Source organism: Christensenella sp. KGMB01412, assembly GCF_055522415.1.
In genome coordinates this window covers 173,014-230,684 of the sequence record NZ_JBVFVW010000001.1, presented here as the reverse complement: position 1 = coordinate 230,684, position 57,671 = coordinate 173,014, and the positions used below count along the sequence as shown (strand labels likewise).

General features: G+C 46.8%; 51 protein-coding genes, 2 pseudogenes and 1 riboswitch (2 of these 54 only partly in view). Of the genes and pseudogenes, 8 read left to right on the top strand and 45 right to left on the bottom strand.

Annotation, left to right across the window (positions count from 1 at the left end):
• The 5 genes in view from ACS5WU_RS01120 to ACS5WU_RS01100 are tightly spaced (at most 54 nt apart) and all read right to left on the bottom strand, a layout consistent with a single transcriptional unit that may run on beyond the window.
• A protein-coding gene (locus ACS5WU_RS01120) for a hypothetical protein (RefSeq protein ID WP_302760616.1) crosses the window boundary here: on the bottom strand, positions 1-833 show its 5' portion. 976 nt of this gene lie to the left of the window's left edge; only the first 833 of its 1,809 coding nucleotides appear in the window; it begins with the start codon at positions 831-833; the stop codon falls past the left edge of the window.
• 30 nt (positions 834-863) lie between these two features.
• Positions 864-1,805, bottom strand: coding sequence for an ABC transporter permease (locus ACS5WU_RS01115; protein WP_046443032.1), 942 nt, complete (start codon positions 1,803-1,805; stop codon positions 864-866).
• 3 nt (positions 1,806-1,808) lie between these two features.
• The gene (locus ACS5WU_RS01110; RefSeq protein ID WP_046443033.1) at positions 1,809-2,795 is read right to left on the bottom strand and encodes an ABC transporter permease; all 987 of its coding nucleotides are present in this window, start codon (positions 2,793-2,795) and stop codon (positions 1,809-1,811) included.
• An 11-nt stretch (positions 2,796-2,806) separates the two neighbouring features.
• On the bottom strand, positions 2,807-4,285 hold the full coding sequence (locus ACS5WU_RS01105) for a sugar ABC transporter ATP-binding protein (RefSeq protein ID WP_302760612.1): 1,479 nt from the start codon (positions 4,283-4,285) through the stop codon (positions 2,807-2,809).
• Positions 4,286-4,339: 54 nt separating this feature from the next.
• The gene (locus tag ACS5WU_RS01100) at positions 4,340-5,350 is read right to left on the bottom strand and encodes a sugar ABC transporter substrate-binding protein (protein ID WP_046443035.1); all 1,011 of its coding nucleotides are present in this window, start codon (positions 5,348-5,350) and stop codon (positions 4,340-4,342) included.
• Positions 5,351-5,667: 317 nt separating this feature from the next.
• Here ACS5WU_RS01100 and ACS5WU_RS01095 point away from each other — a divergent pair, with 317 nt between their 5' ends.
• The gene (locus ACS5WU_RS01095; RefSeq protein WP_046443036.1) at positions 5,668-6,678 is read left to right on the top strand and encodes a LacI family DNA-binding transcriptional regulator; all 1,011 of its coding nucleotides are present in this window, start codon (positions 5,668-5,670) and stop codon (positions 6,676-6,678) included.
• 50 nt (positions 6,679-6,728) lie between these two features.
• On the opposite strand, the gene ACS5WU_RS01090 is transcribed toward ACS5WU_RS01095, so the two are convergent.
• From ACS5WU_RS01090 to ACS5WU_RS01070, 5 genes are read right to left on the bottom strand one after another with little or no spacing between them, the layout of a single operon-like run.
• Entirely contained in the window at positions 6,729-7,439 is a 711-nt protein-coding gene (locus ACS5WU_RS01090; RefSeq protein WP_465088885.1) for an HD domain-containing protein, read from the bottom strand.
• 2 nt (positions 7,440-7,441) lie between these two features.
• Positions 7,442-9,133 carry a tetratricopeptide repeat protein gene (locus ACS5WU_RS01085; RefSeq protein ID WP_046443038.1) on the bottom strand — a complete coding sequence of 564 codons (1,692 nt, stop codon included), beginning with the start codon at positions 9,131-9,133 and terminating at the stop codon, positions 7,442-7,444.
• A 2-nt stretch (positions 9,134-9,135) separates the two neighbouring features.
• Complete coding sequence (hslO, locus tag ACS5WU_RS01080; protein WP_046443039.1) at positions 9,136-10,017, bottom strand: Hsp33 family molecular chaperone HslO; 882 nt, start codon at positions 10,015-10,017, stop codon at positions 9,136-9,138.
• Positions 10,018-10,021: 4 nt separating this feature from the next.
• Positions 10,022-10,774, bottom strand: coding sequence for a class I SAM-dependent DNA methyltransferase (locus tag ACS5WU_RS01075; protein WP_465088884.1), 753 nt, complete (start codon positions 10,772-10,774; stop codon positions 10,022-10,024).
• Positions 10,767-11,912 (bottom strand): M20 metallopeptidase family protein, encoded by a 1,146-nt coding sequence (locus ACS5WU_RS01070; RefSeq protein ID WP_465088883.1) that lies wholly within the window; start codon positions 11,910-11,912, stop codon positions 10,767-10,769. Before ACS5WU_RS01070 ends, ACS5WU_RS01075 begins: the two co-directional genes overlap by 8 nt.
• Before the next feature lie 124 nt (positions 11,913-12,036).
• A riboswitch (Lysine riboswitch) is annotated at positions 12,037-12,225 on the top strand.
• 151 nt (positions 12,226-12,376) lie between these two features.
• Here ACS5WU_RS01070 and ACS5WU_RS01065 point away from each other — a divergent pair.
• From ACS5WU_RS01065 to ACS5WU_RS01045, 5 genes and pseudogenes are all read left to right on the top strand, one after another.
• A complete protein-coding gene (locus tag ACS5WU_RS01065) occupies positions 12,377-13,390 on the top strand; it encodes an aspartate-semialdehyde dehydrogenase (protein WP_302761889.1) in 1,014 nt (337 codons plus the stop codon).
• A 57-nt stretch (positions 13,391-13,447) separates the two neighbouring features.
• Complete coding sequence (gene dapA / locus ACS5WU_RS01060) at positions 13,448-14,326, top strand: 4-hydroxy-tetrahydrodipicolinate synthase (RefSeq protein ID WP_302761887.1); 879 nt, start codon at positions 13,448-13,450, stop codon at positions 14,324-14,326.
• Between the two features lie 13 nt (positions 14,327-14,339).
• Positions 14,340-15,095, top strand: a pseudogene (gene dapB / locus ACS5WU_RS01055) (4-hydroxy-tetrahydrodipicolinate reductase); the annotation flags it as partial.
• Positions 15,078-15,554: an ACT domain-containing protein gene (locus ACS5WU_RS01050; RefSeq protein WP_413815499.1), complete on the top strand. Its 477-nt coding sequence runs from the start codon at positions 15,078-15,080 to the stop codon at positions 15,552-15,554. The pseudogene dapB and the gene ACS5WU_RS01050, both read left to right, overlap by 18 nt.
• A 72-nt stretch (positions 15,555-15,626) precedes the next feature.
• The gene (locus tag ACS5WU_RS01045; RefSeq protein ID WP_046443144.1) at positions 15,627-16,955 is read left to right on the top strand and encodes an NAD(P)/FAD-dependent oxidoreductase; all 1,329 of its coding nucleotides are present in this window, start codon (positions 15,627-15,629) and stop codon (positions 16,953-16,955) included.
• Positions 16,956-17,020: 65 nt separating this feature from the next.
• Here the strand turns inward: ACS5WU_RS01045 and purD are convergent, their stop codons facing one another.
• The 11 genes from purD to ACS5WU_RS00990 all read right to left on the bottom strand — a co-directional run bounded on the left by purD (position 17,021) and on the right by ACS5WU_RS00990 (position 28,593).
• A complete protein-coding gene (gene purD / locus ACS5WU_RS01040) occupies positions 17,021-18,277 on the bottom strand; it encodes a phosphoribosylamine--glycine ligase (protein ID WP_465088882.1) in 1,257 nt (418 codons plus the stop codon).
• A gap of 17 nt (positions 18,278-18,294) precedes the next feature.
• Positions 18,295-19,836 carry a bifunctional phosphoribosylaminoimidazolecarboxamide formyltransferase/IMP cyclohydrolase gene (purH, locus tag ACS5WU_RS01035; protein WP_302762209.1) on the bottom strand — a complete coding sequence of 514 codons (1,542 nt, stop codon included), beginning with the start codon at positions 19,834-19,836 and terminating at the stop codon, positions 18,295-18,297.
• A gap of 19 nt (positions 19,837-19,855) precedes the next feature.
• A complete protein-coding gene (purN, locus tag ACS5WU_RS01030; RefSeq protein WP_156415105.1) occupies positions 19,856-20,473 on the bottom strand; it encodes a phosphoribosylglycinamide formyltransferase in 618 nt (205 codons plus the stop codon).
• Complete coding sequence (gene purM / locus ACS5WU_RS01025; protein WP_046443047.1) at positions 20,470-21,483, bottom strand: phosphoribosylformylglycinamidine cyclo-ligase; 1,014 nt, start codon at positions 21,481-21,483, stop codon at positions 20,470-20,472. Before purM ends, purN begins: the two co-directional genes overlap by 4 nt.
• Positions 21,484-21,496: 13 nt before the next feature.
• Positions 21,497-22,954 carry an amidophosphoribosyltransferase gene (gene purF / locus ACS5WU_RS01020; RefSeq protein ID WP_465088881.1) on the bottom strand — a complete coding sequence of 486 codons (1,458 nt, stop codon included), beginning with the start codon at positions 22,952-22,954 and terminating at the stop codon, positions 21,497-21,499.
• Between the two features lie 3 nt (positions 22,955-22,957).
• A complete protein-coding gene (purC, locus tag ACS5WU_RS01015) occupies positions 22,958-23,665 on the bottom strand; it encodes a phosphoribosylaminoimidazolesuccinocarboxamide synthase (protein ID WP_046443049.1) in 708 nt (235 codons plus the stop codon).
• Positions 23,662-24,153 carry a 5-(carboxyamino)imidazole ribonucleotide mutase gene (gene purE / locus ACS5WU_RS01010; RefSeq protein ID WP_302761410.1) on the bottom strand — a complete coding sequence of 164 codons (492 nt, stop codon included), beginning with the start codon at positions 24,151-24,153 and terminating at the stop codon, positions 23,662-23,664. Before purE ends, purC begins: the two co-directional genes overlap by 4 nt.
• A gap of 87 nt (positions 24,154-24,240) precedes the next feature.
• Positions 24,241-25,698 carry an NCS2 family permease gene (locus ACS5WU_RS01005; protein WP_046443051.1) on the bottom strand — a complete coding sequence of 486 codons (1,458 nt, stop codon included), beginning with the start codon at positions 25,696-25,698 and terminating at the stop codon, positions 24,241-24,243.
• A 339-nt stretch (positions 25,699-26,037) separates the two neighbouring features.
• A complete protein-coding gene (locus tag ACS5WU_RS01000; protein WP_302761412.1) occupies positions 26,038-26,463 on the bottom strand; it encodes a VOC family protein in 426 nt (141 codons plus the stop codon).
• 666 nt (positions 26,464-27,129) lie between these two features.
• On the bottom strand, positions 27,130-27,768 hold the full coding sequence (locus ACS5WU_RS00995) for an NAD(P)H-binding protein (protein WP_302761414.1): 639 nt from the start codon (positions 27,766-27,768) through the stop codon (positions 27,130-27,132).
• Positions 27,769-28,119: 351 nt separating this feature from the next.
• Positions 28,120-28,593 (bottom strand): SLOG family protein, encoded by a 474-nt coding sequence (locus ACS5WU_RS00990; RefSeq protein ID WP_302761416.1) that lies wholly within the window; start codon positions 28,591-28,593, stop codon positions 28,120-28,122.
• A gap of 116 nt (positions 28,594-28,709) precedes the next feature.
• Between ACS5WU_RS00990 and ACS5WU_RS00985 the strand changes: the two genes are divergently transcribed.
• Positions 28,710-28,898, top strand: coding sequence for an Arc family DNA-binding protein (locus ACS5WU_RS00985; RefSeq protein WP_059109185.1), 189 nt, complete (start codon positions 28,710-28,712; stop codon positions 28,896-28,898).
• Positions 28,899-28,965: 67 nt separating this feature from the next.
• Here ACS5WU_RS00985 and ACS5WU_RS00980 read toward each other — a convergent pair.
• The 22 genes and pseudogenes from ACS5WU_RS00980 to ACS5WU_RS00875 form a co-directional block, all read right to left on the bottom strand.
• Positions 28,966-29,136, bottom strand: a pseudogene (locus ACS5WU_RS00980) (GMP synthase (glutamine-hydrolyzing)); the annotation flags it as partial.
• 205 nt (positions 29,137-29,341) lie between these two features.
• Entirely contained in the window at positions 29,342-32,074 is a 2,733-nt protein-coding gene (locus tag ACS5WU_RS00975) for a hypothetical protein (protein ID WP_465088880.1), read from the bottom strand.
• A gap of 307 nt (positions 32,075-32,381) precedes the next feature.
• Positions 32,382-32,633 (bottom strand): hypothetical protein, encoded by a 252-nt coding sequence (locus ACS5WU_RS00970; protein ID WP_465088879.1) that lies wholly within the window; start codon positions 32,631-32,633, stop codon positions 32,382-32,384.
• Positions 32,634-32,755: 122 nt separating this feature from the next.
• Entirely contained in the window at positions 32,756-34,288 is a 1,533-nt protein-coding gene (guaA, locus tag ACS5WU_RS00965; protein ID WP_302760031.1) for a glutamine-hydrolyzing GMP synthase, read from the bottom strand.
• 49 nt (positions 34,289-34,337) lie between these two features.
• Positions 34,338-35,096, bottom strand: a complete 759-nt coding sequence (locus ACS5WU_RS00960) for an adenine nucleotide alpha-hydrolase family protein (RefSeq protein WP_156415103.1) — start codon at positions 35,094-35,096, stop codon at positions 34,338-34,340.
• A 5-nt stretch (positions 35,097-35,101) separates the two neighbouring features.
• A complete protein-coding gene (gene guaB / locus ACS5WU_RS00955) occupies positions 35,102-36,550 on the bottom strand; it encodes an IMP dehydrogenase (RefSeq protein ID WP_046443057.1) in 1,449 nt (482 codons plus the stop codon).
• Between the two features lie 158 nt (positions 36,551-36,708).
• The gene (locus ACS5WU_RS00950) at positions 36,709-37,812 is read right to left on the bottom strand and encodes an MraY family glycosyltransferase (RefSeq protein ID WP_302760030.1); all 1,104 of its coding nucleotides are present in this window, start codon (positions 37,810-37,812) and stop codon (positions 36,709-36,711) included.
• An 82-nt stretch (positions 37,813-37,894) separates the two neighbouring features.
• The gene (locus ACS5WU_RS00945) at positions 37,895-40,324 is read right to left on the bottom strand and encodes an ATP-dependent Clp protease ATP-binding subunit (protein ID WP_302760029.1); all 2,430 of its coding nucleotides are present in this window, start codon (positions 40,322-40,324) and stop codon (positions 37,895-37,897) included.
• A gap of 147 nt (positions 40,325-40,471) precedes the next feature.
• Positions 40,472-40,954, bottom strand: coding sequence for a UvrB/UvrC motif-containing protein (locus ACS5WU_RS00940; RefSeq protein WP_046443059.1), 483 nt, complete (start codon positions 40,952-40,954; stop codon positions 40,472-40,474).
• A 2-nt stretch (positions 40,955-40,956) separates the two neighbouring features.
• Positions 40,957-41,424, bottom strand: a complete 468-nt coding sequence (locus tag ACS5WU_RS00935; RefSeq protein WP_046443060.1) for a CtsR family transcriptional regulator — start codon at positions 41,422-41,424, stop codon at positions 40,957-40,959.
• A gap of 91 nt (positions 41,425-41,515) precedes the next feature.
• Positions 41,516-43,006, bottom strand: a complete 1,491-nt coding sequence (locus ACS5WU_RS00930; RefSeq protein WP_052740389.1) for a B12-binding domain-containing radical SAM protein — start codon at positions 43,004-43,006, stop codon at positions 41,516-41,518.
• 60 nt (positions 43,007-43,066) lie between these two features.
• On the bottom strand, positions 43,067-44,878 hold the full coding sequence (locus ACS5WU_RS00925; RefSeq protein WP_302760027.1) for a hypothetical protein: 1,812 nt from the start codon (positions 44,876-44,878) through the stop codon (positions 43,067-43,069).
• Between the two features lie 13 nt (positions 44,879-44,891).
• The gene (locus ACS5WU_RS00920) at positions 44,892-46,175 is read right to left on the bottom strand and encodes an amidohydrolase family protein (RefSeq protein WP_302760026.1); all 1,284 of its coding nucleotides are present in this window, start codon (positions 46,173-46,175) and stop codon (positions 44,892-44,894) included.
• A 2-nt stretch (positions 46,176-46,177) separates the two neighbouring features.
• Positions 46,178-47,416 (bottom strand): adenosylhomocysteinase, encoded by a 1,239-nt coding sequence (locus ACS5WU_RS00915; RefSeq protein ID WP_465088878.1) that lies wholly within the window; start codon positions 47,414-47,416, stop codon positions 46,178-46,180.
• Positions 47,413-48,285, bottom strand: a complete 873-nt coding sequence (gene galU, locus ACS5WU_RS00910) for a UTP--glucose-1-phosphate uridylyltransferase GalU (protein WP_046443064.1) — start codon at positions 48,283-48,285, stop codon at positions 47,413-47,415. Before galU ends, ACS5WU_RS00915 begins: the two co-directional genes overlap by 4 nt.
• Positions 48,282-49,112, bottom strand: a complete 831-nt coding sequence (locus ACS5WU_RS00905; RefSeq protein WP_046443065.1) for a lysophospholipid acyltransferase family protein — start codon at positions 49,110-49,112, stop codon at positions 48,282-48,284. The genes galU and ACS5WU_RS00905 overlap by 4 nt, the downstream gene beginning before the upstream one ends.
• Complete coding sequence (locus ACS5WU_RS00900; protein WP_302760023.1) at positions 49,109-49,525, bottom strand: secondary thiamine-phosphate synthase enzyme YjbQ; 417 nt, start codon at positions 49,523-49,525, stop codon at positions 49,109-49,111. The genes ACS5WU_RS00905 and ACS5WU_RS00900 overlap by 4 nt, the downstream gene beginning before the upstream one ends.
• 116 nt (positions 49,526-49,641) lie before the next feature.
• Positions 49,642-50,592 (bottom strand): hypothetical protein, encoded by a 951-nt coding sequence (locus tag ACS5WU_RS00895; RefSeq protein WP_302760022.1) that lies wholly within the window; start codon positions 50,590-50,592, stop codon positions 49,642-49,644.
• Between the two features lie 31 nt (positions 50,593-50,623).
• Positions 50,624-52,291, bottom strand: a complete 1,668-nt coding sequence (locus ACS5WU_RS00890; protein WP_059109203.1) for an AMP-binding protein — start codon at positions 52,289-52,291, stop codon at positions 50,624-50,626.
• 17 nt (positions 52,292-52,308) lie between these two features.
• On the bottom strand, positions 52,309-52,860 hold the full coding sequence (locus ACS5WU_RS00885) for a helix-turn-helix domain-containing protein (protein ID WP_059109176.1): 552 nt from the start codon (positions 52,858-52,860) through the stop codon (positions 52,309-52,311).
• A 60-nt stretch (positions 52,861-52,920) separates the two neighbouring features.
• On the bottom strand, positions 52,921-53,403 hold the full coding sequence (locus ACS5WU_RS00880) for a hypothetical protein (protein ID WP_156415101.1): 483 nt from the start codon (positions 53,401-53,403) through the stop codon (positions 52,921-52,923).
• Positions 53,404-53,482: 79 nt separating this feature from the next.
• On the bottom strand, positions 53,483-54,103 hold the full coding sequence (locus ACS5WU_RS00875) for a hypothetical protein (RefSeq protein WP_059109174.1): 621 nt from the start codon (positions 54,101-54,103) through the stop codon (positions 53,483-53,485).
• A gap of 110 nt (positions 54,104-54,213) precedes the next feature.
• On the opposite strand from ACS5WU_RS00875, the gene ACS5WU_RS00870 reads away from it, so the two are divergent.
• Positions 54,214-55,884: a formate--tetrahydrofolate ligase gene (locus tag ACS5WU_RS00870; RefSeq protein WP_302760021.1), complete on the top strand. Its 1,671-nt coding sequence runs from the start codon at positions 54,214-54,216 to the stop codon at positions 55,882-55,884.
• Between the two features lie 37 nt (positions 55,885-55,921).
• Here the strand turns inward: ACS5WU_RS00870 and ACS5WU_RS00865 are convergent, their stop codons facing one another.
• The gene (locus ACS5WU_RS00865) at positions 55,922-56,695 is read right to left on the bottom strand and encodes a MurR/RpiR family transcriptional regulator (protein WP_046443072.1); all 774 of its coding nucleotides are present in this window, start codon (positions 56,693-56,695) and stop codon (positions 55,922-55,924) included.
• A 69-nt stretch (positions 56,696-56,764) separates the two neighbouring features.
• Positions 56,765-57,671: the 3' portion of an ABC transporter ATP-binding protein gene (locus ACS5WU_RS00860; protein ID WP_465088877.1), read on the bottom strand. Its footprint extends 902 nt past the window's final position; the window shows 907 of its 1,809 coding nt (coding positions 903-1,809); the start codon falls outside the window, past its right edge — the gene reads right to left on this strand; the stop codon is at positions 56,765-56,767.

Here is a 57,671-nt window from a genome sequence, read left to right as displayed (position 1 = left end):
AACTCCGGGCCCGCAATTTTATTCCAGGCGTTATTTTCCAGTCCTTCCACCTCGTAATCAAGGTCCAAAAAGCGGTATGCGCCCCACGGTCCCGGTGAAAAAATCTTCACCTCATGTATTGGGTACCGAACTGTTGTCCTGATCATTTCATCATATGCCTCTTTTGGTATAAGCACTAATTCGTCTTCATTGTAATTTTCCACATAATAGTCCATATGAGAAAACACATATTTTTTCTGGCGGTCCAACATATAAAAATCAGAATAATTGTATTCCTTCCAATTATAATCGCCAGTTGGTTCAACAGTTCCAAATGTGCACAGTTTTCCCGTCCACATATCCCATTGCACCTTTTGGTGTGTGTTGTCGACGTAACAAATCAGATCAATCTGGTTTTCCCATAGCCGGGAAGCTGCACCAACTCCATACACGATTTTGATGCCAGGGGCATGCAGCTTTTCTTTGAGTTCGTTCACCTTTTCTACATCGAAAATATCCTCGATCACACCCGTTTTATTGACCTTCCCAAATCCAGGATCTTCCGTCACATAGGGTGCGTTATACGCAATAATATCTTCCCTGCTTTTAAAAACGGACTGTACCGGCAGAATCTTTACCCGCTTTGATGGAAGCGCCGTTTTCAGCGCCTGTGCGATTTTCTCATAATTGATTCCGTACCATCCATCGATTGCTATCACAGTATCCGGCTGATCCGAGCATTCGGCAGCTAGCTTGGCAATGGATTTCTCCCAACCAAATATTACTGATTTCTTTGCTTGTTCGCTGATCACAATCTTGTTTTCTGCATTTTTTGTTGATTCATAAACTGGCATAATATCCTCCTTGTTCGGCTGTGCCGATTTTTAGACTTTACTGTTTCGGTTCTCCATATATTTATCGCTTACTATAATCAATATCAGTATCACCCCTTTGATCAGCTGTTGGATATTTGCATACAGGCTGAACATAGTCATGGCATTAAAGATCGTACTCATGAGTATAACACCGCATAAGGTACGCAACGCGCCCCCTCTCCCGCCTGAAAATGCCGTTCCCCCGACGATCACCATAGGGATAATAGAGAGCGGTGCATCCAATGCCAGGTTTCCTGAAGCACTGAAGGTACGCGTCATCATTACAAGTCCTCCCACGGCTGCACAAACTCCCTGTATGACATATACGCTCCATAAGTGTGTTCTTACATTGAGCCCCATGTTGTCCGCCGCGCTGATGTTTCCGCCAATAATGTAAAGATTTCTTCCATAACGGGTTTTCACCAGTACAAACTGGGCGGCTACCGCGATCGCTACAAAAAAGAAAAAGACGACCGGGATGCTGAAAAATTCCACTTTGCTGATTGCCATGAGTGTAGTGTCATTCACCGAAACAGGTGCTGAATCGGTAATAGTCAATGCAATACCTTTATATACAAGCTGCATCGTCATCGATACGATGAACGGCTGCAGGCGAAAAAACGAAACAAAGAATCCTGTTACTGCACCGCAGGCACATCCCAAAATCAAAGCAATAATTGCTGACACCGCGAAACCATATACCGGAAGCAACATCATGAATACGCAGGCTGTCAGAGCCATGACAGAACCCATCGAAATATCCAGTTGCCCACACAGCATTACGAACGTCAGGCCAATCGCCGCAATCCCGTAGGCTGCCATGGAATCAAACAGCCCAAATATATTCGCAGGAGTAAAGAAGTATGGGCTTATCAGGCTCATCGCGATAAATACTCCGACCGCTATAATCGGTATCCTGTTTTTACTTATTAATGTTTTAGCCGTTTCCATATGCTACCTCCTTTTTAGCTTGTCCAGGCAGATTGCAAGCAGAAGCACCAGACCTTTAACGATATATTGCACAACAGATTCGACACCAAGAAGATTAAGTATGTTGGTAATCAATCCATAAATCAATACTCCGATAAATACCTGTGTCATACCGCCTTTGCCGTCAATCAGTGAATTTCCGCCAATCAATGTTGCAATCGCAGCATCAAAATCAGCTCCTGTTCCCGAGCGTGGTGAAGCTGCCGTCGTACGTGCAGTCATTACGATCGCCGCCACCGCTGCAAGCATTCCTGCGAGTGTAAACGCAATAATCTTCATTTTATTTACATCTACGCCAGCAAGAAAGGCCGAATGTTTGTTTGCACCACTGTAAAGTAAATTTCTTCCAAATTTTGTTTTCTTGATAGCGATTTGTACGATAATCATGATACCAATCCACAAAAGTGCCGCAACCGGAAATCCGCCAACGCTTCCCTGCCCTAAAGCCTTATACCATGGTGCGCCTGATCCGTACAAATCATATCCGTTGCAATAGGTCAACGCCAAGCTCGTGCCAACCAATGACGTCCCTAAGGTAATTAGGAACGCTTCACCGGATTCCCCGCGCGTTATCTTCATCAGTATACCGTTGAGCAGGCCCATTCCGGCACCAGCAGCAAGCGCGGTGATCATCCCAACCACAGTGGAACCACTGCTTGCTTCGATCCCCACACACAGTACTCCTGCCAGAGAAAGAGTCGATCCGATTGACAAGTCGAATCCGCCAACCAAAAACGTCAGAGTAAAACCTATTGCCATAATGCCATTTACCGAGATACGATTGAATAAATTGGTAATATTATCCCAGGTGAAAAAATCTTGCGTCATTACCGCCCCTGCTATAACCAGCGCGAGTAATATAATCAGGCTGGTATTATCTTTCATCCAATTCAGAACACCATAAGGTCTCGATAAATCCCTCTCCTCGATTGCTCTTGTAAATCCTTTCATACCCCTTCTCCTTAAAGCGCGTATTGCATGACGTCTACTGCACTTATGGCGTTTCCATTCAATTCCGCTACAATCTCATTATTTTTCATGACCAATACACGGTCGCTCATTCCAAGCACCTCCGGCAATTCCGATGAAATGATAATAATTGCTTTTCCTTGCCTTGCCATTTGGTTAATAATCTCATATATTTCCAGCTTTGCTCCTACATCAATACCACGCGTAGGCTCATCCATGATGATAATATCTGAATCCGCATTCATCCATTTTGCAACAACCACCTTTTGTTGATTTCCTCCGGACAAATACAATACCTTTTGATTTCGCGAAGGCGTTTTGATATTGACTAACCTGATATACTTATCAGCCAATTTATTTTCTAATTTCCTGTTCAGGAATCCGCCCTTTTCGCATACATCCAGATTCGCCATTTCGATATTACGCAGCACACTGTAATCGAGCGTCAACCCCTCTACCTTACGGTCTTCCGTAATGAAAGCAAGCCCTTCCTTTTTTGCGTCACGCGGATTGTTGATGCGCACCTTTTTTCCATCGACATAAATATCTCCACCGGATATATAATCTACGCCAAACAGAGCACGCATAGTTTCAGTCCTCCCCGAACCCACAAGGCCTGCAATTCCGAGTACTTCCCCTTTGTGTAAAACGAAACTTACTTTTGTATTGCAACCTTTTTGCTGCAGGTTTTCCACACGCAGAATTTCCTTTCCGATTTGATGCGTTCTTTTGGGAAATGTTTGATCTACCTGCCGTCCAACCATCATTTCTACAATTTTATCCTGGCTTAATTCGTCAATAGGCCGTGTGGCAATCATTTGCCCGTCACGCATAATGCTTGAAGAATCACAAATTTCAAACACTTCTTCCAAACGGTGAGAAATGTAGATGACCGCAACATCCTTCTTCTTTAAATCACGAATGATTTCGAATAGCTTTTTCAGTTCGCTCTGCGTCAACGTTGCGGAAGGCTCGTCCATCAGGATCAGCCGTGCATTATAGCTTAGTGCCTTTGCGATCTCCACCATTTGTTTTCCCGCAATACTGAGCGTGCCAACTTCCGTTCTCGGGTCTGCATCGAAACCAATCCGCTCCAATAACTCCTTTGCCCTTGCATAAATTTGTTTCCAGTTGACCAATTTTCCCTTTTCACTTAGCCGGCCAGCGAAAATATTTTCAGCGATGGACAATCCGTCAACCAGATTCAGCTCCTGAAAGATAATGCTGATACCCATTTCAGCCGCTACTACGGGACTGGTGATCTCAACCTGCCTGCCGTCGATCAAAATCTCACCTGAATCCATTTTGTAATTTCCATTCAAAATCTTCATCAACGTGGACTTGCCAGCTCCATTTTCACCCAGAAGTGCCCGCACTTCGCCCTTTGATACTTTCATCGACACCTGATCCAGGGCTTTGACTCCCGGGAACGACTTACTTATGTTTTTTATTTCAAAAAAAGCACTTTCCATAGCATTCCTCCATTTTGGGCAGGACCGGTTTCCCGGCCCTGCCAGTAACCTGCTTTAAAATGGCGCAGTATCCACATTCTCTTTTGTAACGAGTTCAAAATTCACAGTGTTGATCCTGTCCGGTTCTTTTCCGTCTGCAATTTCCTTAAATACTTTCATATCTCCCTGCGCAAAGAAAGCCGGCGGATAAGAAATTGTGAAAAGGAACTTGCCTTCTTTGATCGCAGGAATGCTGCTTTCATAGAAACCCTGCGAAGCAATCTTGATCTGATCCTGCTTGCCGGCGGCCTCAATCGCCTCGGCAACGCCCCAAGACATACTGTCGTCCTGAACCAGAAATGCTTTCAAATCAGGATTCGATGTGATGATATCTTCTGCTGCGGCCATCGCTTTCTGACGATCCCAATCGCAAAAAACTTCCTGTACGATTTCGATTCCCGGATATTTTTCTAAGACTTCCCTCATTCCTTCGGACCGCAGGCGTGCATTATCCGCACCTGTCAGACCGCCAATCAAAGCGACTTTACCTTCCTCGCCTTCCATCTCGATGTAGGTTTCCGCTTCCAGCATCCCCACTTCTTTTTGTGCGAAATTAACTTGGTATATTTTGTCTTTGAGCGGGTCCTCTTCTCCCTGGCCATATGCGTTGACAACGATCACGCCCGCGTCCGCCGCTTTTTCAAGAGACGGGTTCAGCGCTGCGTTATCAACTGGCTGGATCGTAATAAAATCAAAGCCTTGGGCAACTGCTGAATTTACCATATTTATTTGTTGATTCACATCCTGCGCCGCGTCAAAGGTTTCAATGGTCCATCCGTATTCATCCGCTAATTTTTTCATTTCATCCATTTTTAATTGATTCCATTCATTGTACTCTGCGACAATGTTTGCAATCCTCTTGCCCCCTCCGGAAACGCTTTGAGCCGATGTGGATTCTTCTGCCACCGCATCGGACGCCGTCCCCTCGTCCGTACCCGTCTGCTGCGTCGCGGCGGGTGCCGCACATCCGGCAAGGAGCACGAAGGCCATAACAACACAAACAACTACCATTAATGACTTTTTCATTTTTTCCTCCTGTATATTGTTTATTTTTATCGGGCGATATCGCCTGCCCAAAATTAAGTCGAATTTTTTATTTAGTTTATATTTGAGAAACGTTTCTGATTTTAATAAAATGTTAGTAATTTTTAGTTATTTCCTGAATTGAACTCAGTATAAATCCATTTTTTCATATAGTCAATAGGTTTTTTAAAACTAATTTTTTCTAATTTTTCCTGGACATAATCAAGCTCGCTCTTGACTTTCGCAGTATTCAGCAGTATTATACTAAATATATAGACACTAAATTAGTTTGCCGACAACGAGGTCGAGGGGTACGCCATATGAATCGTAAAAAGGTAACAACAAAAGACATTGCAATCGCAGCAGGGGTATCCCCCACAGCCGTATCTTTTGCACTTAACGGAAAAGAAGGCATCAGCAATGAAACCCGGCATTTTATACTTGAGACAGCAGAAAAAATCGGCTATAAAAATGTGAAGGCTGCAAAAAAGAGCTTAAACATCGCATTGCTTTTTCGCAGTGATTTGCATGATTTGGATCAACTTTTTTACACCGAGTTAAATTCGAGTATGGTAGCTTCCTGCAGGGAGCTACCATACAACTTGATTATGACGTCCGTTTACCGTACGGACAATAATATTGCTTTTTCCGATATTCTTCATTCCGGCCTTGTCGATGGTATCATTGTGTATGGCGATCTGGAAATCGATGTTTTAAATGAATTGAAAAATCTGCATATCCCTTTTGTTATTTTGGACAGCAGCAGAATCAACGACACCAACTATGCAGTGAGAGTCGATTATAAGACCGCAGCCTATAAGGCTGCGTGTCATTTGATCAATTTGGGGCACCGCGATATTGCTTACATTGGAAACAACAATAAAAGCCTTTATGATTTTAATCTGCTCACATTCAGCGGATTCCAGAAAGCAACTTCCGAAAACGATATTGCCCTCAGTACAAACCGTATACAGCTTGAGGTGACGGATAAGAAAAGCCTGCACCTTTGTATTGATAAAGCACTTCAGGGGAGCAATAAACCAACGGCGATCTTTTGTGCTACCGATTATTATGGCATACTCGCGATCCGCTACCTGCACTCCATCGGGATCAGAGTACCTGATGATATTTCCGTCATCGGGATTGACGACATTGCCGTTTCACAATACATGATTCCTTCGCTTACGACTGTAAAAATCGACCGCGAAGAAATCGGCCGCTGCGGCTTTGAACTGATTCAAAAGCTGATCAGCGGTACTCCTTGCGAAAGCATACAATTAGATTCTTACGACGTGATTATTCGCGAGAGCGTTTCTTCCCCACGAAAATAAAAGCAGGATGTATTGTACCCCAAAAACGTGTTATAGCACATATCTTGAAATTATGATTCATGATCCGGCAACTGGTTGATTTGAGTCTCGACACCGCCGCTTATTTTATTCATCACGAGCCCGTTGATCACAAGCTTGAACGTGCATTTCAAAAATGCCGCGCTCTTTTCACACATCTTCATCCGTCCGAGGTAAATCTGCAAAAACTCCATTGGCGTTGCGTAGTCCTTCATTTTAAGTTCAAAGGTAATTTGATTCTTTGACTGGGAAACACGCACATCCGTCTCGTAAATCGAAAGGTTCACCCTGTCGTGGATATCGTCAAGATCCCTGCGCTTTACCCTCTTTTTATAGGCGTCAACCTTATCTGCAATAATAAGCGCTGCAGAAATATCGCTGACAGGCGTGCCTGTCTCTTCATCATGTGCGCCTACAGCCGAACAGATATCGCACACGTCCTTCAGCTCCATCCCCACGCGCTGAAGCTCGTCGAACAGGATAGACGCTCCCGTGAGCGAGTGCATTTTCCTGTTGATCATATTTCCAACGTCATGCGTCCATCCGGCAATCCTCGCAAGGTCTACCCGTTCCTGTGGAAATCCAAGCTTTTCCAGTATTTCTCCGGCAATCCTGCTCACATACCCCACGTGGCGCGGGCCATGATCTGTATATCCAAGGGTTTCAAGGCAATTATTCGCCTGTTCTACCATAATACGTATCCTGGGATTATTGATGATCTCTTCTACTGTTATTTTTCCCATTCCTATTCCCCTCCAACCACGTTCATGATCTCCATCACCATAACGGAAAGCCTGTTTACATCCGCATCAAACAACGCCGCTATTTTTTTCGGTTCCCTGGGCGTTTCGTTCAGGTAAAGCGCTGTGAAAGCAATCGCAGCGGCAAATTCCCTGATCTCCTGCAAAAATTTACCAGCCTCGCCTTTTTCCGCAAACTCCTGCAGCAGCGTTACCGCCTTGCCTGCAAGTTGCTCGGAAAATTCCTGGCTGACCACTGTCACGATCAAGTCAAAAAGCTGGTCAAATTTTTCCGTTTCGCTGCCTTCCACGCCATCAAGGATACCAACTTTCACCTCTACAATGTTCCCGTTAAAGTATGCAACGTAGGGCTCCTGCGCGCGCATTCTTTTCAGCAGCACAAAAATCTCATTTTTGATGTCGTCCGGCTGGTTCCTGCGCAGGATGTATCTCCTGAAAATCTTTTCCGTTTTTTCGTCTTCAAAGCTGCCGATAATTTTAACGACCGCGCGCTTGATAAAATCGTCCCCATATTCCAATCCCCATAAAAGGATATCATTGAGTTTTTTATCAGTTTGCCACAGCCCGTTGAATTCCTGCTCCGGAAGCTTCATACTGTTATTAAGATACTGAATACGCTCCTTTGCCTCCGCAGGCGGGACCTGGAACACATATCCAAGCTCTTCAAATTCCTTTTTCCCTTCCATTACGGCCTTGATATATCCGATATAATAGGCAGCCACACTGTCATAGGGATCGAGTTTTACAATATCGGAAAGATACTTGACCGCTTCCGGGTACCGTCCCAGATTGTAGCTTGCCATTGCGGCACAAAACAGAACCTTATCATCATATGGCGAAGTAGCAAGGATATTGGTCAAATATCTCATTGCCTCTTCGTGCTCTTTGATCTCGCAATATGTGATCGCAATCTTATAAAGATCGTCATAGCTTCCGTTATTCTGCTTGACGGCCTGATCCACAAAGCCACGCGTTCCCTGTTCGTTTTTTTCGTGCAAAAACATTGCCATATTACAGTTCGCGTGCACATTGTTTGGTTCGATCTCCAAAACCTGCCGTGTAATTTCCACTGCTTCATCAAACTTTTTCAGGCAATAATATGATAAGGCCAGGTTGTTTTTTGCAAAAAGCAGGTCAGGATTATCCGTTTCCACCTTTTCAAGTACCTCCGCGGCTTTCTGGTACTCACAATTATCAAGGTAGCTCTTCCCTTCCTGCGCGAGCTGCTGCTGCAGCTGCTCTGCCGCGTCGCCGATTGGGTATTCCTCTTCTTCTTCAAAATCAGCAAAAAGCATCAGGAATTCTTCGACTTCCTCCTGAAATTCGCCCTCCGGATCAAGCGCAAGATATTTTTCAAAGCTCTCCTGAGCCTTTTCAAGGTCGTTTAATCCAAGAAAATTACAGCCCATTCCAAAATAACAGTCGCTGCGTCCCTCTTTTTTCCGCATCAATAATTCAAACAGGACACTGTTTGATTCTTCGTATTTCGACAGCTCTGTTAATATTTCAGCGAGCTTCATCCTGTATTCCGTATTCCGGTCGTCCTTATCCACCGCTTTACGCATCATAGATAACGCTCCCAGATAATTCATGTTTTCCATCATTTTGAGGCCTGACTGGTAATAAAACTCGGCAGGCCGTTCAAAACTTACAATTTTTACGTTTTCGTTCTTCATTCCTATTCCTTTGTTGCGTGCTCGAGAAGCCTGCCAAGGTCATCCGAAGAAAAATCATATTTTTTATTGCAGAACCTGCATACGATTTCAGCCCCGGCATCCTCTTTGATCATATCTTCAATTTCCTTTTTCCCTAAAGAGAGCACAACCTCTTCCAGCCTGTCTTTGGAGCAATCGCACTTCCAAAGCGGTTGCTCGTGCTCGAGCATTTGCAGCTCCATTCCTTCAAACACCTGTTCCAAAGCGCCGTCAAGGCCTTTTGAGAACATATAGATTGCAAAATTTGCGATTTCTCCCGTACGTTTCTCCACTGCTGCAAGCGATTCCTCACTGCACCCCGGCATTGGGCGGATGATGATTCCGCCTGCATTTACGATACTCATATCTGTTTCGAGCCATGTATTGACATATACGATAGAGGGCTGCTGTTCTGACACCAGAAAATAATTTGCGATATCTTCGCCGATCTCTCCTGAAATCACGGGCGTCTTCCCTATGTACGGTTCTTTGAGCCCTAAATCTTCCACCACAGTTACGAATCCGTCTTTTCCAACCGCTCCCGCAACGTCGATCGCGCCTTTTTCATTCGCAGCGATGTTAACCGCCGGATTTGCAACATAGCCCTTCATGTGCAACCTTGCGTTACCCACCGCCATAATCGTGCCTGCAGGGCCTCCGCCATTGATCATCAGCGTGAGCCTGTCATTCCTGTTTTTAAGCATAGACGCCATCATCGTCGCCGCCGCAAGCGTGCGCCCAAGGGCAATCGTTGCCGCAGGCATCGTATTATGTATCTTCCGCGCCTCTTCTACCATACGGCTGACATCGCACGCACAGACAGATATTTCTTTATTTAACATTGCTTTTACTAAAACATCACTCATCTTTTCATTGTACCTTTCCTGCTACAAACTGTATTCTCTCTTCCTGCCTATGGGGAATATCGCATGTCATAAAACCATATTGATTGATTTGTGAAAAGCCCGCTTCGTAAAGCAGCTCTTCCAATTCATCCTGTTCCCAGGCACGTTGTTTGTGCATCTCATCATAACGTTTATAAACCTCGTCCTGGCGCAGAAACATGGTAAGCTCCATGGTTACTGTTTTTTTCCCTTCGTCATAGCTGTTCTGCCAGAAATAGGTCTGTTCGTCGCCGTCATCGTAATAGAACTCGTTCCCCAGAACCTCTTTTATTTTATAGGCGGAGCTGATATCAAACAAAAACGCACCGCCATTCTTCAAATTTCCATATACGCCTTTAAAAAAGTCACGCATATCATCCTCTTCAAGCAGGTAGTTTACTCCGTCGCACGCACACACCACGGCGTCCGCCTTCTTGTTTAGCAGGAACCCACGCATATCAGCGCACACATAGCTTACCTTCAACGCCTTTTTGCGCGTCTTTTCCTGTGCGATAAAAAGCATATCCTCCGCAATATCCACTGCTGTCATACGAAATCCGTTTTCCGCAAGCGGCAGCGTTATATTTCCTGTCCCGCATGCGTACTCCAGCAGGTTTGCACCTTCCCTTATTCCGCGGGCGTTTAAGATACTCATAAGATATTCCGCCCATCCGGCGTAGGAAACATCATACATCAACGCGTCATAAATCCCTGCAAGAGCGCTGTATTGCTCACTCAAAATCAGTTACCCTCAAAAAATATTCTACACCATTTAACAATACTTGTTCGTTAAAGTTGAACCTGCTTGAATGCAGCGGTTCCGCATCCTCTGCTTCCGCAATCCCCATAAAGGTATAAAGTCCGGGGATTTGCCGCTGGAAATTAGAAAAATCCTCAGACAGCATCACAGGCTCCACCACCACAAATTCCGCTTCGTCAAATTTTGCTTTTGTCCTGTCATATAACGCTGCGTCATTTACCACGGCGGGATAAGTCATTGACTCTATATATTCGCTCTTCACCTGATACATCATGTCAAGGCCTTCGAGCATCTCGGTAAGTCGGCGCTGAATGGTTTGCGTAACCTCCGGCTCAAATGTCCGAATCGTTCCCTCCAGCCTTACGTCTTCGCAGATCACATTCCTTGTCTGCCCGCCTTCGATCCTTCCAATCGTGATTACGCCCGTTTTGTAGGGATCTACGTTCCTTGAAATGATCGTCTGGATGCCCATTACAAGCTGTGCCGCCGCAATAAGCGCGTCCCTGCCGTTATGCGGCTTTGCCCCGTGGCTGCCACGCCCTTTGATATTAATATTAAGATCGCACATGCGCGCCATAATCGGTCCTGCCTTGCATCCGGCTACCCCTGCCGGCAAATACGGCCACAAATGAATGCCATAAATTTCATCCACATCCGGGTTTTTAAGCGCGCCCTCCTCAACCATAGGCTGCGCCCCTCCCGTCGTTTCCTCCGCAGGCTGGAACAGGAACACATAGTTATATTTGAGCCTGTCGCTGGCGCCACTGATAATTTTTGCACAGATAAGCGCAATCGCCATATGTCCGTCATGTCCGCACGCGTGCATCATGTTTTCACACTGCGAACGGTAAGAAACATCGTTATATTCCGGTACGGGCAGAGCGTCGATATCCGCGCGGATCGCAACCGTCTTTGCCGGATGTTTTGCAAGGAAAACTGCTTTGATTCCCGTTTTCGCAACGACCTCCAACTGATCGGGCCGAAGGCGTTTTAAATAGTTCATCAGGTATTCCGATGTTTTATATTCCTCAAACGAATACTCAGGCACCCTGTGCAGTTCCCTGCGTATTTCCGTAATCTCGCCAAGATATTGCCTTAAAGACTCCCTTACCTTCATTCCTGCGGCACTTCCTTTTCCACTTTTTTAATCTAGTATCAATATACCGTTTTTACTGTTGTTTCGCAAGTATTTCACATGGAAAACTATTTACATGGCTTCTGCTTTGCGGTATAATGACTTAAGAACAGACAGAGGAGCGTTACAGTATGAGTATCGCGGCATGATAAAGTCTTTCGGCGAGACGGTTGTATGCTGCGGGAAAGGGCTTAACGCCGAAGAATTTTGTGCACGCCGGGCATGAGCTTCTGGGGGTACGGTCAATAGCCGTATCACTGTCACCGTCATTTGGCGGTGTTGCGCTGCTGCGGCTTTCATCTGAGAAGATTTAAAGAACGGCGCGCGTGTGCCGTTCTTTTTTGCACACAGCCCCCTATTTCCTCAGCTATGGATAAAAAACGGTTTTCCGTTTTAAATATTTTAAGTACCGTATGGGCATCATACGGCAAGAACAGGAGAATATAATGAGAAAGTATAATGTTGCCGTTGTAGGCGCTACCGGAATGGTAGGCAGAAAATTCCTTCAGGTCCTCGAGGAACGCAAGCTTCCCGTGGAAAACTACTATTTGTTCGCAAGTGCAAGAAGCGCGGGAAAAAAAGTAGATTTTATGGGAAAAGAATATACGATTGAGGAGCTTACGGAAACCTGCTTTGACGGCAAGGATATCGATATTGCCCTCTTCTCCGCAGGCGGCGGTACAAGCGAAAAATTTGCACCGTGCGCGGTAAAGGCAGGTGCTCTTGTGATCGACAACTCCAGCGCATGGCGTATGAAGCAGGCCGTTCCGCTCGTGGTTCCCGAGGTGAATCCTGAGGATATCGCATGGAATAACGGTATCATCGCAAACCCCAACTGCTCCACGATCCAGGCTATGGTAGCTTTGAAGCCGCTCGACGACAAATACAAGATCAAGCGTGTGGTGTACTCCACCTACCAGGCTGTTTCCGGCGCAGGTATGGGCGGTTACAGCGATCTTGAAAACGGTATAAACGGCGATGCGCCCAAAAAGTTTCCTTACCCGATCTTTGGCAACTGCCTGCCGCAAATTGACGTATTTGATGAGGACGGCTATACGAAGGAAGAGCTGAAAATGGTCAATGAGACGCGCAAAATCCTTCATAACGACAATATGCGTATCACCGCAACCACTGTGCGCGTACCTGTTTTTCACGGCCACAGCGAATCGATCAATGTCGAGTTCGAAAAGGACTTTGACCTCGACGATCTGAAAAAGACGCTTGCCGATTTCCCCGGCCTTATCGTAATGGACGAGGTGAAAACCGGCGAAGGAAAAGGCATATATCCAATGGCAACCGAAATTGCCGGTAAGGATGAGGTCTATGTTGGCAGGATCAGGCGCGACCGTTCGGTTGATTCCGGGGTGAACCTGTGGGTTGTTGCGGACAACATCAGGAAAGGCGCTGCAACAAACGCAGTCCAGATTGCGCAGAAATGGATGGAGATGCAGGAACAATAAACCGCGCTTGCCGCACGGCCTGCCCCATCGCAACACTGATTTGATAGGAGAAAAACTATGATTTTTAGAGGTTCCGGCGTAGCACTCGTAACGCCCTTTACTGAAGATGGAATCGCATTCGATACGCTTGAAAAGCTGGTCGAATTCCAGATTTCAAATGATACGGACGCGCTGATTGTGTGCGGCACCACCGGTGAGCCGTCTACCATGTCGCTTCCCGAGCAGCACTCTGTGATTGAATTTGTAGTGAAGCAGGCGGATGGGCGTATTCCTGTCATTGCAGGAGTTGGTGGAAACAACACCGCCAGCGTGGTGGAATGTGCAAAGGTTGTGGAAGGCCTTGGAGCAGACGGTATTCTTGGTGTAACGCCTTATTATAACAAGTGCACGGATACCGGGCTCATAGCTCACTTCAATGCGCTTGCAGATGCAACGCAGCTTCCCGTAATACTTTATAACATCCCGGGCAGAACCGGTGTGAACATTTGTCCTGCGGTATACGAAGAGTTATGCTGCCACGACAAAATTGCCGGCATCAAAGAAGCGAGCGGAAATCTCTCGCAGCTTGTGGAAACGGCCCGCCTGACGCGTGGAAAGGCCGCGCTTTACAGCGGCAACGACGACCAGATCGTTCCCCTGCTTTCGCTTGGCGGCGACGGTGTGATTTCTGTTTTGGCAAACATTATGCCAAAGTATACGCACAATATGGTTATGAATTACCTGAAGGGCGATGTTGGAGCCGCGCGCGATATGCAGCTTGAAATAAACCCTCTGGTAAGCGCACTGTTCTGCGAAGTAAACCCAATCCCGATCAAGGCGGCGCTGCGCGCTATGGGTTTTGCCATGGGGCCTTTGCGTCTGCCGCTTACGGAAATGAGCGAGGCGCATCACGATAACCTGATCAGGCAAATGCGCAGCTTTGGACTGATTGACTGAGAAAGGCAAAGAAATGATAAAAGTATTGATCAGCGGCATCAACGGAAAAATGGGCCAGATCCTTTCCGGGTGCATTGCTGAGGATGAAAATATGGTAGTTGTGGCGGGAATCGATAAAATGCCGGATGCACGGCAAAATCCCTTTCCCGTTTACGAGACTTTTTCCCGGGTGATCGAATCTGTGGATGTGGTCATCGATTTTTCCCGTCCGGAAGCCCTCCCCGATATCCTTGCTTTTTCCAGCAAAAAAAATATTCCAGCCGTGCTTGCCACGACCGGATATTCGGATCAGGATAAAACAATGATAGCGAATGCCTCCGCGCATATTCCTATTTTCTTTTCCGCGAATATGTCCCTTGGCGTAAACCTGCAAATGGAGCTTAGTAAAAAGGCGTCTGAATTCCTTGGCGACAAATTTGATATTGAGATTGTTGAGAAACACCATAATCAAAAGGTGGACGCTCCCAGCGGTACCGCCCTTGCGATTGCAGACAAAATCAACGAAGCTTTTTCCGGTGGTAAACAGTACGTATATGGACGGACGCCCGATGTGCGCGCAAAACGCGACGTCAAAGAAATCGGAATCCATGCCGTTCGCGGCGGGACGGTGGTCGGCGACCACGACGTATTGTTTTTGGGAAATGACGAGGTGATCGAGATTCATCACCGCGCGATGTCCAAGCATATTTTTGCAGAGGGCGCAATCCGTGCCGCGAAATTTATCCACGATAAACCCGCGGGGCTTTATTCCATGCAGGATATTATATCCGGCATGAAAATTGTCAGCAGCATTTATGCGGAGGATGAGAACGACGCGATCATCACGCTTATTGGTATTCCGCATGAACCGCAGCATATCGCGTATATTTTTGATGCGTTGGCTAAAAACAGCGTTAACCTCGATACAATCAGCCAGGCGTATCCTCAGGATGGAAAAGTCGATATCGTTTTCTCTATCTCCTCTTCCGATATCGAGATCGCGAAATCGGTTCTGTCAGAATTTGACGGTCTCAGGTATGACTGTGTTACGGATATTACAAAGCTCACCATTGAGGGCGAAGGAATGCAACGGCAGTTTGGCGTTGTCGCCAGGCTTTTCTCCGCGCTTGCGGCAGATCATATTAAAACTTATATTATGACGAACTCCCAGACGCGGATTTCATTTTGTATCGGCAGCAAAAACACGACGAAGGCAATTACTGCCGTTACACAGGCTTTTGGCCTGTAACACAAATCAAACGAGGTAAATTCATTGAAAAACTATGATGTTGCAATCATCGGCGGCGGTATCAGCGGAATCATGAGTGCTTACCGCCTGACCGAGTCTAACCCTGCCCTTAAGGTGGCTCTTCTGGAAAAAGGCCATTCAATCACAAAACGAATATGCCCGATTATCAAAAAAACAGCGGATCATTGCGTAAAATGTGATTCGTGCGCCATCATGGAGGGCATGGCCGGAGCAGGCGCTTTTTCGGATGGCAAATATGTGATTTCTACGGAATACGGCGGCTGGCTCACAGACTTTCTGGAACCGGAAACGGTAATTGATTATATTGAGCAGGCTGATAAACTTCTTGTCTCGTTTGGCGCAACCACCGAGCGGTATCAGCCGGATAATGAGCTTAAAGCAGAGTGCCTGAAATACGACCTGCATATGTCGCAGGCGCAATTAAAGCACCTCGGTACGGACGAAAATTTCGATACAATGCGCCGGATGATTGAGCACATCGCAAAAAAATGCGATATCTTCACCGACACGGATGTAGCCGATGTTGACGCTTCTTCCCACATCATTTGTGCGAAATCCAAAACGGATACATTTGAACTGCAGGCTACCGACATTATTTTTGCTGTCGGCCGTGCAGGCAGCCAGTTCTTTACGCAGTGGTGCAAAAAAAATGGCGTGCGCCTTACGAACAACCAGGTGGATATCGGCGTGCGCGTCGAGCTCCCTTCAAGCGTATGGGAGCACTTTTCCAAGCGCATCTACGAGCCCAAAATCTGGTACCGCAGCAAAGCCTATGGCGATACGACGCGTATGTTCTGCTTTAATGAGCGCGGCAATGTGGTTACGGAAAACACAAACGGCGTATTGACTGTAAACGGTCATTCCTACCGCGATCAATCGCGTAAAACGAATAACTCCAACTTTGCACTGCTTACCACGATTCGCTTTACAGAACCCTTTAAAGAGCCGATTGAATATGCGCGGCACGTTGCAAGCCTTGCCAACCTGATCAGCGGCGACAGCGTACTGGTTCAGCGGTTTGGAGACCTTCTGGCGGGACGGCGTACGGATACCAACCGTCTGTCGCAGTCCACAACGCGCCCTACGCTTCACGCGGTGCCCGGAGACCTGAGCCTTTGCCTGCCCAAGCGGCAGCTTGACAACATCATCGAAACGCTCTACGCGCTTGATAAAATAGCGCCCGGAACAGCAAACTACGATACCCTGCTTTATGGTATCGAATGCAAATACTATTCCGCACGCCCCCTTGCCCACGATTTTGAGCTCGACGGTTTCAAGAATGTCTATGCTACCGGTGATGGCGCGGGCTTTACCCGTTCCCTGTCCCAGGCTGCGGCCAACGGCCTTTACGTGGCGGATAAAATCCTGAAACAGTTCTGACCTGAATGATTGAAATATAAAAAGGCATTGCAGCTGCAATGCCTTTTTATTTATTGATAACCCAATCATTTGATCCCAATGTCTTTTCTGTAAAAAGCGTCGTCAAACCTGATTCGTTTCACATTATCGTATGCTTTTTCGCGTGCCGCTGGAATATCTTTTCCCATAGCCGTAATGCCAAGCACCCTGCCTCCGTTGGTATAAATACCGCCATCCCCAGATTTGGTTCCCGCATGGAATACGACAACGTCTTCATCCACTTTATCAAGGCCTGTAATCAGCTTACCGCTCTCATATTTCTGCGGATATCCGCCGGAAGCCATCACAACGCAGACCGCGCTGCCATCTTTCCAGTCAAGCTCGATTTCATCAAGCGTTCCGTCGATCACTGCGTCAATGATATCGAGCAGGTCTGTTTCCAGAAGCAAAAATACGGATTGCGTTTCCGGATCGCCAAGGCGCGCGTTATATTCCAGCACCTTGATGCCCTCCGGCGTGAGCATAAGCCCAAAGAAAATAACCCCTTTGAATTCCCTGCCTTCCGCATTTAACGCCTCTACTGTCTTCTCAAAAATATCCTTCTGCGTTTGCTTCTGCATTTGCTGCGTGAACTTGGGCGAAGGACAGAATGTGCCCATACCGCCGGTATTCAGCCCTTCATCGTTATCATACGCGCGTTTGTGATCCTGTGCGGAAAGCATTGGCAAAATTGTCTTTCCATCGCAGAACGCGAGCACGGAAACCTCAGGGCCTGTCATGAATTCTTCGATCACCACCTGCGATCCTGCAGCGCCAAATTTTTGATCCAGCATAATTTCCTGTACCGCCTGCTTTGCCTGTGCAAAATCCTCACAGATCAGTACCCCTTTGCCAAGCGCAAGGCCATCTGCCTTTACGACGATTGGGTACTTTGCGTTTTCAAGGTAAGCGATTGCCGCATCCGCATCGTCAAACACTTCGAAATCCGCCGTCGGAATACCGTACTTTTTCATAAGCCATTTGGAATAGGACTTCGACCACTCGATCTCCGCCGCGGCCCTTGTTGGTCCAAACGCCCTTATTCCAGCCTTTTGCAGTGCGTCTACCATGCCGAGCGCAAGCGGATCATCCGGCGCGACAAATACAAGATCCATGCCGTTTTCCTTCGACCATGCTACGATGCCTTCCACATCGTCCGCTTTTATGGGAACGCACGTCGCAAGCTGCTCAATTCCACCGTTTCCGGGCGCGCAGTGCAGCGCCAAATCCTCTTTGCTTTGTGAAAGTTTCCAAAGGATCGCGTGTTCGCGCCCCCCTCCGCCAACCACAAGTATTTTTTTCATCTTCGTCTCCCGTCCTATTAGTGCCTGAAATGCCTGATTCCCGTGAATACCATTGCGATCCCGTTTTCGTCGCACTTTTTAATGGAATCTTCATCACGAATCGAGCCGCCCGGCTGGATGATTGCCGTGATGCCCGCCTTTGCAGCAGCTTCCACGCAATCGTCAAATGGGAAGAATGCGTCCGAAGCCATAACGGCCCCCTTTGCTTCCTCGCCGCTCCGTTCAAGCGCCATTTCCGCCGCCCAGATACGGTTGGTCTGTCCCGGGCCAATGCCCAGCGTACCCATTCCCTTTGCAATCGCAATCCCATTGGATTTTACATATTTTACAACCTTGAATGCAAACTCAAGATTCTCCATTTCCTCGTCCGTTGGTTTGCGCTTGGTCACTACCTTAAATTCTCCGTCAAACATCTGATCGTTAAGCCCCTGCACCAGCAAGCCTCCGAGCACTTTTTTGGTATCGATGCCATCCTTTGGCAGCTTTGCCGCGATGTCCGGCAGGCGCAGCACACGAAGGTTCTTTTTCTGGCATAGAATGTCGAGCGCCTCTTTCGTATAGGAAGGAGCTACAACAATCTCAAGGAATATCTTGCTCATCTGCGCAGCTGTCTTTTCATCAATTTCCCGGTTGCAGGCTACGATGCCTCCAAAAATAGAAACAGGATCGCATTCATACGCCTTTAAATATGCGTCATAGACCGTCTCAGCGCTTCCCACGCCACATGGATTGGCATGCTTTACGCCCACGACCGTCGTCTCTTCAAACTCGCGAAGGCAGTCGAGCGCTCCCGCAGTGTCGTTGATATTGTTAAAGGATAATTCCTTTCCATTGAGCTGCTTCGCGTTAGCAAGGCTGCCCGGCACATAGAGCGGTTCCCTATAAAAGGCCGCCTTCTGGTGCGGGTTCTCGCCATAACGCATATCCTGCTGCTTTTCATAGGTCAGCGTCAGCTTCTCCGGCAGCTCTTCCGTATCAAGCTGTTTACGCAGGTATTGGCTGATGAGCGCATCGTATGCAGCTGTCGTTTCAAACACCTTGGCGCACAGGCGGAATTTGGTTTCGCGAGATACCGCCCCGGTTTCCCTCAGCTCATTGAGTACGGTTTCATAGTCCGCGCTGTCTACAATCGAAGCAACGTCCTGCCAGTTTTTCGCAGCTGCACGCAGCATGGTCGGTCCGCCGATATCGATATTCTCTATCGCGTCTTCAAGCGTCACGTCCGGTTTTGAAATTGTTTGCTTGAACGGGTACAGGTTTACCGCTACAACGTCGATCGTGTCCACGCCGAGCTCCTCCAACTGCTTCATATGCTCCTTGTTTCCACGCATTGCAAGGATTCCTGCATGAATTTTCGGATGCAGCGTTTTTACCCTGCCGTCAAGGCATTCCGGAAATCCTGTGATGTCCGATACGTTTGTGACGGCAAGACCTGCATTTTCCAGCTCGCGCTGCGTCCCTCCTGTCGAAAGTATTTCAAATCCCAAGTCGATCAGCCCTTTTGCGAAATCGACGATTCCGCTTTTGTCAAACACACTTAAAAAAGCTCTTTTCGCCATGATTATATCCTCCCAAAAATTATTTTAAAACCTTTACGCGCCGGCCCTCTACCAGAAGCTTTCCATCCGCCATCAGCGCAACCGCCTCCGGTAAAATTCGATGCTCTGTTTCCAGCACGCGCGCCGCCAGCTTTTCCGGCGTATCGTCCTCCATTACCGGCACCACCTGCTGCATGATGATTGGCCCGGTATCTGCTTCTTCGTCTACAAAATGCACGGTCGCCCCGGAGAATTTCGCCCCGTACTCAATGACTGCTTCATGCACCTTTCCACCGTACATCCCCATTCCGCAAAAGCTTGGAATAAGCGACGGATGGATATTTATGATCTTATTGCGGTACGCAGATATCGTTTTCTTCCCAATGATACTGAGATACCCTGCCAAAACCACAAAATCCGCAGCATGCGCTTTAAGAGCAGCAAGAATCGCCTCGTCAAACGCTTCAACCGTGCCAAAGCTTTTTTTCTGTACGACCTCCACCGGAATTCCCGCAGTCTTTGCACGCTCGATGGCATAGATGTCAGGCTTCCCCGCCACAAGGCAGCAAATTTCAGCATTGATCTGCCCGCTTTGGGCCGCGTCGATCAATGACTGGAAATCAGTACCTCCGCCGGAAGCCATAACGGCAAATTTCAGCATAGCTCTATGCCTCCATTGCCTTCTGTGATTTCTCCAATCGAAAACGCCCGTTCACCGGAAGCGGTAAGCGCTTCGAGCGCGGCTTCCTCCTGCTCCGCGTTTACTACGACAATCATGCCAATCCCCATGTTAAAGGTATTGTACGCGTCCTTTTCTGAAAGCTTTGCGTCTTCCACCAGTTTTTCAAATACATACGGCATATCCCATGAGCCAAGCTTGATTTTTGCATTCACATTTTCAGGAAGGACACGAGGGATATTTTCGTAAAAACCGCCGCCCGTAATATGGGCGATCCCCTTCACGTCTGCTTTGCCAATCAGGTCCAAAATTGATTTTACGTATATTTTGGTTGGCTCCAGAAGCAATTCTCCCAGTGTTTTCCCAACCTGCTCAATCCTTGTCGTATTCAAGGTGTCGTCCATTTGGTACAACTTGCGCACAAGGGAAAAACCATTGGAATGGATTCCAGTGGAGCCAAGGCCGATGACCTTATCGCCCGGCTTGATCTGCGAGCCGTTGATAATATCCTTCTTATTGACGATCCCCACGCAGAAGCCTGCAAGGTCGTACTCCCCTTCCGGATAAAACCCGGGCATTTCAGCCGTCTCGCCTCCAATCAGGGCACATCCCGACTGCATACAGCCTTCCGCAATCCCCTTCACAATATCTGCCGCAACGCCCGGCACAAGAGCGCCTGTGGCAATATAATCGAGGAAGAACAGCGGCTTCGCCCCGTGACACACCACGTCGTTGACGCACATCGCCACCGCGTCGATGCCTACCGTATCGTTTTTATTCATCGCAAAGGCCGCCTTGAGCTTTGTACCCACGCCGTCCGTTCCGGCAACAAGCACCTGACCGTTTCCAATGTCGTACATCCCGCCAAAGGTTCCAAGGTCTGTAATCACATTCCCGTCAAACGTCTTTTTTACGTGCTCCTTCATCAGCTTTACCGCTTCGTAGCCGCGCTCTACATCTACGCCGGCGTCTTTATAAGTAACTGCCATTCCTGATCTCCTTTTATTCAATCGTCATAAGGTCCATAGTTTCGGTTTCTTTGAGCGCCCGCCTGATATCCACCGGATATTGCCCGTTAAAGCAGCCTGCACAGAAGTTACAACCCGCGCCCTCTACCGTTTTGAGCAAATCCCCGATAGACAAATAATGCAGCGTGTCCGCGCCGATAATTTTCCTGATTTCCTCAACTGAGTTTTTTGAGCCGACCAGCTGGTCGTGCGACGGCGTATCGATCCCAAAAAAGCAGGGACAGATGACCGGCGGCGAGCTGATCAGCATGTGCACCTCCCGCGCTCCCGCAAGGCGCAGCATCTCAACGATTTTCCGGCTGGTTGTGCCGCGCACAATGGAATCGTCTATCAGGATCAGCTTTTTACCGTGCACATTTCTCTTGATCGCATTGAGCTTCAGCTTGACGCCACGCTCCCGCAATGCCTGTGACGGCTGGATAAACGTCCTGCCTACATATCGGTTTTTTGCAAGCGCCTTGGCGTATGGAATCCCGCTTTCCGCCGCATATCCGGACGCGGCAGGCGTTGCCGAATCCGGCACATCGCTCACAAGGTCCGCATCGATTGGAAAGGCCTGTGCAAGCCTTGTCCCCATGTTTTCTCTGGAACGATATACGCTGATCCCATCGATATCGGAATCAGGCCGCGCGAAATAGACATATTCAAACACACAAAGCGCCGTATCCATAGCGGACTGCGCCTGATAAGACTTCAGCCCGTTTTTGTTGATCACGATTATTTCGCCCGGACGGATATCCCGTACAAACTCCGCATCGATTGCATCAAACGCGCACGACTCGGAAGCAACGACATAGCTGTTATCAAGCTTTCCAAGCGCAAGCGGGCGTATTCCCTGCGGATCCCGCACCGCAATCAGCTCGTCCTGCGTCATGATCACCAGCGCATACGCACCGCGCACAACCTTCATCATCGCAGAAATTGCTTTTAGCATCCCATGCTTTGAATAGCGTGCGATCAGGTTCGCCATGACTTCCGTATCAATCGTCGTCTGGAAAACCGTTCCCTCGTCCTCCAGCTTTTCGCGGAGAACAGTGTTATTGATCAGGTTCCCATTATGCGCCATCGCGAATTTTCCGCCACGGTAAGACATTACAAGCGGCTGCGCGTTATCGGCCATACTGTCACCCGTAGTAGAATAACGTACATGGCCGATTCCGATATGTCCGCCAAGGAGTGGGCCGAGGTTATCCTTAAATACCTCGGAGCAGAGTCCCATGCCTTTGTGAAACTTGATGCCCTTACCGTCCGAAACGGCAATCCCAGCGCTTTCCTGTCCCCTGTGCTGCAGCGCATAAAGCCCCAGGTAAGTCGCTTCAGCAGGATCGTAGCGGCGATCGTCCGTAAAGATTCCAAATACACCGCATTCTTCCGGCATCACGTCGTCCCGCGGCTTCCAGCGTTCATACTCCTTGTTTGGTTCAAAGAGCATAAATTATTCTCCCATGAGCCTTTTGAGTATTTCCTGATAAGCGTCTTCCACATTGCCAAGATCCTGACGGAAACGGTCTTTGTCCAGCTTCTCGCCCGTCTTGGAATCCCAGAAACGGCAGGTGTCCGGTGATATTTCATCTGCAAGGATGATATCTCCATTGCAACGGCCATATTCCAGTTTAAAGTCAATGAGCTCAATCCCAAACTGCTTTAAGTATTCGGTCATCACTTCATTTACTTTAAAGGAATACTCTGCGATTTTTGCCATTTCCTCCGGTGTTGCGAGCTCCATGGCATAAATGTGATAATCGTTGATCATCGGATCGCCAAGCTCATCGTCCTTATAGCTGTATTCAAGCACTGTGGATTTGAGCTTGGTTCCTTCGGGAATGCCAAGTCTCTTGGAAAGGCTTCCTGCCGCGATATTACGTACGATCACCTCTACCGGAACGATAGAAACGCTTTTTACGATTGTCTCGCGATCAGAAATTTCTTCTACAAAATGTGTCGGAATGCCATGCTTTTCAAGCATCTTGAACATATGGTTCGAGACCTTGTTATTGACGACGCCCTTGCCTACGATCGTGCCTTTTTTCAAGCCGTTAAACGCTGTTGCGTCGTCCTTATAATCCACGATTACATAATTCGGATCGTCTGTTTTGAAAACTTTTTTTGCTTTTCCTTCATACATCTGCTCTGTCTTGTTCATTTTGATAACTCCTTTTTCAGTTCAGCGTCCGCAGCCACAACTTTAAGCTGCATGTCTTCTTTAAACTTATATAATAAATCGCTTAATGTATCATATTTTAACGCGAGAATCTGCACTGCTAATAAAGCGGCGTTTTTTCCGCCGTTGATGGCTACCGTAGCCACCGGAATCCCCTCCGGCATCTGCACCGTGGATAACAACGAATCGAGTCCGTCCATGGTTGACGACTTGATTGGCAGTCCGATTACAGGTAAAATGCTGTGTCCGGCGATCACCCCTGCAAGGTGCGCGGCTTTTCCTGCGGCTGCAATGATCACTTCCACGCCGTTATCCTTCGCGTGTTTTGCAAAATCTGCAGCAAGCTCCGGCGTCCGGTGTGCGGACATGATATGCGCCTCTACCTCAATCCCAAAATCCTTCAATGTGTCGATCGTCGGCTGCAATACCGGCAGGTCGCTTTTTGATCCCATAATCACTGCAACTTTCATTTCTGTTTCTCCTTCAGTTTTACTTACTAATCTGAATTAAGTTTATAAGCCGGCAGATGCCGGCTTATAAACAAATTCTATTCTGTTTTAGATAACCGCCAGTACAATGAAGTTCAGGATGAACAGGATTGTAGAAACGATAAGGATCGGGTGAAGCTCCTTTGCCTTGCCGCGAACGATTTTCACGATGCAGTAGAACAGGAAGCCTGCCGCGATACCATAGGAAATGCTGTAGCAGAGAGCCATGAACACTCCTGCAAAGAATGCCGGAACCGCTTCTTCAAAGTCGCCCCACTTGATTTCCTTGAATGCGGACATCATCATGATACCGACTGCGATGAGCGCCGGCGCTGTCGCTTCCGACGGCACAATGCCCATAACCGGCGCAAGGAACATACACGCTAATAGCGCAATCGCCGTTACAAGGCTCGTTAGTCCCGTGCGGCCGCCCGCGCCGATACCTGCCGAACTCTCTACATAGGTTGTGGTATTGGACGTACCCACAACAGCACCGATTGAAGTAGCGATTGCATCCGCAAACAGCGCTTTATCCATTTTGGATTTGAATCCCTTGCTGTTTTCCATCGTCTTCATATCGTCCGCGCTGAAGATTCCGCTGCGGCGGCCCGTACCGATGAATGTACCGATCGTGTCAAACGTATCCGATATACTGAATGCAAAAATTGTCATAATGACCATTAGTATCTTGGATGGATCGGCAAATAGGGTTTGCATCCCCTCCGGCCCAAACGCCGCGCCAAACGTTACTCCCAAATCCTGAAAGGAAGCGGAAAGGCTGTCCGCAGAGAGACTGATGGCGGAAAGGTCTACAACGCCCAGCGGGATGCCAATGATTGTCGTAGCAACGATACCGATCAGGATCGCACCCTTCACTTTTGCAACGAGCAGGATGATCGTAAGGATAAGGCCGATCAGCGCAAGGATAAGCGCCGGCGAATTGAACACCGCCAGTGCAGGAACCGCTCCGCCGCTCGATACTACGCTTGTGATTCCTTCGTAAGTCGCGCCTGCGGAAAAAGCCGAACCGTTGATAGACATAATCGTACCCGGATCAGATGTGAACTGCACCAGGTTGGCGTTTTTGATTCCGATATAGGCGACAAAGATGCCGATACCGCCGCCGATCGCGTGCTGCAATGATTCCGGAATAGATTTGATAATTGCTTTTCTGAGTTTTGTGACCGTAATCAGGATGTTTACGATACCACAGATGAAAACCATTGCGAGAGCCTGTTGCCACGTGAATCCCAGCGCAAAACATACCGTGTAGGTAAAAAATGCGTTGAGGCCCATGCCCGGCGCCTGTGCATATGGCACGTTCGCAAACAATGCCATAACGAGCGTACCGATCGCAGCGGCAATGATCGTTGCCAAAAATACTGCCTGCGTCGGCATTCCTGTTGCTGATAAGATACTCGGGTTAACAAAAATGATGTAGGACATCGCAAAAAATGTGGTCAGTCCCGCGATCACTTCAGTTGACGCCTTCGTGCCGTTTTCTTTCAGCTTGAAAAACTTCTCCATATGATACCTCCTACAATTAAGATAAAAAATAAGTATAAAAACTCATATCAATATCATACTAAAAACAGCCTGTTCCCGCAACGCATTATCGAATTATTTGTCCAATATATTTTTTATACATCGTAACGGAACGAATATTATTATTCATCTTCTTTAATATTTCTTTTATACAGGCGTTTCTTTTTTCTGATTTTTCTTTTTTCCGTATCTAGATTATTTACCATCCAGACTAAAAAACAGAAATCAAAAAGGGCCTCCCGGCAGTTCAGCCATTTAGCCCTTTTAAGTGTAAGGATAGAGTTATTTTCTTTGCTACAAGCCTATTCCGCTTAATGCTTTCTATAGCAACGCAAAATTGGCGTTTTCAATGATTGATTTCATCTGGCATAAGCAAAATGGATGCCCTGCTGGATCAAACATCACTCTCCAACCATCAGAAAATTGATCATCTGCAATCGTGGCTCCGCAATCGACTGCATATTGGACTGCTTTTTCCAAATCGTTAACGGCAAAGTCCAAGTGCGCCATTTGTTGCTGGGCTTCCGGCTTTTCCGGCCACACCGGCGGTTCATACTCAGGATTCCGCTGAAACATAATTCCAGGATACGTTCCCTGCTCCGTTCCCGGAGCGCCTACGCACGCCCAATCTTCATCATGAAACGGTATTTCCCACTTGAGAAGAGCAGCATAGAATTTTGCCAATTCATAAGGCTCCAGGCAGTCTACCGTAAATGTGTACAATTTGATTTTCAATTCGTTCTCCATTGTTTGAACCCCTCCCAAATTAAGATCCCTGTATGCCTTCCGGCCTTATTTCTTTCATTCGTTTCTTCTGCTATCGTTCCTGAAATTTGATTACTTTATTATAGTATATAAAATAAAAGCACCCTATCCATGAGGCTTTTAGCCATATTTGTCATTTGTGAGTTAGTTACCATATTAAACTTGTACTTTAAATTATATCATAACAGCGTTTGTTCCGCACCAAAAAACAGGCCAACGCCGCCCAAACGAAAAAAACGAAACCTCCGTTTGCATTTCTGATCCTTTAAGAAAATACTAAACCTTTTTGTTTTCCCTTGGCTTTCATTAAGCACACCTACTATACTATGCGCAGATGCAGATACTTACGTACTGACCGTCAGCGAAGCAGACGGGGCGGCAACAAAGACAAAAAGGCTTAAAATGCTCTACGCTTGGAAAGAACAGGCGGACAAGGTATCTGCCTGCCTCAGAATTCAATATCCAACCTTGTTTTGAAGTTCCGAACAAAAACTTTATGGCATATAAACTTACGGACGACGCCCCGTCAATATCGGGAATTGTTCATTATGCAAAAGAATTTGGCATTGACTGAATCTTACTTCCTTTCAAAATCATATAAGAACGGCACGCCGCCCTTAGCAAGGAGGAAATGCAGAGAGAGCGGCATCAATAAAATGATGGCTTATCCCAGTCTGTATCCGGTTCACTCACGCCGAGGCTCTTGTGGATATATTTCCCGGTGGTGTCTTTTATGATGTCTATTACAAGTTGCGCTACGGCCTGCCGGGTGACCTGCGCCCCCACAAACGGTTCGCCTTTTTGCGTCAGCATATAGCGGACATTTCCATCCTCGTTATACAGCCAGCTTAGCCTCAGCAGCGTGTAATCCATGCCCGATTGTTCCAGAACCTGCGCGGCAGCGGTATAGGGAGGTGTCATATCCCCGATCATTTGCTTGTTCCATTTTCCGAATGCGCCACCGACCTCACCGTATATACCGAGTGTCGTCACCCCGATGATGCGTTTTATCCCGGCGTTTTCCATCGCCGTCAGAATTGCGCTTACAGCTGTTTTATCGCTCATTTCGTTGAGATAGACGACATCTATATTTTTCATCGCTTCGGATAGTTTTTTTGCATCGTGAAAATCCCCGGCTATCAGTGTTTCCCTTTGCAGGTCAGCGGCAGAAAGCCGGCGCTGCGCATCGCGCGCGTATAAAACAAGGGATGCGTCCATTTGTTCAAGCAGCATTTCCGTCAAAATTTTTGCGATCTGCCCCGCAGCTCCAAGAATCAAAATGTTCATATCAAAAATCCTCCAATATTATTATATTGAAGTAATAATAAAACGCGGCGGCGGATTTGAAACACGGAAATGGGGGATGATATGTTCCTGTTCAATTAAATACACAAACAGGATATTGTCCTCTTTCTTGAATTTTGATGCTGTTTTCACTATAATGCAACCCGCAGAAAACCAGCATATTTAAGCCAAAACCCTACTCCCCTCCGCTCCTGCCACCTATAACCGAAATAATTTTGTATAGATGGTTTTGCTCATAGTATTTCTATTATATCGATTATCCATACAATATATTCGTTTCATTAAGTACTGTCAATTCACGTAATAGACATATAATTGCCTTAAAAATTCTATTCAAAGCGCAACATTTATCACGTTTATGGTTCTACCCCTTGCATATCTCACCGTTTGCGCCGTTCCCCCAGTCTCAAATATCAATGCACAAATACAATACGCCGACCGATCCACCACGTATTGGTTGCGCTTCTTCATGCAATCATTCGTATATTCCTCTGATACATAAATAATCTCGTCTGCCTCATCAAGCAATCCACGATAAAGCCTTTTCTGTTCCGCACTCCAAAGCATATCCTGATTTTTACATGGTAAAGCAAATATCAACCGAATATTATTTCCCATTTCTTTTTTTGCCACTACCAACGAAGCCGCGAGCTGATCAAATCCGAGTGCGCCTCCAGATATAAAATCTGTTATACCTTGACTGATCAGATTGTCCACCTCTTGATTAAGGCGTATTAGTATTTGCTCAATTTTATCTTGCGGTAATTTACGATGTCCTGTAAAACAGCATGTCTTTAATTTTTCCATAATTCTCGCCTCCAAAATTTCAGAGTTGTAATAACTCTGTTTTAACTCCATTTCTGCATTATAGCAGAATATAAGTCTAAAATAAAGTCATTATGAACTTATTGGAGGTTGCTACCATGAGCAAGAACAATATCAAGCATTTTGGACTTAGAGTTGATGAAGAAATCTTAGCAAAATTCCGCTACGCATGTGATTATGCTGGGCGGTCAGCAAATAGCCAAATAATTCAGCTAATGCTAAAATTTACTGCTGACTACGAAAAGGAACATGGTAAAATAGAACTATCCGAAAGAGACAAAAAATAAGGCTCGCCGCAAACGGCGAGCCTTATTTTAATCAAAGATATACGATAATTATCACTTTTCTGTTTTCTCACTCCCACTCGATTGTGGCCGGCGGCTTGCTCGTAATGTCATAAACAATACGGTTGATATGGCTAACCTCGTTTATAATGCGGTTTGAGATAACTCCCAACACGCCATATGGAATGCGCGCCCAATCCGCCGTCATCGCATCCACGCTGGTCACGCCCCTGCGAGCAACCGCCAAGAATCCCTTAACAAAGCCATTCTATATGACAGCATTAATCTTCCTTTTAGTGGGAAAACCACCTCGTTTTTAAAAGGTAGGTGGTTTCGATTTCCCAAATAGACTATAGCATATTCCTATTCCTCCTACAAGTACAACAGAACAAACATAAAGACTTGGGTACATCTTTTAGCATCTTTTTATTACTTTTTGAAGAACCTTAAATAGATATTGCTTTTCTAACTAGGTAGTGTGCATCCGTCTTTGCCTTTCCAACTATATGATTATACAATGAACGATCTTTCTTCTTAATTAATTTTTTGTGTTTTAGAATACACAAACGAATCTTATAATCCTCATCATCAATCATTCGGGCTATTTGTTTTACTACACTATCGCCATATTTTGTATCAGTGTACTCAACGAGACACACAAGAGCATTTAAGCGGACTTCTTTAATATCGCTATGGCAATTACCAATTATAAATTGTAATAATGCAGTACTTATAACGCTATCCATAACTTCAATATCACAACTCGAAAGCAACATCTTTAATGATTCAAAAACAATTATTTTTTCGTGTGGATCGATCTCATTGTAAACAGATAGCAAATCAAAAAGTGTATCTATCTCATAGTTGCCAAATGCTATATTAAAAAGCAATAAATTGAATTCTAATAAATATCTACTTTCACATTCAAATTCGAAATCCGGGAAAGAAGTTTTCGTTACTATGCTATAATTATTAAGAATTTCTTTATAGAAAACATCCCAATCATACATAAATCTGTGCTTTTTTAATTTAAGACAGATCAACAATTGTAGCGCTTGGCTTTTTTCATTTATCGTTTGTGTAGCCGAGAACAAAGTAGCTTTTGCAACTTTTATTATGCTTATCAAGATGGATTTTCTGATAGTAAATCTCCGCTGCCTTATTATATTATTTATTATATTATATGGATAGTCCCCATAGCTATGTATAATTCCATTTTTTCCTTGAGCTATATTTCTATCTTGTATTTTATCTATCTGATTAAAAATTAATTGTGAAAGATCAGTTCCAATTTCCAATTCATATGTCTCTTTATAGAAACCATGCGAATATTTTGAGACCAAAGCGTCTATTTTAGCCGTATATTTAGGACAACGCCTCATAGATAATAACATTTCTAAAAACAATTGATTATCTAGTTGACTACCTTCTCCGGCAATTTTTGTAATTTCAGTTACTAATGCTTTTGTTGTTGTTTCTGGTATCTTAGTATAATCTATATAAGATAATAATTTAAACAAATCACAGTAATATCTTTTGTATTCTTTTTGAAACCAAGATACAGCAAAAGCACATATTTCTTCTTGATCATATCGCAAGTGATTAAATATGAGGGCTTCTATAATTCCTTGACCTAAAGAAACTAAACTATTATCACTTTGGGTCCACGATTCAATTATTTTTACTACTTCGGTAGATATTTCTAAATAATCTTCATCGGAAAAATAATATCCTAAATACTTAAATACTGAAATCTTCCATTTGTCGCGCTTATATTTTAATGGTATACTATTTGTCCTATCATATATTTCCCTAATTTCTCCATGCGTACAGTGATGCAGCAAATGCCCGAATTTGTAAAACGCTTTTTCAAATTCTTTCACATTATCATCAATTATGCATATGCTATAAAACTCAGCAATTATTCCAGTGCTATCATAATTTTTTATCATTTCAAAAACACAGTACTTTAATTTATGCACAAATTGAGCCAACTGGGTCCATGATCCATTATAAATTGCAGTTACATAGCAGTTTGTCATATGGATGGCGTAGGTCCTAATTCCATTACCTAATATATGAGTTTGCGGCATTTTAGTATATTCTTTAAGATGTTCTTCACAAATTTCTTTATAAAAATTCTCAGAAAATCTGTCAAGTGTTGGATAATATACGACAGCATCACTCTTATCTAATATTGTTTGAGATTCAGGATATATCGTAATGGCATTCTGATTCCCATTCATTATTTCAAAATTTCTCAAATCAATTAAAATATCATTCTTTAACCACAATGGATACTGAAATTTATTTTCAATAGAGTTATAAAGTTCTTTTAAAATCCGAATTGCTAAATCTAAATCATCTAGGTAATAAGCTTGAATTGATTTCCATCTTTTCTCTATGACTTGTGTTAGCTCTTTCGGCTGTCTTTTTTGCAATTCATCTAATAACAATGCTGTATTAAAACTTAATATCTTTTTCTTACCTAATAGTACATCCAAAAAATTAGCACAGTAAGTGTCTAAACCACTTGTTTTTTTTATAGGTTCCGCCCAATCCCGCATAAGTTCTACGATTTTGTTTTGTGTCTCATCAAACCCCACTAGTAATTGCCGTGGAATGGCTCTCTCAATTATCTTGAAAGCATCAACATCTAAATTAACGCTTTCAAATTCTTCTTCACTTATCGGAAGCAAACGACCAAGGCAATAATCATGGTATTTATCTAAAACGTCATTCAAGACACTCCTATATCCAACTGAAATTAACTCTTGAAAATCATGTACGACGTACATTTTGACACCCTTTTCATTAATAATATCCTGCTGAATCTGAGTTATATCTTTTGTTTCATCATTTAAAAAAATATATATTGATTTTTTTTTGGTTGCTCTGGCTCTCTGTATCTCTGTATATAATCCCTCCGAAATCTTTTCGTCATAATTGTCAATTAAAAAAAGGCATATATCTGAATCATCTAAGTGTTTAAGATATTCTGGCACAATCTTTCCTGTTGTCGGAAATGTGTCTTCAAAAACATAAGATGTAATCATCTGAGTATTTTCTAAAAGTTCTTTTAGAGCGCGTCTTACAATAGTATATTCAAGGCATCCTTCTCCACACCTTGAACTAATAAATACCTTTAACAGTTCATTATCTTTTTTGAGATAATACATAGGCATACTCCATTTCTGTTTTTTTCGATATATCATATTATATCATATAAAGGATATTTACTTTAACAAGATACGGTTATTGTTCCTAAAACAATTTCTTGAATACGCTATATGAATTAGAAATAATTACTACATATTCTGTGTCAATAGGGCATAATTTTTATTGCAATATTTTAAAAAAGCAAAACCAATTCATATGAAATATATTTTTATCCCTTTGCGCTTTGTCAATAGAGTATACTTTAATGACATAAGACATCTTTATCTTTAGACTATTTAAGACTGCTTTAAATAAAATAAGGCTTAATTAGTTTCTGCTGTCCTTCTCCACTCCCCACCTTTTACAATATTTTGTTATGCTTATTTGCAAATCGGAACATTTTAAATCCCTCGCGCATTCTAAAAAATAGCCGTGTGCAAATTCATATCCTTTGATTGTTATGTCCGCCAGATTCTTTAATTTACATTCCTGTTCGTAAAGGTGGTACAAATCATCATAGCCAATATCCGTCACCTTACAATCCAATACCACCTGTGGTTCTTTCGTCTGTTTTTCCATTGGGAACAACACCTCCAAATATAAAAAATAGGTGGTTATGATTACCACCTACTTTTTGAATCTTGATGCTGTTCCCACTCAAACGCCGTCCGGCTCAAACCCGCATGGTTAAGCCATTTTCATCACTCCCACTCGATTGTGGCCGGCGGCTTGCTCGTAATGTCGTACACAATACGGTTGATGTGCGGCACTTCGTTGATAATGCGGTTGGAAATCACGCCCAGTACGTCGTACGGGATGCGCGCCCAGTCCGCTGTCATCGCGTCCACGCTCGTTACGCCGCGAAGCGCGACCGTATAATCGTATGTCCGCTCGTCACCCATTACGCCCACGCTGCGCATATCGGTCAGCACCGCGAAATACTGCCAGATTTTTTCATCCAGCTCCGCTTTGGAGATTTCGTCACGGAAGATGAAGTCCACATCGCGCAAGAGATCAAGCTTTTCTTTTGTGATTTCGCCAATCACGCGGATTGCAAGGCCCGGGCCCGGGAACGGCTGGCGCCATACCATGTGGCGCGGAAGTCCAAGCTCTTCGCCGAGCTCGCGCACCTCGTCTTTAAAAAGCTCGCGCAGCGGTTCGATGATCTCGTCAAAATCAACATGGTCCGGAAGCCCGCCTACATTGTGATGGCTTTTTATGAGTGCGGCGTCGCCTACCCCGCTCTCCACAACGTCAGGATAAATGGTGCCCTGTGCAAGGAAATGAACCTTCCCAATCTTTTTGGCTTCTTCCTCAAACACACGGATAAATTCCTCGCCAATGATTTTACGTTTCTTTTCCGGCTCTGTCACTCCCGCAAGCTTTGCAAGGAAACGCTCTTCCGCTTTCACATGCACAAGATTCATATCAAACTGCTTTTGGAAAACGTTTTCTACCTCTTCCGGTTCATATTTCCTCATCAGTCCGGTATCAACAAAAACGCAGGTCAGATTTTTCCCAATCGCTTTATGCAGCAATACCGCGCAAACAGAGCTATCAACACCTCCGGACAGCGCCAAAAGCACCTTCTTGTCTCCAACCTTTTCGCGAATCTCTTCAATCGCCTGTTTTGCATAATCGTTCATATCCCAGTCTCCCTTCGCCCCGCATATATCATATAGAAAGCGTTTTAAAATATTTTGTCCCCTTACCGTATGTTGCACCTCCGGATGAAACTGCACGCCGTACAGCTTTTTATCCGCATTGCCAAACGCAGCAACCGGGCAGGAGCTTGTTGTCGCCAGAATATCAAAGCCTTCCGGCGCTTTGTCAATGTAATCCATATGGCTCATCCAGCAAACAGACTCGTCATCCATATCCTGCAAAAGGACATTATCCGTATCGTATTTAATCTGTGTATTTCCGTATTCGCCAGCCGGCGCAGAGGCCACGTTTCCGCCAAGCTTAAGGCTTAACAGCTGGCTTCCATAGCAAATGCCGAGAATCGGCACGCCAAGCTCGAGTATTTTGGAATCACACACCGGAGCGCCCTCTTCATATACGCTCTTCGGCCCTCCCGTAAAAATAATTCCGATTGGATTTTTTTCCTTGATCCGCTCTATGCTTGCATGATATGGCAGCATTTCTGCATAAACATTCGCTTCACGCACACGCCGCGCGATCAGCTGGTTGTATTGCCCGCCAAAGTCAAGCACGATCACAGTTTCTCTCATCTATCGTGTTCCCCCAGATTATTTCGTCTTTTTTATTCTACAGGTATCTTTACTCGAAATCCACCTCAAATTGCACGGATTTCGCCCCATTCTCTGAAAATTTTTTCCGAATGACTTCCTCAGTCTCTTTGCAGGGTGCTTTTTTTGATCTTACGCTGATATTCCATCCACAACAATCAATGCGAACGCCGCCGCTTATATGGCCTCTTGCAAATTTTTCGGCTTCCTCCAGAAAATCAAGTTTTTCCGCGCTGAGCTTTTCTCCCAACGGAAAACGCCCTGCCATACATTCCCAAGGCTTTCGGATATAATACGCCCTGCCTACCGCCCGGAGCATTTCACAGACATCGTCATCCGAATAGCCAAGTGAAACAAACGGGCTCACAAGCGGTACCTCCCCGTCCACCTCGCGAATACAGCTGACCTGTGTCTGTCCCTTTGTCCTGCCGTCAAGCAGCACGCACGCGCCCATGCCCTTTGCCGCCCTCAGAAGCTCTTCTGAAATCATGCCAGAACAGGAATGGCAGCGCCCTGCGCCATTATCGGCGATTTCGCTATTCTCCAAAATAAACACCGGAACCCGCGCATCGCGAAGCTTATAGTCGTCAAGCACCTCGTGTACGTTGTAAAGCACCTCCTGCGTCATAAACGCAGTGTTTGCAGTCAGAGCAAGTATATCCTTTCCAAGCGCTTCCTGTGCTGCACAAAGCAGCAGGGACGATTTCGTTCCTCCGGAAAACGCCACTGCCGCGTCATTATATTGATAAATAAATTCCACAAGCCTGCTGAATTTTTCCTGTGCAGTCATTGGGATCATTTTACGCTGTAATTCGGAGATTCCTTTGTGATATTGATATCATGCGGATGGCTCTCCAAAAGTCCTGCGCTCGTAATTTTCACAAACTCCGCGTTATCCTGCAGCTGATCGATATTCGCCGCGCCACAGTACCCCATACCGGATTTGAGGCCGCCCACCATCTGGTACGTCGTATCCGCCAGAGGCCCTTTGAACGGAACGCGCCCTTCCACGCCTTCCGGCACGAGCTTTTGCGTGCTCTCCTGGAAATAACGGTCTGCACTGCCCTGCTGCATTGCCGCAATCGAGCCCATACCGCGGTAAACCTTAAAGCTCCTGCCCTGATATATTTCCATTTCGCCCGGGCTTTCCTTCGTTCCCGCAAACAGGCTTCCGATCATAACGGCCGCCGCCCCCGCCGCAATGGCCTTTGTGATATCTCCGCTGTATTTGATGCCGCCGTCTGCAATGATTTTTGCGTTATACCTTGCCGCCTCCTCCGCACAGTCAAGCACTGCGGTAAGCTGCGGAACACCAATGCCCGCCACAACACGCGTCGTGCAGATAGAACCCGGCCCGATACCAACCTTAACGCAAGTTGCGCCTGCCGCGATCAGGTCATGCGTCGCTTCTTTCGTTGCACAGTTTCCGGCAATAATATCAAGATCAGGAAATTTGTTGCGTACCTGCTCCACAATATTAAGTACATTTTTCTGGTGGCCATGCGCCGTATCGATCGCAATCACGTCAACTTTTGCCGCAACCAGAGCTTCTACGCGTTCCAGCGTTCCCTTCCCTGTGCCGACCGCCGCACCGACAAGCAACCTTCCGCCGCTGTCCTTTGCGGACATCGGATACTGGATTGATTTTTCAATATCCTTAATGGTAATCAGCCCCATCAGCTTGCCATTATCATCCACAAGCGGCAGTTTTTCAATCTTATATTTTCTCAAAATCTGCTGGGCCTGATCAAGCGTCGTTCCGATTGGCGCGGTAATCAGGTTTTCACTTGTCATTACCTCGGATACCTTACGCGAATAATCCGTCTCGAAACGCATATCACGGTTTGTAATGATTCCAACGAGCTTGCCGTCCTTTTCTACAATCGGCACCCCGGAAATCTTATATCTGCCCATCAGTTGATCCGCATCGTTTACGGTGTGATTGGGAGACAGCGAAAACGGATCGGTAATTACACCGTGTTCGCTGCGTTTTACCTTATCTACGTTGTCTGCCTGCATTTGAATCGACATATTTTTATGAATAATCCCCATGCCGCCTTCACGCGCAATCGCGATTGCGAGACCGCTTTCTGTAACCGTATCCATCGCCGCGCTCATAATCGGTATATTCAGCTTGATTTTCGGCGTAATATACGTGGATACATCCACCTCGTTGGGGGTGACAGCGCTCTTCTTTGGTTTGAGCAATACATCATCAAATGTAAGACCCTCTGTAATTTTCATATGCGTTTCATCCTTTCTTTTTTTATCCTATCCATTTTATAAATTTATCATAAGTATACAAAAGCATATACTTATTCTCTCTGCAAAACCATCATACTGCCTGACATAAACATGACAGGCGCTGATTTTTTGTAACAAAAAAACGCGCAGCTGGCCTTCTAAGCCTGCGGCGTGTTTTGGTCATGCTCTTCCACGGAAGACTCCTCCGGCTTTAACTCCGGGTGCTCATCCAGATATTGTATATGTTCCCTTTTGATGACCATCCAGTTGATTGCGCCAACAACAAAAGACAGAACAAGAACGATAATCGCTCCGGTAAACTGACGCTCCGCAAATAAAATCGCGGCAATCGCAAGCAGCGAAGAAATCGCATAAAGCAGGGTAACGGATTGCTTTTGGTTCATACCCATATCAATCAGCCTGTGATGCAGGTGCTTACGATCCGCATGGAACGGATGCTGCCCTTTTGCAAGTCTTCTCAGAATCGCCCACAGCGTATCGACAATCGGCAGCCCCATCACGAGGAATGGAATACCAAAGGATACCACCGCATTGACCTTAAAGAAGCCCTGTATAGAAATAACGGACAGCACAAACCCCAAAAACATCGCGCCCGCATCCCCCATGAATATCTTTGCCGGATTCAGGTTATACGGCAAAAAGCCAAGGCACGCGCCTGCAAGTACAGCCGCAACCACCGTTACCGTTGGATTTCCCGCAGAAAGCAAAGACACGGCAAGGAGCGCAAACGAGGAAATCGCCGCGACGCCGCACGCAAGTCCATCAAGGCCGTCGATCAGGTTGATTGTATTGGTAATGCCCACAATCCAGATAACCGTGATCGGTATCGCCCAATTTCCAAAAAAGATAATCTGGTCAAACCATGTAATCTTTTCGATCACAACGCCTGAAAAACAAACGACAAGCGCCGCACAAATCTGCCCGAGCAGCTTGATATACGGTTTCAGGTTGTAGATATCGTCAAGAATCCCAAGGATGATAATCATTAATGCGCCGATCAGCAGCCCAATAAAGGTGGGATCAAGGTCTACAAACGCAAGTACGCCAAAAGCAAAAGCAACAAATATAGCAAGCCCTCCCATTGTTGGGATTGGCTTGCTATGCATACGCCTGTTATCTTTGGGGATATCCACCGCTCCGACTCTGAATGCAAGCTTGCGAACAAGCGGGGTTGTCGTATACGTTACAAAAAACGTAAACAGCAACGCAATTACAATCAAAATACCTGAACGAAATTCCATATCAGGGATAGCCCTCTTTCCTCACAAATATCACAAGAGCGGCAAATACAATTTGCCGCACTTGTTACTTTGCTCTATTATATCAACTTTCTTTTTTAAATGCAACATCTCCGTTTTCTACAAACATCTTGACTTTATCGCCGATGCTTATCTTTCCGGAAAGAATCTCTTCGGAAAGCTTGTCCTCCACGGTCTGCTGAATCATCCTTCGCAGAGGCCGGGCTCCGTACTGGTCGCTCATGCCGTCTTTTGCCATCAGTTTTGCAGCATCCTTTGTGTAGGTAAGGTCAATTTCCCTGTCATGCAGCCTCTTCGCCACACTGCCAAGCATAAGCTCTGCGATCTGCTGCGTATCCTTTTCCGTGAGCTTGTGGAATACGATGATGTCGTCAATCCTGTTGATGAACTCCGGACGGAAGGTGTTTTTGAGCGCTTCCATCATGCGTTCCTTCATCTCGTCGTACTCTTTGAGCTTCTCCATATCGGTGTCGTCTTCCTTTGCGAAGCCGATCTTATTCGTTGCGATCTCATGAGCGCCAACATTGGAGGTCATGATGATGATCGTATTTTTGAAGTCAACCGTTCTTCCCTTGGAATCCGTAAGCCGCCCGTCCTCAAGGACCTGTAACAGCATATTGAACACGTCAGGATGCGCTTTTTCGATCTCGTCGAACAGGATCACCGAATACGGTTTTGTACGGACTGCCTGCGTGAGCTGGCCACCCTCGTCGTATCCAACATATCCCGGAGGCGAACCCACCAGTTTGGATACCGAGTGCTTCTCCATATACTCCGACATATCGAGGCGGATCATCGCGTTTTCATCGCCAAACATCGCCGCTGCCAAAGCCTTTGTAAGCTCCGTTTTACCAACGCCTGTCGGCCCCAGGAAAATAAAGGAACCAATCGGCCTTGCCGGATCTTTCAGGCCCGCTCTTGCACGGCGGATCGCTTTTGCGACCGCGGATACTGCCTCGTCCTGTCCAATGACGCGTTCATGCAGCATATTTTCAAGTCCAAGCAGCTTTTTACTTTCATCCTCCGTCAGCTTGCTAACCGGGACGTGTACCCAGCTTGAAATGATCTGCGCGATATCTTCTTCGGTCACAACGCCTTTTTCCTTCGCAACCGCTTTACGCCATTCTTCCGAACAATGCTCGATATCACGTTTGATGTCAGACTCCTGATCCCGCAATTTTGCAGCCTTTTCAAAGTCCTCATGCGCGATCGCGCTTTCTTTTTCTTTGCCGATCTGCTCGAGCTTTTCTTCCAGCTCCCTCAAATCCGGCGGAGAAGTAAACATCGAAATCCTGACTTTTGAAGCCGCCTCATCAATAAGGTCGATGGCCTTATCCGGCAGGAAACGGTCCATAATATACCTCGTCGAGAGATCTACAGCCGCTTTCAATGCTTCGTCCGTAATTGTCACCTTATGATGCGCTTCGTACCGGTCGCGCAGTCCTTCCAGAATCTGGAGCGCTTCCTCCGGCGTAGGCTCGCCTACATTTACCGGCTGGAACCGGCGTTCGAGCGCCGCATCCTTTTCGATGTGCTTCCTGTATTCGTCAATCGTGGTCGCGCCGATCACCTGAATTTCGCCGCGCGCAAGCATTGGCTTTAAGATGTTTGCAGCATCCATTGCGCCTTCCGCAGCGCCCGCGCCGATCAGCGTGTGCAGCTCGTCGATAAACATAATAACGTTTCCGTCTTTTTTCAGTTCCTCGAGAGCGTCCTTCAAACGTTCTTCGAATTCGCCCCTGAATTTGGAGCCTGCGAGCATCCCCGCGAGATCAAGCATAATCACACGCTTGTTTTTGAGCATATCAGGAATATTCCCTTCTACGATCTTTTGCGCAAGCCCTTCCGCGATTGCAGATTTACCAACACCCGGCTCACCGATCAAAACAGGATTGTTTTTTGTCCTCCTGCTCAGTATCTGGATAATCCTTTCGATCTCCTCAGACCTGCCGATTACCGGATCGAGCTCGCCGTTCTTTGCCGCAAGCGTCAGATCGCGTCCAAACTTATCAAGTTTTGGCGTCGTTGATTTCGAATGTTCATCGCTGCTCACCGGAGCGCCCTGCGCAACGGCAAGAATCTCCTGCTGCATCGCCGCCATATCGGCGTTCAGGTCATGCAGCATACGGTATCCCATACTTTCCCTTTCATTGATGATTGCGAGCAACATATGCTCCGTACCAATAAAATTCTGCCCAAGCTGCCGCGAGAAAGCAACGCTCATTTCAATAATTTTTTTGGTTCTTGGCGTATAGCCAATCACCTGCGGGTTACCATAACCGCCGTCGGTCGATACTGAAACAATATATTCCCTTGCGTTATCCGCATTGATTCCCTGCTTCGAAAGAATTTCAGCAGCGGTTCCGCCTTCCAGTATCATACCAAGCAGCAAATGCTCGGTTCCCACATAATTTTCACCCATACTGCTTGCGAACTGTGCCGCCTGATTGACAGCCTCCTGTGCGCCTGCAGTAAACCTAGACATATTATTCATCACAATATCCTCCTTAAACTACCGCTTCACAAATCACGATAGCTGCCGCTTTTTCGGCGGGCGGCACGCCAATCTTCTTTTAAACCGTCTTTTACGACTATGTTCCTTTGGCCTTAATGTAACCGCTATGAACTTTACGCAAACATTTTAGCCCTCTGTTTTTTTACCTTTTTCTTCCCCTTCTTTTTTGATACGGTCCCGAAGCTCCGCAGCCTTTTCATAGTTTTCATCTTTGATCGCCTGGTCAAGCTGCGCTTTCAGGTCTTCTTTTTTTTCAGTCTTTGCTTCCGCCTGGTTCCGGGGAGTCAGTTTGATTTCCGGCAATTCGATGCTTTGGGCATAGGGATCGTGCCCGCCCATAAACTCCGCCTGATACCTGTCATTTGAAACAGGCTGATTTTCAGGAAGTCCGAAGTCCGTTCCAAACAAACTTCCCAGTCTGCCTGATCCGCGCTTTAAAAGGCTGGTTTCAAACAAATTGTCAAAGAATCCATCCCCTGAAAACACATTCATCAGTCCCTGCTCTTCCCGTGCGCAAACCTCGCATAAATTTTTCTCTGTCGTCACGCCATTGACGCTCTGCTTAATATGAATATTCGCTTCTCTTTGTTTACATTTATCACATAACATAATTAATTGTCCTCCTTCAAAAGAACTGTGCTCAAAATTTCTTTTAGAATCGTACTTCTAAGCTCTTCTTTATATTCCTTCGCAGCAGCCAGCGCCCTGTCTGAAACAGCCGCAAGTAAAACATTCTTTGTCTTACAGTCAATCAGCCCCGTCTGCATGAGTCCTTCCACCAGCTCCGCAGCCTGCCGCATATTAATCGGCCTGCTTAGCTGCTCGTCAATGATATCCGATATATAATCACACCGCTCGATATCAAGACGTATGACACGGATATATCCACCTCCGCCTCTTCGCGATTCGGTGACATATCCCCTGTTTGGCGAAAACCTCGTTGTCAGAACATAATTGATTTGGGATGGCGCGCAGTTGAATTTCTGTGCCAGCTCATTGCGCTGTAACTCCGCCATGCCTTCGTCTTCAATCAAAAGCTCTTTAATAAACTCTTCTATATGATCGCTTAAAATCGACACCCTTGCTCGCCTCCTATCTTTGACTTTCTTTGACCTTCATAATTATTATAACCGAAAATTTTTATCTGTAAACACCTTTTATAAAAAAATTTTAATCTGTTTCTTGTAATTCGCGAGGAATAATTCCCTTGATTTTGGTGCGGTCATAATCGGTCCTGAGCCGTTTTAAAAATACATTTTGCTCGGTTCGGCAAAGCGTTTCCTTTGCAAATTCGATGAGCAGCACAAACTGATTGCGCGCAGAGACAGGCCTGCCGGTGTAATCATTACGCACACAAAAATCATAAAGTTTTGCATATAACTCAAACGGGGAAAAAATCTGCTCCTGCGTCAGGTACTGCAATGAATATTTTGCCCTTCCCGTATTGTAATAGCGGTTCAAAAGCTCCTCAATCCCTTTTAGGTACAGCAATTCCCGTGCGCTGATATCCTTTGTCCTGATTACCTCATACGGCGGATAACTGCGCGATATAACGCCCCAGCCTCCTGCCTGCTGTTCAAGCTTTGTTCCATGCAGAACCTTCAGGAAACCAAGCTGCAACGCGTCCGGGTACAACTCATAAATCTCGTCAAAGGACAAAGCGAAGCGCTCCATGCTTTCATAAGGCAAACCCGCAATAAGGTCCAAATGCAAATGAATATTTCCGGCTTTTAAAATAGCTTTTGCGTTTTCCTTCAGTCTTGATAGATCCGTCTTTCTCGCCACTGCATCAAGCGTCCTTTTATTGGTTGTCTGCACTCCGCCTTCCAACTGAATTTTTCCGGTTGGAGCGCTTGCCAATAAGCAAAGCAACTCGTCGTCCATCAAGTCCAGAGCCACTTCGAAATGAAAAGAAGTATTTTCTGTTTTCCCAATCACGTATTCAACAATCTTTTTTGCGCGGGTTTTGTTGGCGTTAAACGTCCTGTCTACAAATTTAACGAGCTTTACGCCCTTTTTTACAAATATTTGAAGCTCGTCAAAGACATGCTCCAGCGACTTTTCCCGCACGCCCATACAATCTCCCGACAGACAATAGGCACATGAAAACGGGCAGCCGCGGGATGATTCATAATAGTAAATTTTATTTTCATCGTATTCGTCCCCTACCGCGGCAAACGGGGACGGAAGCGTATCCAGATTTGAGACCACCTGATAGGCGTCGTCTCCACAGGCAGCCCTTCCCTCGCGGAATACAATCCCGGGCATATCAACCCGCGCGTTTCGCTTGATTCCCTCCAAAAATGGTTTCAGGCATTCCTCAGCCTCGCCACAAATCACATAATCCACGAACCAGTATTGTTCGATTACACTTTTTGCACGAAAGGAAACCTCCGGGCCTCCCAACGTGATCACCGCTTCCGGCTCGGCCTTTTTTATATCCTCGGCGAGACGCAGCACATATGCAATATTCCAGATATAGCAGGAAAACGCGTAAACATCGCCCTCCTGGAGGAGTAACGCGCGTAAAACATCGCTGGCCATCTGGTTGATGTTAAATTCGCAAAAAACTGCGTTCCCGCCCACTGCCGCGGCAATCGAGCGGACTGCCGGATTTGTATGCACATAGCTTGAATTGACTGCACAAAGAACTGTTTTCATATTTTCTCCCAATACAGAAAAAAGCCGCAACCGTGTTGCGGCTTTCCGATCATTACACCTTTACTTCTCCTGATCGATATACGTCACATAGAAACTGTTTCCATTCTGGCTGAAATAATCGATCACATATACCTCGCCCGCATTGACGCCCGGAATGATCCTTGAGGTCTTGGAAAATTCCACAGGAGCAAACTGCTGGGTTGATAATACATAGCGCAGCAGCGCAAACGGGTACTCCTCTGTCACCCCTTCATAATCCGGCGTCGTAATATACAGCGTATTGTTATCCGCTCCAAAGCCAAGGCTCTCTACGCTGACATTTGAAATAACCTCTACCGGTTCCGCTTCCGTCGTGAGGTTTTTGATCGTAACCGCATAGCTGAGCGCCTCGGGATCCTCTTCATTCTTTACAGGAACGACAGCCGCGAGATATCCGCCGTCATTTGAGATTGTAAAATCCACACCCTGCGTTATCTCTTTGCGTTCCTGTGAAGCAATATCCACAGAGTAAATCATTCCGGCTCCGTCGTTTGCCGACTTATCCGCAAAATAAACCTTACCGCCCGCCAGTTCGATCTTGCTGTCCGCGCCCGGCTGTTCTTCTACGCCCTCCACAGCGCCTGGCTGCGTCACATCATATTTTTTCAGTTGCAGGGAATCTTCGCCTGTCATCGCGTAAATCACCGGCTGCTCCGGATCCCATGCAAAGGACGTCGTAAGGCGGCCCAGTCCTTCCTCGCCAAGGTTTCTCAGCATTCCCTCCTGCGTATCGTAAACGTACAGCACTTTATTTTCGATGCCTGAATCCAGAATCGCGATGTATCTCCCGTCTGCCGACGCAGCCGCTTTTTCCACGCTGTAAAAATACGGAAGCTCAAGCTGCGTTTTTTTGCCGTTCGTTTCAATAATCCACAATTTTTCCTTCAGTACCTGCTCGGTATCCTCTGTGCTGTCCGGCACGTAAGACCGCGCATATAATATTCTGCCGTCCGCCATTGTGCAAAGGTATCTGCCGTTCTCCACCATTACCGCGAGTGACGTTGCCACGCCGTCCTTCATCATCACAGGCTCTTCCTTCACGGATTCCGCATCCATTGATTTATTGTATTGCGGCAAAGCGTCCGTACTCATTTGAAATACATAAGCCTGCTTTGCCGGCACCGCCCCCGCGATTTTCAGGTTGACTTCTTCGGCAAGCTTATTTGCAGACGCTTCGTCTTTGAGCGGCTTTGAGATCAGCATCAGGTCGGTAAGGCCGTCGCACATTGTCGGCGTCATACCAATATCCTGCGGAACCAGATTCTGTTCATATGCTTCATAGGCGTTTAACCCTACGAAAAAAGCGCTCTCTGCCACAGAAGGCTTGGGCGACATCGTAATAACGAGCTTATCCGAATCCTCCTTCACCGTGGTCTGGACATCTTCGTTCAACTGGAAAAAGATCGATACCTCGTCGCTGTCGGAATGCGCGGTATTAAACAACCCATAAATAATACTGTTATTGTAGGTTTCATTATTATCCGCATAATCCCAGAACCCGATTTTAAGATCTACCTGCAAACGGAACGGCGCAGGCAGCTGCGTAACTTTATAGGAAGGCACCGCGGAGATTTTGGATTCATCCACCCCTGCAATCCTGGATCCATTCAGAAAATACATTGTAATAACCGTATTTTCTCCCTGCATTTCGATATTGATATCTTTCAGGTTTATATCCGAACCCAGCGAATCGTCCCCACCCTCGAGCGTACCGTTTACTATCGCGGCTTCCTGCGTAGGCACAGGAGTATCCTGCCCCCCGCTGCTGCATGCCGCGAGCAAAAGCGCGCATATAAGTCCCATCACGATAAACAAGCTAAATCTTTTTCGCATTTTGTCCTTTTCCTTAAATGTTTTTCATTTCCTCCGCATAACCGCAGACCTTTGCTTTGACCTCTTCAATATCTGCAAATGCGAATTCACCGTTTTCATAAATGATATCCCCGCCCACCATCGTCATGCAAACATCGGCATCGCTGCCTGCATAGACGAGCAAGGATACAATATCATAATCCGGAGTGTAGCGGATACCGCTTGTGTCGATCATAATGATATCCGCATCTTTTCCTTCTTCTATCACGCCGCTGTCAAGCCCCAGTGCCTGCGCCCCGTTACGCGTCGCAAGCTTCAATGCCTGAGCCGCCGGAACTGCCTTGGCATCATAGGTCGTACCCTTTTGCAGCATAGATGCGTAAGTCATTTCTTCCATCATGGACAGTTTGTTATTGGATGCGGCGCCATCCGTTCCCAATGTAACGTTAACACCCTTTTGTATCATTTTTGTAAGCGGAGCAATTCCGCTCGCAAGCTTTAAGTTGCTCTTCGGACAGCTCAGGACTGAAGAACCGTGCTCTTTCATCAACTCGATATCATGATCGCTGACCCATACGCAGTGCGCTCCCAAAAAAGGAACATCCAAAAGCCCTGTTTTTTCGCATAAGCCGATGGGCGTGAGCCCTTGCTCTTTTACGCATGTTTCGTGCTCTCCACGCGTTTCCGAAATGTGCATATGTACGCCTGTCCCCAGCCGCTTTGCTTCCTGAGCAAGCTTCTCGAGCATAGCATTATTCACCGTATACTGCGCGTGCGGGGAAAGATAGACCTTCAGCCTGCCCACGCCATTATATTTCTCGAAAAGCTCTACGCTCTCCTGCAGCATACGTTCCCCAACGCCCGGCGCAGGTGTAACCACCGCGCGTGAAAGGATTCCCCGCAGTCCGCTCTTCCGGGCCGCCCTGGCGATGGAATCAACGAAGAAATACATCTCGTTAAATGCTACGATTCCCGCCGCAGCCATTTCACACATTGCAGCCATACTGCCCCAATATGCGCTGTCCTCGTTAAGCTTATCCTCCGCCGGGAAAATTTTGGTGTTAAGCCATGACATCAGGTCCAGATCATCCGCATAAGAGCGAAACAGGTTCATTGGAACATGGGTGTGCGTATTCACAAACCCGGGCATTACAACGTTTCCCCGCGCATCGATCACGCGCTCCGCATGAAAGGTCGGGGCGGAAGCGGAAAGCCCCGCATAGGCTATTTTACCGTCCGCGATCTGTACGACCGCATTTTCGATCACCTCGTTGTTGTCGTTGTTCGTGATCAGTGTTGCATGGCGAATCTCTATCATAATTACTCTCCGTATAAATACTTGTGTTGCTGCGGCGTTAAAACGTCTACGTTTCCACCCATTGCCTTCAATTTGCGTACCGCAACGCTATAGTCGATATCCTCAGGCAGGTTCATAAGGCCAGCCTTCATGGAATCGTGATTCTCTTTAATATATTTCTGTGCTAAAAACTGCAGCGCGAAGCTCATGTCCATGATTTCAGCCGGATGCCCGTCGCCGGACGCAAGGTTTACGAGCCTGCCGCCCGCTATTACATTCAGTATCCTGCCGTCCTTCTGCACATAACCCTCGACGTTATGGCGCATCTCCACAACTCTTTCGCTGATTTCACCAAGCTCAGACACCTTAACCTCGCAATCAAAATGCCCTGCGTTTGCAAGCAGCACACCGTCCTTCATTTTATCAAAATGACGTTTTACAATTACATCCTCGCAGCCGGTTACGGTTACAAAAATATCACCTAAGGCTGCAGCATCGTCCATGCTCATCACATCAAACCCATCCATCAGCGCTTCTGTCGCTTTGATGTGATCGATTTCTGTAACAATGACTCTTGCGCCCAGCGCAGCCGCACGTTTTGCAACGCCCTTTCCGCACCAGCCGTAGCCCGCAACCACCACCCGCTTGCCTGCCACGATCAGGTTTGTGGTGCGCATGATTCCATCCCACACAGACTGCCCCGTGCCATAGCGGTTATCAAACATATATTTGCACTGCGCATCGTTGACAGGAATAACCGGAATTTTGAGCGTTCCCGCCTTTTCCATTGCTTTAAGCCGCAAAACCCCTGTCGTCGTTTCCTCGCTCGCGCCGATCACACTGTTAAGAAGCTGCGGAAACTCCTCGTGCAGCATTGTAATCACATCGCCGCCGTCGTCTACAATGAGGTTTGGCTCTGTTTTCAGTGCGCTTCTGATATGTTCCTCGTATTGCTCCGGTGTTTCCCCGTGGATCGCGTAAACATCCGCCCCGCCGGCTGCAAGCGCCGCAACAACGTCGTCCTGTGTTGACAGCGGATTGGAAGCGCAGGCGGCAACCTTTGCGCCGCAGGCCTGGATCACCTGAATGAGGTAAGCCGTTTTTGCTTCCAAATGGCAGCACACGCACATCCTGTAACCTGCGAAGGGCTTTTCCGGCGCAAGCTCCTCTTCAAAGCTGCGCAGCACCGGCATATACCTTTTCACCCATGCTATTTTCTGTTTGCCCGAAGGCGCTAACTTAATATCCCTGATATCGCTCATTTTAATCCTCCAACCAAATCCTTCAGGTAGGCTTCAAAATCATCCTTTAAATCCTCACGGTCAAGCGCAAATTCGCATGTCGCTTTCAGAAAACCCAACTTATCGCCTACATCATAGCGTTTTCCTTCAAACTCATACGCATAAATCGGCTGCGTGGCAAGCAACCGGCACATCGCGTCGGTCAGTTGAATCTCCCCACCTTTTCCGGGCGGAGTTTGCTCAATCGCGTCAAAAATATCCGGCGTCAGTACGTAGCGGCCCAAAATCGCAAGGTCCGACGGAGCCTCTCCCGCGCCCGGCTTTTCAACAAGCCCGGTTACACGGTGCATTCTTCCATCCATGTCATCCGTCGCAATTACGCCATATTTATCCGTATCCTTCATCGCAACGCGCTGCACGCCAAGTATTGACGATCCACTCTGCCCGTAAGCATCCATCAGCTGTTTCAGAGCTGGTTTTTCGCCTTTGACAACATCGTCGCCCAATATAACGCCAAACGGTTCGTTTCCAATGCAGTCGCGCGCCGTCCAGATTGCGTGTCCAAGACCAAGCGGTTCCTTTTGGCGAACATACATCATGTTGACCATATCTGAAATATCTTCAACGATCTTTAAAAGCTCACACTTATTTTTCCTGGTAAGCTCCAGCTCAAGCTCGATCGATTTATCGAAATGATCTTCAATCGCGCGCTTGCTTCTCCCTGTTATGATCACAATGCTTTCGATACCGCTTGCAACCGCTTCCTCCACAATATACTGGATCGTCGGTTTATCCACAATGGGCAGCATTTCTTTTGGCTGGGCTTTCGTTGCGGGTAAAAAACGGGTTCCAAGGCCCGCGGCCGGTATCACTGCTTTTCTTATCTTCATTTTTGCTTAAGCCCTCCGTAATAATCATCCAGCATCTGCTGCATTTTCGCTTTTACAAAACGCCCCATGAGTACGGTCTGCTTGGGCGGTTTTTCTCCTTCCGTTCCCGGAACATCCTTTAGATAAACCGGCTTTCCGACGATCAGCTTCACCTTTTTCTTCTTTGGAAAGACAAATACCAACGGCAGCACCGGCACATTATTTTTAATCGCAAAATGAAAAGCGCCGTTCTTAAACCTGCGTAACTCCTTGCAATACGGTGCGATTTCCCCCTCCGGGTACATATGCACCTTGCGTGTGGTATGTGTCAGCGTGTCGTTCATCTGCTCAGAAAAATGTTCAAAATTCTTTAAATCAGACGGCAGCGGCACGCCCCTTAACACGCGCACAAGCCCTCCGATGATAAACGCTTCAAAATTATGCTTCAGCGCGACAAAATATGGAGCGCTCGGATAAAAAACATAGGTCAGCATAGGAGAATCCATATTATGCACATGGTTTGCCACAGTGATCGCCGCCGTCTTTTTTACAAGCTTGGCGTTCTTTTTATCGATCACTCCAAAGCCCCAACGAATTTTGAAAAACAAATATCCAAACGGCATTCCAACAAACATTGCAAAATAGTACAAAAACCTCAAAAAAAGATTTTTGGTCATGTACTGGTAGTCCTCATTGAGGTGCAGCTTGATTGGCGCCCACATACGTTCCGCAGGGCCCTTCCTGCGCGTTCTGGCTTTTTCATTGAACTGCGTAGACTCCTGCGGCGCTTCTTCTTTTATCGATTCCTTCTCTTTTATTTTTTCCAGCTCTTCCTGCAAAACAATCATTCCCCAATCATTTTAATCATGACACGTTTTGTTCGCTTTCCGTCAAATTCCCCATAAAAAATCTGTTCCCATGTACCAAAATCGAGCTTGCCTTCCGTAATCGCCACCACAACCTCGCGGCCCATAATAGAACGCTTCAAATGCGCGTCTGCATTGTCTTCGTAGCCATTGTGCGCGTACTGGCTATACGGTTTTTCCGGAGCCAGTCCCTCAAGCCATTTTTCCATATCCGCGTGCAACCCGCTTTCATCGTCATTGATAAAAACGCTCGCCGTAATATTCATGGCATTTACAAGGCAAAGCCCTTCCTTGATGCCGCTTTTTTTCAGCGCTTTTTCCACATTTGGCGTAATATTTACAAACTGCCTGCGCTGGGGCAGGTTCATTTCCAGAACTTCGCGATAGCTTTTCATAAATCCTTTTCCTCCGAAATGATAGATATTATATTATAGCACGTATCACTTATTTTTCCAAGTAAAAAACACCTGCCGCAAGCTTGCGGCAGGTGTGCAAAACACAGTCGTTTCCTTTACTTTTCCTCGGAATCTTCGTCCTTTTTCTCAGGCGCTTCTTCCCCGGTGACTTCCACTTCCACCGTCACCGCCGCATCATCTTCCACAACCTCTTCCACCGCCTCGTCGATTGCTTCCTGAACCGCTTCGTCGATCTCCCTGTCAATTTCCTTTTCCGCTTCGATGATTGCCTCGCCCATAACAGCCATCTCTTCTACTTCATCTGCAATTTCATCTACGCGCTTTTCGATTCTTTCAACGATCTGCGCTTCCTCATCGGTCATTGCCAGCATAAAGCAATCGAATTTGCGCCTGCTCATGGTAGCCACATAATAAACCGCCAGAACCAGCGTCGCCACATAAGGAACCGCAGCAAGGATCAGGTACTGGAAAATATACATCGGCTCCAGTTCTCCAAGAGAATCAAGCGCCGCCTTTGCCTGCGAATATAATGTCACCGTGAATGCGATTGACACAATGATCGAAACAATCAGGCTTACCAGTATAACGATATTCGCCGATTTTTTCTCGCCGCTGTCCCATTTTGCGATGAGCGCAACAGAACCGACGACGAGCGCAACCTGCGGAATATATGGCAACAACACGGAAAAGCCGTTTGTTGCAACGCTTGCAAGGCTCGAGAAAAATGCCGCGCCAAGCATTGTCGCCAAAAGAAGGCCCGCCCAAACGAAAATCTTGGCCCATAACTCGCGTTTGTTTTTCAGCAAGAGCACTACCGCCATAAGCGCCGCTGCGGCAATTACAAGCATTCCGCCCGTACTGTAAAGAACATTCGTAATCGTTCCGAAGTCAACCGTGACGCTTCCGCCGGAAGCCTGGGTGGACTCCACAACCGTCGACACATATCCTCCAATCGACGCGAAGTACAAAACACACGCCAACAGGGTTATGATTGCTAAAATAATAAACGGTATTTTATTTGTTTTTTTCGTAATCGTTTCTTCCATAATGAACACTACCAACCTTTCTTATATTCCTTTATTTTTCAATATTTTTCTTTTGATCGTTTTCACGAAGCTCTACCCTGCGTATCTTGCCGCTGATCGTCTTTGGCAGCTCCGTCACAAATTCAATTTCCCGCGGATATTTGTAGGGCGCCGTGGTTTTTTTCACATGATCCTGCAATTCTTTTTTAAGCTCGTCCGTACCCGCATAACCTTCCGCCAGAACGATTGTCGCTTTCACAATCTGCCCGCGCTCCGGATGCGGCACGCCGGTAATTGCCGTTTCCAACACCGCGGGATGCTCCATCAGCGCGCTTTCCACCTCAAACGGCCCGATACGGTAGCCCGACGACTTGATCACGTCGTCTGCGCGGCCCACATACCAGAAGTAACCGTCCTCATCCTTCCATGCAACGTCTCCCGTATGGTAAACGCCATAATTCCAGACGCGCTTTGTGAGCTCGTCATCCCTGTAATAACCAAGGAACATTCCCGTGGGGATTTCCTTGTCCGTATACACAACGATCTCCCCTGTCTCTCCCGGCGCACAGCTGTCGCCGTTTTCATCGACAATATCAAGATCGTACATTGCGTTCGGCTTTCCCATTGAGCCTGGACGCGGCTCCATCCAGACAAAATTTCCGATCGTAACCGTAAGCTCTGTCTGTCCGTAAATTTCCATCAGTTTGAGCCCCGTCGCCTCCTGAAACTGGTAATACACCTCCGGATTGAGCGGTTCGCCCGCAATCGTCGCATACTTAAGCGACGAAAGGTCGTATTTTGTGAGATCCTCTTTGATGAAATAGCGATAAATGGTGGGCGGCGCGCAAAACGTCGTCACCCTGTATTTCTCGATTTTCTTCAGCAGCTTGTCCGGAACAAATTTATCCATATCATAAACGAAGATACAGGTTTCCGCCAGCCACTGCCCATAGAGCTTTCCCCATGCGCTTTTTGCCCAGCCGGTGTCCGCCACGGTAAGATGCAGGCCTTCCGGATCCGCATTATGCCAGTAAACCGCCGTTACAATATGCCCCAGCGGGTACACAAAATTGTGTGCAACCATCTTGGGCATTCCTGTTGTTCCGGACGTGAAATAAAGCAGCATGATGTCGTCGTTATGCGTCGCATCCTCACCCACCGGGCGCGCAAACTCATTGCCATGCTTTTCCATTTCCTCCCAGAACTCAAGCCAGCCTTCCCTTTTTTCCCCTACAATTACTTTCTTTTTCAGCGTTGGAGACTCCGCTTCCGCGGCCTCCACATGCTCTTTGAGCTCATCGTCCCTTGTGCAGACGATCATCTTAACATCTGCCGCATTATTGCGGTACACGATATCCTTTTTGGTCAGCAGGTGCGTCGCCGGTATTGCAATCGCCCCCAGCTTATGCAGGCCGATGATCGCAATCCAGAATTCATAATGGCGCTTTAGAATCAGCATCACCTTGTCGCCCTTTTTGATCCCCTCCGCTTTGAAGAAGTTGGCTGCCTGGTTGCTGAGCGCACTTATCTCCGCAAATGTAAACGTGCGGTCTTCGTCCCTGTCGTTTGTCCACAGCAGTGCGCGTTTGTCCGGCTTTTCCTTCGCCAGCTCGTCCACCACGTCAAAACCGAAGTTAAAGTTATCCGGGACAATCGTTTTATAATTTGCCGCAAAATCTTCATAGCTTTCAAAGCCTGTTGTGCTGTATTTCTCATATATTCTCATCTGTGGTATCCTCACTTTGAAATAATCGCCAGGAATTTGCAGGGCTTTCCGTCTTCTGCGCGCATTGCGTGCGGCGTGCTTGCGTCAAAATAAACGGTATCGCCTTCATTCAGGCGTATTTCCGCATCATGGATAAAGATCGTCATGCTTCCTTCCACGACATAATTGAGCTCCTGCCCTTCATGCGCGTTCTTTTTAACAGCTTCTGTATCCTTAGGCTCCACCGTCACAAGAAACGGCTCCATATGCCTGTTTTTGAAAATTGACGCCAAATGCTGGTATTTATACGCTTTCCTGCGCTCCATTTTAAGGCCCTCGCCTTTTCTTACAAGGGAAAAGGTTTTGAGCTTGGCGTTATCACCCGTCAAAAGCTCCGTAATATCAACGCCAAACCTGTTTGCAAGCGTAAATAAAAAACTGAACGAAAAATCCTTGTTCCCGGCTTCATACTCCTGGTATTCCTCCATCGTTTTTCCAGTCAGCTTCGCCATCTCACTGAGCTCGATTTCTTCAATCTCACGCAGCGCACGAATCCTTTCTGCGATTTCCTTGATTTCATTCATTTCGGCCACCATCCTTTAAACGAGAAAAACCCCATGCAGAAGCGTGGGGCGTTTTTGGTTTTATTTTATCTTTACTTCTTCGCTTTGGAACACGACAATGTTTCCATTTTTATCCCAGATAATAGCGTTTCCCGTAAGATTCTGGAAGTGCTTACCGTACGCTTCCTTTACGGCGTCCGGTTGTCCGTCCGATTTCTGATTATCAAACATGATATTGCCGTATACAACGTCCGACCAGTCAGAGCCCACCTTGAACTCCGCCTTGATTTCATTTCCCTGCTTTGTAAACTTCTGGTCTGCGGCTTTCGTCCCGTCTGAATTGAAAACTGCAATTACGCCGTTGGTTCCATCCATCAGGTTCGTCTCGCCTGAAACGGTTAATGTATCGCCATTGAGCTCTGCCTTACACGAACCAGTAACATCAAAAACGGTCGCTCCCTCGTCCGGCTCCGGCTTTTTGATTTCCGCCGCGCCGCCGCAGCCTGCCAAAACAGTCACCAACGCGACCACAATAACCAATAAAAGTGCTAGTTTTTTCTTCATCTTAATATGTTTGCCCCTTTCGCAAAACGCCAAAAATACCTCATATTAGTATATTAAAAATCCATCGATATGTAAAGTCCTACTTTTTCAGGCTCCCGCTGCTTACACGCAGCATACCGCCACGCCAGAACCTGCGTGTATCCCATGCACGCATAAAATCAAAAGAACACTTCGTGCCCCACGTCGCAAAGCTTACCTGCATGCCGCCATCTTCACGGGTTTCGTAGCCCGTGAGGTTAAACCAGTGCCACTCATACTCGTCAAATTCCTTATCCGCATGGCGAAGCATCAGGTACATCACAGGCAGTCCGCGGTCAATGGCCTCCCTGACAAACCCTGCAGCCTCGCGCGCATCCGCAAAACCGTCCATTTTATCGAGCGCCAGGCTGATTCCTGTCGTTTTGACATACTGCATAAACATCCGCTCAAATTTATCGATACTGGTAAGGCCGCCGATCCCCGGATGGATAAACTGGTACACCGTCTCAAAAAAGCGCAGGAAATCCTGCCGGGAAACATGCTCCGGATCATAAGGATACAACCCGCGTAAATGCGGGTAGGTTTTTGCAAGCTGGATACACTGCTCACACGCGCACACAGCGGAACACCCGCCAAGCTTCATCATTTTATGCGTGTGCCAGTTCTGGTCGCCGCCATAGTATGTATCGTCGATTGTCACAAATGCAAGCTCTTTTTTCATACCTTAGATTATATCACACCGGTGTAATTTTTGCTCGCCTATCTTCTTATTGACAAACCCAAACAGATATATGAGAATAGAGAATGGAATACATTTTAGGAGAAAACCATATGAATCATGATTTAGAGATAGCAAATTCAGTGTCAGCTCTTCCAATCGCTGATATTGCAAAAAAATTGAATATTCCGCAGGACGTATTAATTCCCTACGGAAAGGATATCGCGAAAATTCCGCTTACTTATATGGACCAACTGAAAGAAAAACAGCCCGGGCGGCTGATTCTTGTAACGGCGATCAATCCTACGCCTGCCGGCGAAGGCAAGACCACTGTTTCCATCGGCCTTGCGGACGGCCTTGCCAAACTGGGAAAAAAGACCTGCCTTGCCCTGCGCGAGCCTTCCCTCGGCCCTGTTTTCGGGATCAAGGGCGGCGCGACCGGAGGCGGACACGCACAGGTTATTCCCATGGAAGACATCAACCTGCACTTTACAGGGGATATTTACGCGGTCACAACGGCAAATAACCTGCTATGCGCCATGATCGACAACCATATCTATCAGGGAAACGAGCTTCGTATCGACGTAAAAAGCATCACTTTCAAGCGCTGTATGGATATGAACGACCGTGCGCTCAGAAATATTGTTTGCGGTCTTGGCGAACGCACGGACGGCGTTCCCCGTCAGGATGGGTTCGATATTGCGGCGGCTTCAGAAATCATGGCTATCCTGTGCCTTTCCACGGATCTTGACGACCTGCGGCACAGGCTTGACGATATCACAATCGGCTACAATCTTGACGGCGAGCCAGTCTACGCGCGCGACCTGGAGGCGGGCGGCGCAATGTCCGTCATTTTAAAGGAAGCGATTAAGCCAAATCTTGTACAGACGCTCGAGCATACCCCGGCGCTGATGCACGGCGGCCCGTTTGCCAACATTGCACATGGCTGCAATAGTATCATTGCGACAAAAATGGCAATGAAATTTGCTGATTACACTGTTACTGAGGCAGGCTTTGGCGCTGACCTCGGCGCGGAAAAATTTTTGGATATCAAGTGCCGCAATGCGGACATCTGGCCGGATGCCGTTGTACTTGTCGCAACGGTCCGCGCCCTGAAATATCATGGCGGCGCAAAAAAGGACGAACTGCAAGAGGAGAACCTCGAAGCAGTCGGTAAAGGCATCGTAAACCTTGACCGGCATCTTTCCACGCTCAAAAATGTCTACGGGCTTCCCGTAGTGGTTGCAATCAACCGCTTTGTGAGCGATACTCCAGCTGAAATTGAACTGGTAAAAAAACATGTTGCTTCAGCAGGAGGCAAAGCCGTGCTTTGCGACGTTTGGGCAAAAGGCGGCGACGGAGCGATCGAGCTTGGCGAAGAAGTAATCCAGTCTATCCTGCATCATTCCTCTCCCAGCCATCCATACGATTACGCTGCGCCAATTATGGATAAGATCAACGATATTACCTCGCGCATCTATGGAGCGAAACGCGTCGATTATTCCAAGGCGGCGAAAGCAAAAATTGCCATGTTCGAAAAGCAGGGATATACAAACCTTCCTGTGTGCATCGCAAAAACGCAGTATTCTTTTTCAGACGATCCCAAAAAGCTTGGCGCGCCTGACGATTTTGTAATGGAGGTGCGCGATCTTGCATTATGCTCCGGCGCGGGCTTTATTGTAGCCCTGTGCGGGACTATCATGCGCATGCCCGGCCTTCCAAAAAAACCGGCTGCAACCGGCATACATCTTGACGAAAACGGAAATACAGTCGGCCTGTTTTAAGCAAACCAAAAAGAGCATCCGGCCGGATGCTCTTTTTTTATTTATTTCGGTCCGTGATCCGCTTATACATCAGCGTCTCAATCACGGCAATCATTCCGCAGCGCGACGTGATATCGATTCCGTCGAACGAAATATCGTCCGCAAACACATAAAAATTCAAATCGCTCATATTTTGGATGATATTGTTATCCGCCCTTGTGATGGAAATAATCGTAGGAGTTGCCACAGTGACAATCTGTTCGATATAACGCGCAAGCGTCTGGTTATTTCCGGAATAAGATAATACCATGAGCACGTCGTCACGCTTAATGCGTTTTAATATGGATTTGATTTCGTAATCCTCGATCGGCGTTTCCGCATGGTAGCCAAGCACAGTTAATATCCGGCGCAGGTATTGCGCCACATCGGCACTCAGGCCAATCCCCAGAATATAAACGATTGGATAGCGGTCCATGATACGGTTGAAAAGCTCTATTTTATCGTTGCTGATTACCTTCACCGCTTCGATTACGTTTTTCAGGTAATCCTCCTGGTAATCCTTTTTGCTGATTACATTTGGAATAGCAATATTCTTCGATGTCATTTCCGTCAACCGAATCATCGCCGTAAATTCTGAATAACCGGAGAATCCAAGCTTTTTGACAAAACGAAACAAAGTTGTGGTCGAGACAAAGCAGGCTGCGGCAAGGTCTCGGATGCTCATTCCTTTTACAATGTGCATATTACGCACAACATAATTGAATATCTGCTTTTCCGTATTGGAAAGCGAACTGATCCTCGCGCTTGTAAAATCATAAAAATCCTCTGCCATTGCCCCTCCCGTTGCAATACAATCCTTTTATGTAATCTCAAGCCGTCTATTTGCATTGCCTTTCATTTATTATGAAAACTGGCTGTTATAAAGTCCCGTATAAAAACCGTTCTTTGCCATAAGCTCGTCGTGGCTTCCCTGCTCTATGATATCTCCGTCCTTCATCACAAGAATCACGTCCGCGTCCTTAATCGTTGACAGGCGGTGCGCTATCATAAAGCTGGTCCGTCCATGCGTCAGCTTTTCCATTGCATCCTGAATAAGCTTTTCCGTGCGCGTATCTACCGAGCTTGTCGCTTCGTCAAGGATCAGTATTTGCGGATCCGCACAAAATGCGCGCGCAATCGTCAACAGCTGCTTTTGTCCCTGCGATATATTGCTTGCTTCCTCGTTAATTTCCATATCGTAGCCTCCCGGCAGCGTACGAATAAAGCTGTCTACATTCGCCATTTTACACGCCGCAAGTACTTCTTCGTCCGTTGCATCCGGCTTGCCGTAGCGAATGTTGTCACGAATCGTCCCGGAGTAAAGCCATGTTTCCTGTAGCACCATGCCAAAAAGGCCGCGCAGGTTTTGCCTGGAAATATCCCTGATGTCGGTTCCGTCGATCGCTATGCTGCCACCGGAGAGCTCGTAAAAACGCATCAGAAGGTTAACGAGAGTCGTTTTTCCCGCGCCGGTCGGCCCGACGATGGCAACCTTCTGCCCCGGCTTTACATGCAGGTTCATATCGGAAATCAGTATCTTATCCGGCGTATAGCCAAAACGAACATGGTCAAAAGTAATCTCTCCATTCGTATGGCCAATGACTTTCAGTTCTTTGTTTTCAGGCACCTGCTCGGGCTCGTCAAGCAACTCAAACACGCGTTCTGCCGCCGCAATCGTAGACTGCATCAGGTTAACGATATTCGCCGTCTGTACGATTGGCTGTGTAAACTGCTGCATATACTGAATAAACGCCTGGATTGCGCCAACG

Bases quoted from the DNA above. Each gene is read 5' to 3' on its own strand.
- ACS5WU_RS01115 (WP_046443032.1), bottom strand. From the start codon at position 1,805: ATGGAAACGGCTAAAACATTAATAAGTAAAAACAGGATACCGATTATA.
- ACS5WU_RS01110 (WP_046443033.1), bottom strand. From the start codon at position 2,795: ATGAAAGGATTTACAAGAGCAATCGAGGAGAGGGATTTATCGAGACCT.
- ACS5WU_RS01105 (WP_302760612.1), bottom strand. From the start codon at position 4,285: ATGGAAAGTGCTTTTTTTGAAATAAAAAACATAAGTAAGTCGTTCCCG.
- ACS5WU_RS01100 (WP_046443035.1), bottom strand. From the start codon at position 5,350: ATGAAAAAGTCATTAATGGTAGTTGTTTGTGTTGTTATGGCCTTCGTG.
- ACS5WU_RS01095 (WP_046443036.1), top strand. From the start codon at position 5,668: ATGAATCGTAAAAAGGTAACAACAAAAGACATTGCAATCGCAGCAGGG.
- ACS5WU_RS01090 (WP_465088885.1), bottom strand. From the start codon at position 7,439: ATGGGAAAAATAACAGTAGAAGAGATCATCAATAATCCCAGGATACGT.
- ACS5WU_RS01085 (WP_046443038.1), bottom strand. From the start codon at position 9,133: ATGAAGAACGAAAACGTAAAAATTGTAAGTTTTGAACGGCCTGCCGAG.
- hslO (WP_046443039.1), bottom strand. From the start codon at position 10,017: ATGAGTGATGTTTTAGTAAAAGCAATGTTAAATAAAGAAATATCTGTC.
- ACS5WU_RS01070 (WP_465088883.1), bottom strand. From the start codon at position 11,912: ATGAAGGTAAGGGAGTCTTTAAGGCAATATCTTGGCGAGATTACGGAA.
- ACS5WU_RS01065 (WP_302761889.1), top strand. From the start codon at position 12,377: ATGAGAAAGTATAATGTTGCCGTTGTAGGCGCTACCGGAATGGTAGGC.
- dapA (WP_302761887.1), top strand. From the start codon at position 13,448: ATGATTTTTAGAGGTTCCGGCGTAGCACTCGTAACGCCCTTTACTGAA.
- ACS5WU_RS01050 (WP_413815499.1), top strand. From the start codon at position 15,078: ATGCAGGATATTATATCCGGCATGAAAATTGTCAGCAGCATTTATGCG.
- ACS5WU_RS01045 (WP_046443144.1), top strand. From the start codon at position 15,627: ATGAGTGCTTACCGCCTGACCGAGTCTAACCCTGCCCTTAAGGTGGCT.
- purD (WP_465088882.1), bottom strand. From the start codon at position 18,277: ATGAAAAAAATACTTGTGGTTGGCGGAGGGGGGCGCGAACACGCGATC.
- purH (WP_302762209.1), bottom strand. From the start codon at position 19,836: ATGGCGAAAAGAGCTTTTTTAAGTGTGTTTGACAAAAGCGGAATCGTC.
- purM (WP_046443047.1), bottom strand. From the start codon at position 21,483: ATGGCAGTTACTTATAAAGACGCCGGCGTAGATGTAGAGCGCGGCTAC.
- purF (WP_465088881.1), bottom strand. From the start codon at position 22,954: ATGCTCTTTGAACCAAACAAGGAGTATGAACGCTGGAAGCCGCGGGAC.
- purC (WP_046443049.1), bottom strand. From the start codon at position 23,665: ATGAACAAGACAGAGCAGATGTATGAAGGAAAAGCAAAAAAAGTTTTC.
- purE (WP_302761410.1), bottom strand. From the start codon at position 24,153: ATGAAAGTTGCAGTGATTATGGGATCAAAAAGCGACCTGCCGGTATTG.
- ACS5WU_RS01005 (WP_046443051.1), bottom strand. From the start codon at position 25,698: ATGGAGAAGTTTTTCAAGCTGAAAGAAAACGGCACGAAGGCGTCAACT.
- ACS5WU_RS01000 (WP_302761412.1), bottom strand. From the start codon at position 26,463: ATGGAGAACGAATTGAAAATCAAATTGTACACATTTACGGTAGACTGC.
- ACS5WU_RS00995 (WP_302761414.1), bottom strand. From the start codon at position 27,768: ATGAACATTTTGATTCTTGGAGCTGCGGGGCAGATCGCAAAAATTTTG.
- ACS5WU_RS00990 (WP_302761416.1), bottom strand. From the start codon at position 28,593: ATGGAAAAATTAAAGACATGCTGTTTTACAGGACATCGTAAATTACCG.
- ACS5WU_RS00985 (WP_059109185.1), top strand. From the start codon at position 28,710: ATGAGCAAGAACAATATCAAGCATTTTGGACTTAGAGTTGATGAAGAA.
- ACS5WU_RS00975 (WP_465088880.1), bottom strand. From the start codon at position 32,074: ATGTATTATCTCAAAAAAGATAATGAACTGTTAAAGGTATTTATTAGT.
- ACS5WU_RS00970 (WP_465088879.1), bottom strand. From the start codon at position 32,633: ATGGAAAAACAGACGAAAGAACCACAGGTGGTATTGGATTGTAAGGTG.
- guaA (WP_302760031.1), bottom strand. From the start codon at position 34,288: ATGAGAGAAACTGTGATCGTGCTTGACTTTGGCGGGCAATACAACCAG.
- ACS5WU_RS00960 (WP_156415103.1), bottom strand. From the start codon at position 35,096: ATGACTGCACAGGAAAAATTCAGCAGGCTTGTGGAATTTATTTATCAA.
- guaB (WP_046443057.1), bottom strand. From the start codon at position 36,550: ATGAAAATTACAGAGGGTCTTACATTTGATGATGTATTGCTCAAACCA.
- ACS5WU_RS00950 (WP_302760030.1), bottom strand. From the start codon at position 37,812: ATGGAATTTCGTTCAGGTATTTTGATTGTAATTGCGTTGCTGTTTACG.
- ACS5WU_RS00945 (WP_302760029.1), bottom strand. From the start codon at position 40,324: ATGAATAATATGTCTAGGTTTACTGCAGGCGCACAGGAGGCTGTCAAT.
- ACS5WU_RS00940 (WP_046443059.1), bottom strand. From the start codon at position 40,954: ATGTTATGTGATAAATGTAAACAAAGAGAAGCGAATATTCATATTAAG.
- ACS5WU_RS00930 (WP_052740389.1), bottom strand. From the start codon at position 43,006: ATGAAAACAGTTCTTTGTGCAGTCAATTCAAGCTATGTGCATACAAAT.
- ACS5WU_RS00925 (WP_302760027.1), bottom strand. From the start codon at position 44,878: ATGCGAAAAAGATTTAGCTTGTTTATCGTGATGGGACTTATATGCGCG.
- ACS5WU_RS00920 (WP_302760026.1), bottom strand. From the start codon at position 46,175: ATGATAGAGATTCGCCATGCAACACTGATCACGAACAACGACAACAAC.
- ACS5WU_RS00915 (WP_465088878.1), bottom strand. From the start codon at position 47,416: ATGAGCGATATCAGGGATATTAAGTTAGCGCCTTCGGGCAAACAGAAA.
- galU (WP_046443064.1), bottom strand. From the start codon at position 48,285: ATGAAGATAAGAAAAGCAGTGATACCGGCCGCGGGCCTTGGAACCCGT.
- ACS5WU_RS00905 (WP_046443065.1), bottom strand. From the start codon at position 49,112: ATGATTGTTTTGCAGGAAGAGCTGGAAAAAATAAAAGAGAAGGAATCG.
- ACS5WU_RS00900 (WP_302760023.1), bottom strand. From the start codon at position 49,525: ATGAAAAGCTATCGCGAAGTTCTGGAAATGAACCTGCCCCAGCGCAGG.
- ACS5WU_RS00895 (WP_302760022.1), bottom strand. From the start codon at position 50,592: ATGGAAGAAACGATTACGAAAAAAACAAATAAAATACCGTTTATTATT.
- ACS5WU_RS00885 (WP_059109176.1), bottom strand. From the start codon at position 52,860: ATGAATGAAATCAAGGAAATCGCAGAAAGGATTCGTGCGCTGCGTGAG.
- ACS5WU_RS00880 (WP_156415101.1), bottom strand. From the start codon at position 53,403: ATGAAGAAAAAACTAGCACTTTTATTGGTTATTGTGGTCGCGTTGGTG.
- ACS5WU_RS00875 (WP_059109174.1), bottom strand. From the start codon at position 54,103: ATGAAAAAAGAGCTTGCATTTGTGACAATCGACGATACATACTATGGC.
- ACS5WU_RS00870 (WP_302760021.1), top strand. From the start codon at position 54,214: ATGAATCATGATTTAGAGATAGCAAATTCAGTGTCAGCTCTTCCAATC.
- ACS5WU_RS00865 (WP_046443072.1), bottom strand. From the start codon at position 56,695: ATGGCAGAGGATTTTTATGATTTTACAAGCGCGAGGATCAGTTCGCTT.